Source organism: Agrobacterium sp. 22117, assembly GCF_052045735.1.
In the GTDB taxonomy this organism is placed as follows: domain Bacteria; phylum Pseudomonadota; class Alphaproteobacteria; order Rhizobiales; family Rhizobiaceae; genus Agrobacterium; species Agrobacterium cavarae.
Window position 1 is genome coordinate 737684 of the sequence record NZ_JBQEPP010000001.1, and the last position, 53147, is coordinate 790830.

Below are 53147 nucleotides of genomic sequence, written 5' to 3' on the forward strand. Positions count from 1 at the left end.
CGTACGACCGATGACACGCCGGCCGATCATGATGCGCATGCGTGTCATCGTGTGGCTGATAGCCAGCACGTCATCCTGAACGGACACGCTCCTATCGGCGCGCTTGAGGATCTGATTGTTCATGTGATGCCCTCGCTCCTAACCAAGCACAACATACATCAATACTTGGAAAGATGCCATTGACATATATGTGCCAAAAGCACATAAATTGACGCCTAACGCGAGGCCTTTCCATGGATATGTCGGTGAACTCTGCGGCTCCACTCGTGACGGAGCCCCGTCGCAGACTTATTGTCTTTCTCTTTCTGATGCTGGCCATGTTCATGGCGACGCTGGATAACCAGATCGTCTCCACCGCCTTGCCGACCATTGTGGGCGAGTTCGGCGCGCTTGAACGCTTCGGCTGGGTCGGCTCCGCTTATCTCCTGGCCACCAGCGCCGTCATGCCGGTTTATGGAAAGCTCGGCGACCTCTTTGGCCGCAAATATGTGATGATCTTTGCCGTCGTCCTCTTTACCATCGGTTCGCTTGCCTGCGGCCTGGCCTGGTCGATGGATTCGTTGATCGCTGCCCGCGTTCTTCAGGGCCTTGGCGGCGGCGGTATCATGGTTTCGATCTTCTCCGTCAACGCTGATCTGTTTGCCCCGCGTGAACGCGCCCGCTATCAGAGCTATTCGAGCCTCGTGATCATGGCATCCGGCAGTGTCGGACCGATCCTGGGCGGCACGATGAGCGATCTCTTCGGCTGGCGCTCCATCTTTCTCATCAACCTGCCCATCGGCATTGTCGTGCTGCTGGGTCTTGCCTTTCTCCTTCCGTATCGTCGACCCGACCGTCAGCCGAAGATCGATTACGTCGGTGCCGTGTTGCTGGCAGCCGCAATTTCCAGTGTTGTGCTTTGGGCTGACAGCGCTGAACTCTTCGGTTCGCTGATCGCCTGGCAGAGCCTTGCGATCATCGCCTTCGCCATTGTCTGTGCCACTCTTTGGGTACAGGTGGAGAAGCGGGCACCCGAGCCGATCGTGCCGCTGCGCTTGTTCAAGGATTCGACCTTTCCTCTGCTGATGATCATTTCGATCGTCAGCGGTGGACTCGGCATCGGCATGGTCAATTATTATGCCCTCTTCCTGCAGACGACGACGGGGCTTTCGCCTTCTGAAGCAGGCCTCTTCTTCATCGCCGTCACTGGTGGCATCGTCATGGGATCTCTGACGGCAGGCCGGCTGATTTCGAAGACGGGAAGCTACAAGCCGTTTTCGATCATCAGCCTGTCGATTGCCGTGATTGCGATGCTGTCGCTCTCGCAGGTCCATGCTGGCACACCCCTGGCGATCATCGCTGCACTGTTGTTGCTGCAAGGACTTGGCGTCGGCCTCGGCCAGCAGGCGCCGATCATCGGCGTGCAGAATTCCGCGGCGAAAGCCGATATCGGTGCGGCAAGCGGCGCCGTTACCCTGACGCGTATGGGCGGTGCGGCACTTGCGATCTCCATCTACGGCGCGGTCATATCCTCAAGTCTCAAGGGGACCGGCGCCGATATCCAAGGGGTTGGCAACATTCAGGAACTGACACCCAAAATGCTGGCGCAATTGCCTGCCGCCTCGCAGCACGCCGTGGCCGATCTTTATGCCGCCGCCTTCACCCCGCTTTTCCTCGTCGCGGCTGCAACGGCGGTGATCGGTCTGGTCGCTGCGGTGATGCTGAAGAATGTCCGGCTGCCGATCAGCATGGAACAGAAGGCGCCGCAAGACTGAAATCTGGCGGCATCGGTATCGATATGTCCCGACCGATGACGGCCCGGTTGCGGCCGTCTCGTTTGGCCTCATACATGCGCAAGTCTGCCTCTTTGAGGAGAACGTCCGCATCGCAAAGTGCGGAAAAACTCGCTGTCCCTATGCTGATGCTGAGCTCCACGATCGCGCCGGACTCCGTCAGAAGTGGCGTCGAGGACACCGATTTCAGGAACACGGTAGCCATACGGTCGATCTCCGCCGGCGAAGTGACGCCATCAAGGAAGATGACGAATTCCTCGCCGCCGATGCGCCCAAGGAAATCTTCTGGTCTCAGACCTTTTCGCAGCGCCTTGGCAATCGTCTGCAAGGCCTGATCCCCGGTCCGGTGGCCGAAACGATCGTTGATGGACTTGAAGTGATCCGCGTCGATGAAGAGCACGCTGCCTTCGGTGCTGGCACGCTCGCTCATGCGCTGCATGAAGCCGATACGATTATAGGCCTCGGTCATGGGATCGCGCAGGGACGCCTCTATGGCGGCAGCGTGGGCGGCAACCAGATCGCGATGCAGACTATCGAGTTCCAGATGAGAGCGGGTGAGGGCGGCGCGGGCCTGTTTCAAACGCTCCAGCTGATAGAACTGAACGCCGCTGGCTGGTCCGGCAATGGCGATCGGGCAGATGACTGCCATCAAGAGACCGACACCTTCCACGGTGCCACCCATCTGCGGAACGAGGACTGAAACGATCAGCAGAGACGCCGCCAGAGATCCGAAAGCTGCGAGCGTGGCGCGAAAGATGATGCGTGACCAGAACCCCTTCATTGTGCCGATACCCCTTTTGCCGGCAAAACCGCTTCCCCCGCCAAACCGTTTCGCACAGAATGAACCTTATTCCGCACGGTTCGTTTTGTCTTGCGCAAGAAGTTTTGAAGCATCGTAAATTTCGGTCGATCCCGACGCCATGAAACCAGAAAAACTGCTCAGCCCGACACCGAAGGGGCTTTATTGCCCGGTGGGTGACTTTTACATCGACCCGGTGAAGCCCGTGCCGAAGGCTTTGATCACCCATGGCCACTCGGATCACGCGCGGGCGGGACACGAGAAGGTGCTGGCGACGCGCCAGACGCTCGACATCATGCGCTTGCGGTATGGCGAGGATTCTACCGTCAGCGAACAGGCCATCGACTTCGGAGAGACCGCGCAAGTCAATGGCGTGACCGTCGGGTTTCATCCGGCCGGACACGTACTCGGCTCCGCCCAAATCTCCATCGAATATGACGGTCTGCGTATCGTCGCGTCGGGAGACTATAAGCGCGGCGTTGATCCCACCTGCACACCCTTCGAGCCGGTTCCCTGCGACGTCTTCATCACAGAGGCCACCTTCGCGCTTCCGGTCTTTCATCACCCGGCACCAGCCCGCGAGATTGCCAAGCTCCTGACATCCATTCGCCAGTTCCCCGAGCGTACACATCTTGTCGGCGCCTATTCGCTCGGTAAAGCGCAGCGCGTCTTGCGACTGCTGCGCGACAACGGCTATTCCGGGCCGGTTTATATTCACGGCGCTCTGGCAAAGCTCTGCGATTATTACGTCTCCCAGGGTATCGATCTTGGTGATATTCGCCCCGCCACATTGGAGAAGAGCAACCCGGCGCAGTTCAAGGGTGCGATCGTCGTTGGCCCGCCCTCGGCGTTCCAGGAACGTTGGGCGCGTCGTTTCAACGAACCGCTCATTGCCTTTGCCTCGGGTTGGATGATGGTGCGCCAGCGCGCCAAACAGGGCGGTGTCGAATTGCCGCTGGTCATTTCCGATCACTGCGACTGGCCGGAACTCTTGGAAACGATCAAGGAAGTCGCGCCATCGGAAGTGTGGGTCACGCATGGCCGTGAGGAAGCACTTGTGCGCTGGTGCGAACTTCAGGGCATTCCGGCCCGTCCGCTGCATCTCGTCGGCTATGAAGATGAGGGGGATTGAGCGTGAAAGCCTTTGCAACCCTTCTCGACCGTCTTGTCCTCACGCCATCCAGAAACGGCAAGCTGACGCTTTTGACGGATTACTTCCGTGATACGCCCGATCCCGATCGCGGATACGGGCTTGCGGCGATTGCAGGCACCCTCGATCTGAAAAGCGTAAAACCGGCCTTGCTTCGCGAACTGGTTCTGGAGCGCATGGACGAGGTCCTGTTCCGCTACTCCTATGACTATGTCGGCGATCTGGCCGAGACGATTTCGCTTGTCTGGGATACCAGCCAGAACGCCGATCTGCCCCAGGCCAACGATCCGAGCCTCGGCGAAGTCGTGCGCAAGATCAACGCGCTCGGCAAGACGGAAGTGCGCGGCGCGGTGCGAGAGCTTCTGGATCGGCTGGATACATCCTCGCGATTCGCCTTCCTGAAGCTCGTCACCGGCGGTTTGCGCATCGGGATGTCCGCGCGTCTTGCCCGGCAGGCGCTTGCGGACTTCGCCGGCAAGGACATTACCGAGATCGAAACGCTCTGGCATGGTCTGGAGCCGCCTTACGAACCGCTCTTCGCCTGGCTTGAGGGAAAGACCGACCGGCCGCTTCTCGCAACGCCTGCCATCTTTCATTCCGTCATGCTGTCGACGCCGGTCGGCGACAACGATCTTGCCAATCTGAATCCGCAGGACTTTGCGGCAGAGTGGAAATGGGATGGGATCCGCGTCCAACTCTCCCGCGCTGGCGACACCCGCAAACTCTACTCGCGCTCCGGCGATGACATTTCAGGCGCCTTCCCGGATATTCTCGAGGCTGCGAATTTCGACGGCGTCATCGACGGCGAACTTCTGATCGGTGGAACGGCGCGCTCCAACAGCGCCACGCGAACCTTCTCAGACCTTCAGCAGCGGCTGAATCGCAAGACGGTGACCGGCCGGATGCTGGAGGAGTATCCCGCCTTCATCCGCGCCTATGACCTGCTGTTCAAAGGCGAGGAGGACATTCGCGGCGAGACCTATCTCGAGCGACGCCAGCACCTGACCGATCTCATCGAAACCGCCCCGCACGACCGCTTCGATCTTTCGCCACCGGTACCCTTCACCAGCTGGCAGGAACTTGACGATCTACGCAAAGCGCCACCCGATCTGGTGATCGAAGGCGTGATGATCAAGCGCAAGGACAGCGTCTATCAGGCGGGACGCGCCAAGGGTCCGTGGTTCAAATGGAAGCGCGACCCATTCAATATCGATGCGGTGATGATGTACGCGCAGCGCGGCCACGGAAAGCGCTCAAGCTACTATTCCGATTTCACTTTCGGCGTCTGGGCAGACGGTGAAGATGGCGAACAACTCGTGCCCGTGGGTAAAGCCTATTTCGGCTTCACCGATGCGGAGCTTGAGGTTCTCGACAAGTTCGTCCGCGACAACACCGTCGAACGCTTTGGTCCGGTGCGCGCCGTGCGCGCCACGCCATCCTTCGGTTTCGTGCTGGAAGTTGCGTTTGAGGGCATCAATCGCTCGGCTCGCCATAAATCCGGCGTGGCGATGCGCTTTCCACGAATCGCACGGTTGCGTGCAGACAAACTTCCCTCCGAAGCCGATCGGTTGGTCACTCTGATGGCGATGGTCGATGAACGGGAGGCTTGAATGCAGATGACGGTATTAAAGAGAAACATTAAGTAGACAATTGGACATTCCGGTGCTGAAATTGTGCTGTGCAACGCTGATCGGATTCCCACATGACAGACAAGCGCATGGATAAGATTTTTCCTTTTTCCCCCACACGCCGCGCCCTGCTGGCGGGTACATTCGGGCTGGGTGCAGCGGCTCTGATGCCGAAAGGCGCGCATTCTGAAGTGGATCTGCCGCCGGTTCTGCCGCTGGAGAATGAGGACTACGCCAGGGCGCGCGAAAGATTTCAAACGCATCTGCTGCGCAAGATGTCTGCACCTGAAAAATCCGAGCCGCTCGGAACACCACCCGGTGCACGGCGTGTGACCTATCCCGGTGGCCCGAACGGCTCCATCGAGCTCGTTGCCTGGTTGTCGGAATATGTTCCGGAAAAGAAGCTCAAGCCCGCCGTTCTTTTCCTCCATGGAGGCAACGCGACTGGCGATGGTCACTGGGCATTGATGAAGCCCTATTGGGAGGCAGGCTTTGTGGTGATGCTGCCATCCTTCCGCGGCGAAAACGGCCAGAAGGGATATTACTCCGGCTTCTACGACGAGACCTCAGACGCGCTATCCGCCGCCGAGTTTCTCGAGAACCTGCCTGGCATCGACAAGGATCGCTTCTTCCTGGCCGGTCACTCCAATGGTGGTACGCTCTCCCTGCTCGCGGCGATGACACGGAAATTCCGCGCAGCCGTACCGGTCTCTGCGGGTGTCAACTCCTGGCGCTACTTCAACCGCTATACGGATGAACTGTGTTTCGACGAGAGCAATCAGCAGGAGTTCATCATGCGCTCCTCGGTCTGTTTCGGTCATAGCCTCAAATGCCCGACTCTGTTGCTGCGCGGCACAGAGGAGCGACCGTTCGACGCTGATCATAAGCTTCTCGTTGAACGCGCAACGGCCGTGGGTACCAAAATCAGCCACAGGCTGCTGCCCGGCACGCATAATGGCGTCGTGCCGCATGCGGTGGACGAGAGCATCCGCTTCTTCAACAACTTCGTCTGAAGTCCTGCGCGGTTAGCGCGACGCGGTCATCACCCATCTATCCAGCCTCGCGCCAGCCGCGCGAGTCATTGTGCCGCCAGTGATCTATCTTGAAGCGGTTCGATGATTGTATTTGCCCTGAAGACCCTCCGCCGATTTGCCTGCGTGTTGATGACAGCGCCGCTCCTGAGCGGTTGCCTGTTCATCACTGACACCAGTCGCATGAACGCCGATGTCTTCGTGAAGGAGACGGCACCCGTCTTCAATTACAACAATGTCGGTTCGATCCCGCGCGAGCCGCTGCCGCAGACGCCAGGCTCGATCAACAGCCGACCGCCGGATCTCTTCCGATCCCAGTTCCAGCAGCTTTATGGCCCGCCAACGACGGCACGCCCTGGACCGGCGCTATCTCCTGCCTATCGCGACAGGACGATGGGATACGGCCTGCCGGTCTCCAATCCGCTTCATCGCGCCATGTATGATGTGCTGTCGGATGACGGCCATACACTGCCTGCCATTCCCTATAGTCGCATCGATCCGCGGTTTCTGCGGCAGGAGGTCAGCTACCAGACGGCGGAAGCGCCGGGCACCATCGTCGTCGATACGAGACAGCATTTCCTGTATCTGGTGCAGCCGGGCGGCAAGGCGGTTCGCTACGGTGTCGGGCTTGGGCGATCGGGCTATGCCTGGTCAGGGCGAGGCGCCATCCAGTGGAAGGCCAAGTGGCCGCGCTGGACGCCACCCGATGAAATGGTGCAGCGACAACCGGAGCTCGCGTCGATCTCGGCGGCGCGCGGCGGCATGGTTCCTGGTCTGAATAACCCGCTCGGTGCGCGGGCTCTTTACATTTTCAAGGACGGCAAGGACACGCTTTACCGTGTGCATGGAACGCCGGACTGGCAATCGGTCGGCAAGGCGACCTCGTCCGGTTGCGTCAGAATGCTCAATCAGGATGTGATCGATCTTTACGATCGCGTGCCGCAGGGCGCACCGATTGTGGTGATGTGAACACGACCACCGGTAAAAGCATCCCGCCGGTGCGAATGTTGCAAGGCTGCAACTGGTTTTCAGTATGTCTTAACCACTATAGCAATAGCTGATGTATCGTGGAACAAACGACGTACGGCGAGATTGAAACGCAGGCTCTGCACGCTTCGGTACAGTGCCTCCCTCTTCGCCTCCGATGTGAGAAAACCGGACTTATGATGAGCACCGACAGAGATCTTTCAAGACGGACTTTCCTTTCCCTTCTGGGCCTTTCTTCCGCGTCGCTGTTGGCGGGTTGTGCATCATCCGGTGTCGGCCCCTATGACAGCACGCAGCCGCTCGGTTTCGCCGGTGGCGTTGCCAATGATTTCCGCCAAATGTTCTCCTCCGGTATTTCGGACGCTGAGCTGGCGGTGATGTATGGCACGGTTGAGGATGGCGGTTTCGTTATCCCGGCAGTGCCGTATCAGAAAATCGATCGCCGCTATTACCGCCAGCGGGTCGTGGACCCGACAGGCGAGCGCCCGGGAACGGTCGTCGTCGATACGCGCTCGCGCTTCCTCTATGTGGTGGAGCAAGGCGGCACGGCGATGCGTTATGGCGTCGGCATCGGTCGCGAAGGCTTTGCCTGGTCGGGCGAGGGCGTCATTCAGTGGCGCCAGAAATGGCCGAAGTGGACGCCGCCGGATGAGATGGTGGCGCGTCAGCCGGAACTGGTCAAATATTCCGCAAGGAATGGCGGCATGGAGCCTGGCCTGAAAAACCCACTCGGTGCACGCGCGCTCTACATTTTCCAAAATGGCAAGGACACGCTCTATCGTCTGCATGGCTCGCCGGAGTGGAACTCCATTGGTAAGGCCGTGTCGTCTGGCTGCGTTCGCCTGATGAACCAGGACATTATCGACCTTTATGATCGCGTTCCAAACAAGGCGCGTGTGGTCGTCTGGCAGTAAGCGGTCTCGCTTCGACTATCCACCACCCTCAAGCTTTGGCTTTGAGGGTGGTGCAAACATGTCCTGCAACAGCACAGGCCTGTTCCCGTCTTCGCCAGCTTGAATGGCGAAAAGGTGCTGCGACGAGGGGCGACGCGATCGATACTACGCCCGCGCCAGATTGTCCTTCAGAGAATTCAACCGATCCCGAATTTGCCCGAGCTCTTCGAGGCTGCATCCTGTCGCTTCGCCGATGGAGCGCATGACGTGCACTGCCTTCTTCTTCATGTCGGCGCCCTCCGGCGTCAGGCTGATCACGACCTGCCGCTCATCCTGCTTGCCACGCTTGCGGGTGATGAGACCTGCCTGTTCCAGCCTTTTCAGGAGAGGGGATAGGGTGCCTGAGTCGAGGCCGAGCATTTCGCCCAGCGCCTTCACCGTGGCGTTGTCTTCCTCCCACAGCGCCATCATCACCAAATATTGCGGGTATGTGAGGCCAAGCGGCTCCAGCAACGGCTTGTAAGCCCGCGTAAACGCATGGGCTGCGCCGTAAAGCGCGAAACATATCTGCACGTCCAGCCTTAAAAGGCCTTCCATTGTCCCGTCGTCCATTCGTGTGAGCTCCAAAATGCGCTGTTGAAGCGCTCTCCTGCTGCTCGGACAGCCTTCATCGGAAAGAGTTTCACCAGAATAGAAGCATCCATGGCGTCCATCTCTTAGAGATCGACTGCCGATGTTTCTCCATTCTGCGAAATTCCGTTCCGGCGAAGCAATTCCGCGCGGCAGGGAAGCGCTCTAGGGAACATTTTATCCCGTCACTCGGTTCCTGCTGCATGCGAAGGCCGAGCAATCTTATTAACCTTATCGCAGAGACAAGAAAATTTTTCAATGCGCAAAATTGTATTGCGCGCAATTGAATAACGCGCTACAAGATACCCAACGCAAACCAAGGGAGTACATGACATGCCAATTCTTTACACAACCAAGGCGACCGCAACCGGTGGCGGACGCGAAGGCAATTCCAAGACCGAAGACGGTGTTTTGGACGTAACCTTGACGGTTCCAAAGGAACTCGGTGGTAACGGTGCTCACGGCACGAACCCAGAGCAGCTTTTCGCAACCGGTTACTCTGCCTGCTTCCTCGGCGCTCTGCGCGTTGTCGCTGGCAAGGAAAAGGTAAAGCTGCCTGATGATACGGCCGTGACGGCAAGCGTTGGCGTCGGCCCACGTGAAGATGGTGGCGGTTTCGGCATCGACGTGTCGCTCAAGGTCAACATCCCAGGCCTCGACAAAGCAACCGCAGAAGATCTCGTGAAGAAGGCACACATCGTCTGCCCATATTCTCACGCTCTGCGCACCTCCACGGAAGTGCCAGTTTCGGTTGAATAAAGGTTTTGACTGCCACCGTTCAGCTGGTGGCGTCTGCTCGAGCGGCCGGTTGCCCCCAACCGGCCGTTCTTGTTTTCTGAAAGAGATCCGTTATATTCTTTCTCAGGAAAGGATTTGGCGATGAACATTCAGCTTAAGCCCACGGCGGCCTCCCAAGAGGGAAGGGTCATCACGAAAGCCGCTCTCGCGGCGTCGGAGCGACTTGGCCTGACCGCAGCACGCCTTTCAGACATTCTCGGCATTTCCGCGCCCACGGTATCGAGGATGAAGAGGCAGGATTTTTGTTTGGAGCCTGGCAGCAAGCCGTTCGAACTTGCCGTGCTTCTGATCCGTGTTTTCCGCTCGCTCGATGCCATCGTCGGCGGGGATGACACAGTCTCGCGTGCCTGGCTTCAAAACCACAATGACGCGCTCGCGGGCGTGCCTGCCGAAAAACTCACCTCGATCACCGGATTGCTCGATGTCCTTTCCTACCTGGACGCCAGACGCGCTCCGCTCTGAAAGCCGCCCGTCGTCAGGACGCTGGTGGCGCCTCGTCGAGGCGCAGCACCGTGTTTCCACTATGAAGCTCGTCGATACCGTCGATGAGCAATCTCTGCTTGAAGATATTCTGGAAAGCAGCAAGCGGCGCTTTCCGCCGGAATGCGCAGGTCTCGATTATCTGCTGGCGACACCCTTCCGCTATGATTCTGCCTATCCCTACGGCTCCCGCTTCCGTCGAGCTGGCTTTACCAAAGGCGTCTTTTACGCCGCCAAGAGAATAGAGACAGCGCTGGCCGAAATGGCTTTCTACCGCTTGCTGTTCTATTTTGAGTCACCTGCAACGCCCATGCCCGTCAATGCGGCGGAGTATACCGCCTTTGCCGCCGACATTCAGACAGATGCGGCAATCGATTTGACCAGGCCTGCGCTATCGCGCGATGCTTCTCTCTGGACCGACCTCAACGATTACGCACCATGCCAGGCTTTGGCAGATGCGGCGCGCGAGGCGGACCTTCAGGCAATCCTCTATCGCTCGGTGCGCGATCCTGGAAAAGGCAAGAACATCGCTCTGTTAACGCCACTCGGCTTCAACTCGAAGCGTCCAGTGGCTCGCTCCAGCTGGCGCATTCGCCTGTCGAAAATGGGCATACAGGCGCTGTGCGAGCAGCCGGTCCAGCGTATCGGCTTTTCCTTGAACGATTTCTCCGCCGATCCGCGAATTGCTAGACTTCTGAAGGTCTGACCCGCAACGAGGACCGCTTCAATCATCTCGACGCAAGCCCATTCCATTCCGATTTGAGAATGGCGTAGATGAACTCGTCGCCCCACGCCCCGTTGAAGCGGTCATTCTGAATGAGGTGGGCCTCTTTGCGCATCTTCAACCGCTCGACAATGCCGATTGAGCCTTGGTTCTGTGCATCCAGTCTCGCGAAAATCCGGTGATAGCCGAGGTCCGCAAAGCCGAGGTCGATCATGGCACGCACCGCTTCCGTCGCGTAACCTTTGCCCGCATAAGCCGGGTTGAAGATATAGCCGACCTCTGCCTGCAACGCCTCCGTGCTGGCGATCTTCAGAAGAACTTCACCGAGGAGCGCGCCATCGTCGCGGCGCGTCACAGCCAGCCGCAGAACATCGCCGTCCTTACCGAACGGGGCCGAGAGGACGGTATCGAATTGCGTCCTTAGCGCATCGCCGCTTGGCGCGTCTGCATAGAGAAACCGATAGACCTCAGAACGGCTGTGATAATCGGCATAGGCGCTGAAATCGGCAGGTATGAAACGGCGAAGAACAAGGCGCTCGGTTTCCATTGGAAGCAAGATGGACGTGATCATGCGTCTCCCTGGAGCATGGTCCGCGCAAACCGTGCGCCGGTTTTGCGATAAGGACATGCGACAAAAACAAACTGAAGTGTAAGGCGCGAATCTGAAAGATCGCGACCCGCTTGGAAGCAATAAAGGCCTTGGCCTATCTGGTGGCCGGGGCGAGCTTAGACAAGCGGACCCCGGCGTTTCCTCACATGTCGGTGGAAGGGAAGCGCGAAATCAGCGGCGCAGGCTTCCCAGAATGCCGCGAACCAAGGCGCGTCCGACGGATGTCGCGACGGAGCGAGCGGCACTCTTCATCGCGGCCTCGATCACCGTTTCGCGCTGGTAACCGCTGGTGCGTCTGCTGCCGCCGGTCGTCGATGCCTGCTTCGGCTCCTCGTCGCCAAAGCCCGGCAGTTTCCAGCGTCCCGCGGCACTGTCGGGCTGCCCGCTTGCCTGCTCTTCTGCCGCACGCTTGGCAGCTTCCGCCTCGGCGGCTTTGCGGGCGCGTTCGCCCAGAATTTCGAAAGCGGATTCGCGGTCGATATCCTGGTCGTAAAGACCGGCCACCGGGCTGGAGGCCATGAGGCTACGGCGCTCATCGTCGGTCACGGGGCCGACTCGACCGGATGGCGGACGCACCAGCGTGCGTTCCACGATAGAGGGTGCACCCTTATCCTGAAGGGTGGAGACCAGCGCCTCGCCGGTACCGAGTGTGGTGATCGCTTCAGCAGTGCTGAAGGCCGGATTCTGGCGGAATGTGTCGGCGGCTGTCTTTACTGCCTTCTGCTCACGCGGCGTGTAAGCGCGAAGCGCATGCTGTACGCGGTTGCCGAGCTGTGCGAGAACCGTTTCCGGCACATCGAGCGGGTTCTGCGTCACGAAATAGACGCCAACGCCCTTGGAGCGGATAAGGCGGACCACCTGTTCAACACGCTCGATCAGCACGCGCGGCGCATCGTTGAAGAGAAGATGCGCCTCATCGAAGAAGAAGACGAGCTTCGGCTTGGCGGGATCGCCCACTTCCGGCAGCTCTTCGAAGAGTTCGGAAAGCATCCACAACAGGAAGGTGCCGTAGAGGCGCGGGTTCATCATCAATTTATCGGCGGCGAGAACCGAAATCACCCCACGCCCGTCGCTAGTGGTGCGCATGATGTCGGCAATTTTCAGCGCCGGCTCTCCGAAGAAGTGTTCTGCGCCTTGCTGTTCGAGCACCAGCAGACCGCGCTGCAGAGAACCGACGGAGGACTTTGAAATCAGACCGAACTGGCTCGAGAGCTCGCTTGCGTGCTCGCCCATGTAATTCAGCAGCGATTGCAAATCCTTTAGATCGAGCAGCGGCAAGCCGCCCTGGTCGGCGATCTTGAAGGCGATGTTGAGAACGCCTTCCTGCGCTTCCGAGGCATCCATCAACCGGGCAAGAAGGAGAGGGCCCATCTCGGCGATGGTGGCGCGGACACGGTGGCCCTTTTCGCCATAGAGATCCCAGAAGATGACGGGAAACTGCTCGAAGGAGAGGTCGGAAAAGCCGATCTGTTCAGCCCGTTTCGTCACCCAGTCCTTGGCTTCGCCGGGCTTGGCAATGCCGGAAAGATCGCCCTTGATATCGGCGCAGAAAACCGGAACGCCGGCTTTGGCGAAACCTTCCGCCAGCACCTGCAGGGAAACGGTCTTGCCCGTGCCCGTGGCGCCCGTGATCAGCCCATGGCGATTGCCGAAGCGGAGGTCGAGATACTCGCCCTTGTTGAGGCTGTCGTCCGGGTTGCGGCTTGTGCCGATATAAAGCTTTCCGTCCTGCAGCATATGGCGATCCTTCCCAACGATCCGGGCAGCGGCGCCCTGTTTTTAATTTCCGCACTATACTTATAGGAACTGTTTTGGCCCTCAACAACTGTTTGATAAGGTTGAAAAGAGCGGATCGAAAAACCTTTGTTGCAAGGGGCTGCGCGGTCTTGAGTCTGTGTTTCAATTGTTTTACGTTGACGTGAACGTAATTTCGCATTCAGGAGGAAGTTTATGAGCGAAATCGTAACCCAGGTTGCAGATAGAGTGGGCATTGCGCCGGATAAGGCGGAAAAGGCTCTCGGCATGATGCTGGGTTTCCTCCAGCGCGAAGCCGATGACGCGGCCGTTGCCAAGATGATCGAATCGATCCCCGGCGGGCCGGATCTCGTCGCTCGCTTCAATGGCGAAGGCCAGGGCGGCGGTGGCCTGCTCGGCGGCCTGATGAGCGCCATTGGTGGCGGTGGCATCATGGGTCTTGGCCAGCAGCTTATGAGCCAGGGCCTCGGCATGGGTGAAATCTCGGCACTTGCCAAGACCACCATTTCGATTGCGCGCCAGCATGCCGGCGACGAGGTCGTGGACAAGGTGATCGCGTCCGTACCGGGCCTCAGCCAGTTCGCCTGATCGGCCAGACAATTTGAAGCGCTCCCATGGGAAGCGCTTCCATTATTTCAGGCCCATTATTTGAGGCGTGGGGATTGCTCTTCAAAGGCTTTCCGCGCCTTTTCTATTTCCGCGTGATGCGTCTCGGCCCATATCCACACGCCGCAAAAGGCGCTGCCCAGCGTCTTGCCAAGATGCGTCAGGCCGTAATCCACATGTGGCGGGATGACCGGGTGCACGGTGCGTTTCACCAGCCCATCGCACTCCATCTGCCTCAGCGTCTTGGTCAACATCTTCTGACTGATATCGCCGACGACCTTGCCGATTTGCGTAAAGCGCATCGTCCCGTGCTCCTCCAGAGCCTCAAGGATCAACATCGTCCACTTGTCCGCCACCTTGGCGATGATGTCCTGAACCAGCGCCTCAATGACGGGATCGGTCTCTTCCGGCGGCGGGTGAACGCGCTTCTCTTCGATGACGGGATCTGCCAGATGCCTTTTCATTCCGACACTCTCCTTTGGGTAAGTATAAATCTTTCGGGTGCCTACTTTCGATTGGAGAGTATCGTAGTTAACTTGGTTTCATCCAACAAGAGAGGATAACCAGATGAAGATGACAGGAAACACAGTACTCATCACCGGTGGTGGTTCCGGTATCGGCCGCGCGCTTGCCGAAGCCTTCCATGCACTTGGCAACAAGGTCATCATTTCCGGTAGACGCCAGTCCGCGCTGGACGAAGTGACCAGCGCCAACCCCGGCATGGTATCGGCCGTGCTCGATGCGACAAAGGCGGAGAACATTCGGACCTTTGCCGAAACGCTGACGCGCGATTATCCGGATCTCAATGTCGTCATCAACAACGCCGGCATCATGAAGAACGAGGACATCACCGCGGCCCCGGACTATCTGGAGATCGCGGAGGAAACGATTGCCACCAATCTGCTTGCCCCGATCCGATTGACCGCGGCCCTGCTTCCGCATTTTCTCAAAAAAGAAAATGCTGCCGTCCTCACCGTGTCATCCGGCCTTGCTTTCGTGCCCATGGTAGCAACGCCGACCTACAGCGCTACCAAGTCCGCCATTCACGCCTATTCGATGGCGCTGCGCGAGCAGTTGAAGGACACCTCTGTCGAGGTGATCGAGATTGCGCCGCCCTATGTGCAGACAACGCTTCAGGGTGAAAAGCAGGCGAAGGACGAGCGCGCCATGCCACTGGATGCCTTCATCACGGAAGTCATGGATATCCTGACCAACAGACCCGATGCAACGGAAGTGATCGTGGAGCGCTGCAAGCCATTGCGATTTGCCGCCGAGAACGGCAATTTCGATCAGGTCTTCGGCATGGTGAACAGCCTGCATTCCTGAACCGGATCGACCGTGATAGGCTTGCGCTCCTGATAGGGGCGCAGGGTCTATGGGCAAACACCAGTTCACGATGCCGAAAACGACGATGCCGGGCGTGGCTGCGGTGATTGCTGACAGCGACCGCAGCTTTCCCCGTCACATGCATGATCAATTCGGCATTGGCGTTATCGAACGTGGCGCGCAGAAATCGGCGAGCGGACGTGGCATCGTGGAGGCCGGGGCAGGGCGCGTCATCACCGTTAATCCGGGTGAGGCGCATGACGGTATAGCGCTTGGCGAAAGCGGGCGGGCCTGGACGATGCTCTATTTCGATCCCGAAGTCGTGCATGCCGCATTGTCGGATATTCGCGAACGCGATAGCCGCGATTTCGAGTTCGTCTATCCCGTCGATCCGAGACCGCTCGCCGATCGCTTTCGCGCACTCTTTCAAGCCATCACATCGCAACGGGCGGCTTTGCCGGGGGAGGAAGCCCTTCTTCTGCTGTTGTCGCAAACGCTGGAGCGCCCCCGCGCTGTGCGTCATCAGGCCGCATCCACCGCTGGTCTGTATCGCGTCAGGCAGATGATGGACGAGGCACCACAGACGCCCCTCGGTCTCGCCGAACTCTCGGCAGAAGCGGGAATGAGCCGCTTCCGCTTTCTGCGTGCTTTCTCCTCGGTTACGGGGCTGACGCCGCACAGCTATCTGATGCAGCGCCGCCTGCATCTGGCGCGGCAAGCATTGGCAAAAGGCATTCCCGCCGCCGAAGCGGCCTACGCGTCTGGCTTTTGCGATCAAAGCCACTTAAACCGTGTGTTTGTAAGGCACTTCGGCACGACACCCGCCCTCTACAGCCGCGCGCTCTCCTGATCGAAACGTGCAATTTCGTCCAAGACCGATCCGTCCAATCGCAGCAGAGTGACGCCTTCTTTCAAGGAAGGCCCTCATGACACTCGAATTTCTCCTCACATCGGCCATCGTCGTGGCATCTCCTGGCACAGGCGTGGTCTACACGCTGGCAGCCGGTCTGACGCAGGGCGCGCGCGCAAGCTTGATCGCCGCCTTTGGCTGCACACTCGGCATCGTCCCGCATCTGCTGGCAGCGATCACAGGGCTTGCTGCAATCCTTCATGCGAGTGCGACGGCATTCACCCTCATCAAATATGCCGGGGTGGCCTATCTGCTGTACATGGCTTGGAACACACTGAAAGAAAATGGCGCTCTGCGCGTCGACGAGACGCAGCCTGCAAGAACGGCTGGCCGCATTGTGATCGAGGCTGTCCTCATCAACCTGTTGAATCCAAAGCTGTCGATCTTCTTCTTTGCCTTCCTGCCGCAGTTCGTTGCGGCAGACTCCTCATCATCGACCCGCGAAATGACCGCTCTCGGTCTCGTCTTCATGGCGATGACATTTGTAGTTTTTGCGGTCTATGGCTGCTTTGCCGCTTCTGTCAGGCGCGAGATCGTGTCGCGGCCTTCCGTACTTGTCTGGCTGCGGCGCAGTTTTGCCGCAGCCTTTGTTGCACTTGGCCTGAAACTGGCCTTCGTGCAGCGCTGAGTGGCTTGCAGCATCGGCCCAAAAACCGGACTCGATTTTCAGCCGATGCGTCGATTCAGAAAGGGTGCGTCCCTTGTGCGTCCACTAGGACGCCCGGCGCTTTAATCATCCCATTCCGGCGCCAGATGGCCGGGATTGACGATGCGTCCATCCTTCTTTGCCAACGCGAAGATCGCCTTCATCTCCTCGTCGGACAGGTCGAAGTCGAAGATATCGAAGTTCTCGGGAAGGCGGCTCTCCGTCGCCGTCTTGGACAAGGCGATCACGTCCGGCTGCTGCACGGCCCAGCGAAGCGCGACCTGGGCAGCGGTCTTGCCGTGCTTGGCGCCGATATCACGAAGCACCTCATCCTTCGGCACTTTGCCATCTGCCATCAGATAGTAGGCGGTGATCGAAATGCCGTGCTTGCGGGCAGCCTCGATCACCTTCGTCTGGTCGAGATAGGGGTGGTACTCGATCTGGTTGTTGGCAATCGGAGCGTCGGAGAGTCGGACCGATTCATCCATCAGCGCCACGTTGAAGTTGGAGATGCCGATGTTGCGCACCTTGCCCGCCTTGTGCAGTTCGTTCAGCGCGCCAATCCGCTCCGCCAGCGGCACATCGCTTTTCGGCCAGTGCAGAAGAAGCAGATCGACATAGTCCGTCTTCAGCTTCGTCAGGCTCTCATCCACGGAGCGGATGAAGTCATCATGCTTGTACTGATCGACCCACACCTTGGTGGTGAGAAAGATGTCGCCGCGCGAGACGCCGGACTTTGCGATAGCATCGCCGACTGCCGCCTCGTTCTTATAGACCTGCGCCGTGTCCACATGGCGGAACCCCAGCTTCAGCGCCTGCGGCAGGATGCGGTGGACGTCCTCTTCCGGCATGCGGAATGTGCCGAAGCCGAGAGCAGGAATGTTTGCGCCATTGGCGTTGACTGTTTGCATCGTGTTTGTCTCCATTGCGGATGATAGCCCCGCAAGTCCGCGGGGCAGAACGGTCCTCACCCTAAGTGCTGAGGACGTGATTTGGTTCACACGGTCTGGGCAAGATCTGCCTGGCGGCGGTCGAGACTGCTGCTGACCAGCGTCAGAACCAGTGCTCCCGAAACCAGCAGCGCCCCGACCCATGGTGTTGCACCAAGACCGAGCGGCGAGGCGACGACCAGACCGCCAATCCAGGCGCCGACGGCGATGCCAAGATTGAAGGCGGCAATGTTGAGCGCCGAGGCGACATCGATCGCGTTTGGCCTGAAGCGCTTTGCAAGCTGCACCACGTAAAGCTGGAGGCCCGGTACATTGGCGAAGGACAGAAAGCCGAGTGCAACGAGCGTTACCAGAGCAGCCGGGGCGGACGGAGCGGTGAAGGTGAAGATCACCAGAACGAGCGCCTGGAGCCCGAAAAGCCAACCGAGAGCCTTCGCTGGATTGCGGTCGGCAATCCGTCCTCCGGCGAGGTTGCCGGCAGCGATCGCCAGACCATAGAGGACCAGAACAAGGCTGACGGTGCTTTCAGCAAAGCCGGTCAGATCCTGCAGGATCGAGGCGAGAAAGGTGAAGGTCACGAAGGTGCCACCATAACCGAGCGCCGTCATGCCAAAGGCCAGCAGAAGACGGCCGGAGCCGAGAACACGAACCTGCTCCATGAGACCGGCGGCCGGCGCCTTTTGAAGCGTCGCTGGCAGCAGTGCTGCAATGCCGATGAAGGCAATGACCCCGAGTGCGGCGACAGCGAAGAAGGTGGCGCGCCAGCCGAAAATCTGACCGATGAGCGTGCCGAGCGGAACGCCGGTGACGATAGCAACCGTCAGTCCCATGAACATCATGGCAATGGCCGAAGCTCTGCGATCCTCTGCCACCAGACCCGCGGCAATGGTTGCGCCGACTGAGAAGAACACGCCGTGGGCAAAGGCGGAAATAACCCGCGCGACCAGCAGCATCTCGTAACCGGGGCTGAGCGCTGCGGCGCTATTGCCAAGGATGAAGAGACCCATCAGGCCGAGCATGAGCGGCTTGCGCTCGATGCGGCCCGTCAGTGCGGTAAGGATGGGCGCACCGAAGGTAACGCCGAGTGCGTAGACGGACACGATGAGGCCGGCAAGCGGCAGCGTGATGTGAAGATCGTTGGCGACGGTGGGCAAAAGACCCACGATGACGAATTCCGTGGTGCCGATTGCATAGGCTGCAATCGTCAAGGCAAAGAGAGCAAGGGGCATGGTTGTGCCTTTCCGGCCACTCTAATGGCCGTCCCGAAGGTGTTGATGTTTCGAGCCTGAATATCGGCACCTGGCACTTGTTTAATAATCCCGATTAATCGATAATCATCTTTGAATTGAAGTCATAGGTGACGTTATGAACAATCGCGCCGGCGAAATGGAAGTCTTCGTTCTGGCCGCCGAGTTGAAAAGCTTTTCCGCGGCAGGACGACGCTTGAAGCTGTCGCCCTCCGCTGTCAGCAAGCTTGTCTCGAGAGTGGAGGAGAGGCTTGGTACGCGGCTGCTGGTGCGCTCGACGCGAACACTGGAACTCACGCCCGAAGGTGACATCTATCTTCGTCGCGCCCGCCGTATTCTCAAAGAGATCGACGAGACGGAAGAACTGGTCGCCGGCGGCCGGGAGGAGGCAAGGGGGTTGCTTCGTGTCAACTCCTCGGTCGGCTTTGGCGAGCGGTGCATCCTGCCGCTGCTGGGGGAGTTCGCCGAACGTCATCCCAAGGTGCGGCTCGATCTGACACTGACGGACGGCGTGATCGACCTCATTGGGGAGCGTACCGATATCGCAATCCGCGTCGGACCGATGCGGGATTCTTCACTGATGGCGAGGCGCCTGTTTTCCAGTCGCCGCGTCATCGTCGCCTCGCCTGACTACCTGAAGAAGCATGGAACGCCGAAGACTCCGGAAGACCTCGACCAGCACAACTGCATCGGCTTTAACTTCCGGCGAAGCCTCGACGAATGGCCGTTTCGCGATCCCGGGAACGACAGTGTCTATATCAAGGCCATTACCGGCAACATTCAGGTATCGAGCGGCTCGATCAAACGGCAACTCTGCCTGCTGGGAGTCGGCATCGGTCGGATTGGGGAATTTCATGTCCGCCCCGATATCGAGGCGGGCCAGCTTGTCCCGATCCTGGAGGATTATAACGGCGGCGACACAGAACTCGTCCATGCGGTTTACGCCGGACACGAGCATCTAGCTGCCCGCATCCGCGCCTTTATCGATTTCCTCGTTGAAAGAATCGAACCGAGTTGATCAGCTCGACAGGCGAGGAGAGGAAACCACCCGCTTGAACAGTGCCGACATGGCATCGCTGATGCCTTGCGTCGGGCTCACCTCGAAGAACAGCCCTTGGGAAGCGCAATCTTGCATACGGGTGGAGATTTCAGACTGGAAGGGGCGGATCCAGTCATTATACCAACCGTTTGTCGGAAGTGGCAGATAAGTCGTATAAAGGACGGCGATACGGTAGCCCTGGCTCTTCAAGGCGGTACACAGCCGGGTGTCGATCGGCTCCTGACAGCGGCCATTCGTGGTTTTTTTGGTACAGCTTGTCGGTTTGTAGCTGTCGCCAACACCATCGGATACGAAATAGAGAACCTTTTCCGGCGTGGCGGAGCTGTTGCCGTTCCCCTGCGGGCCCATTTTCAAGGCGATCTGCGTCAAGGCGCGGTCGATATCCGTCTGCTGGTCGTTATCGTAGCCTTGATACGGAATGGACATGAGGTCGATCTTGTTCGACCTGTTTTTTACGTCGGAGAGATTGGACGTGAGTGGTACAACTTCGAGAAGTTTTGTGTCCTCGGCTTTTTCACCAAAGGTATAGACTGCCATTCTAAATTGGTCTGAGACGGTCTGGGTGCCCGCTGCAGTGTCCATGAGGGAGGCCGTTGCTTTCCCCACCACATTGATGCGCGTGGTCACTTTCAGTTTTTTCGCAAGCTCGTAGTAACTATTTTTGCCACTCTGAACATCGTGACACGCGAAGGCACATTGATCGCGTGTATTCGCCACCATGGTTGCGACATCCTGGGGCGTTGCACCCACACCCATGGATGGTGTGTTATCCAGCAACAGATAGAAGTTCATGTACTTCTCTGTTTGATATCGACCCGTGGATTTAATGCTTACGGTAAAGAAGTCCTTACCCAAAATCGCTGAGAGCGTGGTATTGACCGTGGCCTTCAATTCCAAGGACGATTCAACGATATTCCCGGTCTTCTTGACAAGCAGGGTGGCGTTCTCGATCTCGAAGTCGTTTTTCTTGCCGTCCCCCTTCTTGCCGAAATCCAATCCGGAATGACCAGGAACGGTGATAGGGCCATCTCCGCTCATCTTGCGCGCCTCCGCCACATATGGTGAATCTTTGGAGACGGCGCCGAGTGCGGTGGCGTCCGCCGTTTGCTGCAGATCTTCCTTGACGGCGAGCGCCTGGCTGAAGTCTAAGGCCAGGCCTGCCGCTCCAAACAGCGGTACGGCCAAGAGTGCAGTCAGAATGGCAAAATTGCCGCCTTTGTCTCGCCAAAAATTAAGCATTGGTGCCTCTGAAAAATCTTATGAAGCTTTGTCGCGACCTGATATCGAGAATAGATGGCTTAAAATGAATAATAACAGGTGGCTTTAATCGCTAAGGTTTTACGCAACACGTATAAATAGATGATTAAAACTCATAGGGCGGGCCTATTGCCTGGGGAAATGCATGTCACGCGCGCAACGCCTGCTTGATTTGCTTCAATTGTTACGAAGCTATCGCAATCCGGTGGGTGGCGCAGAACTGGCTGCCGCGACAGGTGTTAGTCTGCGCACCCTCTACCGCGACATCGCGACCCTCCAGGCGCAAGGCGCCAATATCGAAGGCGAGGCCGGCGTCGGCTATGTGCTGCGACCGGGTTATCTTCTGCCGCCTCTGATGTTTTCCGAAGCGGAAATCGAGGCTTTGGTTCTGGGCTCCCGCTGGGTGGCGGGCAGGGCGGATGGCGCGTTGGCCGATGCCGCGCGCGCCGGGCTTGCGAAGATCGCCGCAGTGCTTCCGAAGGCGCTGGCGGAGGAACTGGACAACTCCACTCTTCTCGTGGGGCCTGGGAAGGTGATCGATATGCCGAACATCGATCTTAGCAATATTCGCAGTGCCATCAGACATCAGGAAAAAATCGAGATCGACTATGCCGACGAGCAGGGGCGCGACACTCGCCGAATCGTCTGGCCCTTCGCGCTGGCCTTCTTCGATCAGGTCCGTGTGCTGCTGGCTTGGTGCGAGTTGAGACAGGATTACCGCAGCTTTCGCGCCGATCGCATCTCCTCCTTCATGCTCCTTGGCGCGCGCTATCCCAAACGCCGCGAAGTCCTGCTGAAAGGTTGGCGGCAGATGATGAAGGCACGCCAGGAGACTGCTGACAGAAACTGACACTACGCCTGGCTAAGGTCTCCTCATCAACAAAAGGAGACCAACATGAACCACCCGAACTTCGTCATTCTCTTTGTCAACGACCCGCGCCATAGCGCTGCATTCTATAGCGATTTGCTCGGCGCAGAGCCTGTCGAACTCTCCGACACCTTCGCTCTGTTCAATTTGCAAAGCGGCATGCGCCTTGGTCTCTGGTTCCGCCACTCCGTTCAGCCGCCACTGTCTTCCGACGGCAACGCCGCCGAAATCGCCTTCATCAAAGAGACGGACAGTGAGGTCGATGCCTGCCATCGCGCGTGGACCGACAAGGGCCTGCCGATCCTGCAGGAGCCAACCGTCATGGACTTCGGCCGCACCTTCCTGGCGGCAGATCCGGATGGTTACCGGCTGCGCGTCTACGCCTTTCACGGCTGACGTCTCACTGTGTTGAAGGGGCAGGCATCGAGCCATGCCTGTCCCTTCACGATCAGCCGCGCACTGCGACGATGAACAGTCGTGGGAATCGCAAAAGGCGCCGTCCATCTGCAAGTCGCGGATATGCGGCGTCGATGCGCTGTCGGTAATCCTCCAGAAAAGCCTCTTGGTGTTCAGCGCCAGCAACTGCCAGATAAGGACGAAGACCGGTGCCCTTCACCCACTCCACGATCGCCCCGGCATCCGCCATGGGGTGATTGTAAATGCTGTGCCACACATCGACGCGTAGCGCTTTCGGCGACAGGCGATCGATGTACTCAGCCGGGGAGGGCAGCGGCTTGCGACGCAGTTGTCGCCCTTCGAAGTTCTGGCGCCATGGACCGGAGCGGCTCGTTTCCTCCATCAACAGATGACCCGGCTCATTGAGGTTGTCCGGCATCTGGATAGCAAGGACGCCACCGGGGGTCAGATGGTCCATCAGCCTGTCGAGAAGGTCGATGTGGTTCGGCAACCATTGGAACACCGCATTGGCATATAACAGATCGGCAGGCGCATCCGGTATCCAGGATGACAGATCGGCTTGCACGAATTCGGTGGTCGGCAACCTGAGTGCTGCTTCTTCCAGCATATTTTCGTCGCTATCGACGCCGGTAATGACGTTGACACCATAGCGCTCCGTCAGAAGCTCGGTGGAATTGCCGGGACCACAGCCAAGGTCGAAGCCTGTCATCACTTTCTCCAGCGGGACTTGCGCCAGGAGGTCACGCGCCGGCCGCGTCCGCTCGTCCTCGAATTTCAGATATTGCTGTGCCGACCATGCCATTTCGGGCCTCCCTGCGCTTATGTCTTACTGAAGATGCCACAGCGTCCTCACGACTGCCAGATCACCTCGATTGGCGTAGCAACGCGGGGGCCATATTCTTGGCTGCACGCAATAAATGCGCTTTTCACGGCAATCCTCGGGCAATATTCCTTCCTTTTGATCGCAGCGGGGAATTTCATCTTGACCTCATGGCCGAGCGGGCATTCATTCCGACGCATTCAAGAAGGAGAATGCCATGTCCGTCGATACCGCACCCCGTTCCACAACCTGGACCTATGTCGATGGTCAATGGCTTCCCGGCAATCCTCCCTTGATCGGCCCCACCTCCCACGCCATGTGGCTCGCGTCGACCGTCTTCGATGGCGCGCGCTGGTTCGATGGCCTGGCACCCGATCTCGATCTGCACTGCCAGCGCGTCAACCGTTCCGCCGTCAACATGGGCATGAAGCCGACCATGACGCCGGAGGATATCGAGCAACTGGCGTTGGAAGGCGTGAAGAAGTTCGATGGCACTATGGCGATCTACATCAAGCCGATGTACTGGGCCGAGCATGGCATGCGTGGCTCCGTCGTCGCTCCGGACGCGGAGTCCACCCGCTTCGCGCTTTGCCTGTTCGAGGCACCGATGGATGCTGGCGTGCCACTGACGCTGACCGTCTCGCCGCTGCGCCGTCCATCGCCGGAAACGGCCATGACCGATGCCAAGGCTGGTAGCCTCTATCCCAATAGCGGTCGTGCCATCATTGAAGCCCGCTCGCGCGGCTTCGACAACGCGCTGATGCGCGACATGAACGGCAATGTGGCCGAGTCCGCATCCTCCAATGTCTTCATGGTCAAGGAGGGCATCGTCTATACACCGATGCCGAACCGCACCTTTCTGGCAGGCATCACCCGCTCTCGCGTCATGATGCTGCTGCGCCAGGCAGGTTTCGATGTGCGTGAGGCAACGCTATCCGTCGAAGACTTCCGCAACGCCGACGAAATCTTCTGCTCCGGAAACTATTCCAAGGTTTCCCCGGTCATCAAGCTCGACGACCGCGAACTCCAGGCCGGCCCTGTGGCGCGCAAGGCGCTAGACCTTTACATGGAATGGGCAAAATCGGCGACGTCGGCTGAGTAAAAGGACGGCATTGGAACTCCTTGTGGATGTCGCGTGATCACGGTGTCCCATGGAGTTCTATTCGCTCTTGATTTGCACCAACTCTCGACGCGCCACCTCTACCACCGCATCCGTCAGCGACTTTAGCCGATCGGCGGCCAGCCGGTTGACCTGCCAGAACAGCGGGATGTCGAACGGCGTTCCCGCCACAAGCTCCACCAATCGCCCCTCCGCCAGATGATTGCGCACCAGAAGCGCCGGGTTCATGCCCCAGCCCATGCCAAGGAGCGCGGCATCCACGAAGCTTTGGGTGGATGGTAGCCAATGGGTCGGGTGGACGATGGACGCGCCGAAAACCTGGCTGATCCATTGCTGCTGGAGCCGGTCTTTCTGGTTGAAGGTGAGGGCAGGAGCTTGCGCGAGTTCGGTTTCGGTCACACCCTTGGGAAAGTATCGGTCGATAAAAGCCGGGCTTGCTGTGGCGTGATAGCGCAGAAAGCCGAGCGGCGTGACACGGCAGCCCTGGACCGGCTTTTCAAGACTGGTCACCGCCGCGAGGACGCGTCCGCGCTGCAGCCACTCCGCCGTATGATCCTGATCGTCCACCGCCACATTCAGGAGAAAGCCCGACTGATGGGTGAAAGTGGAAACTGCCTTTAGGAACCATGTGCCGAGACTGTCGGCATTGGTGGCGATGTGCAGCGTCACGCGGCTGCTGACCTCGTCGGAAGACAGAAGAGCGGGTAGCTGGCTGAAAAGCTCTGACTCCAGCATGCCCACATGCTCCATGTGGCGGCAGACCCATTCGCCTTTTTCCGTCGCCGTACAGGGATTTCCACGCAGTATGAGAACGGCACCCAGCCGTTCCTCGAGTTGTTTGACCCGTTGAGAGATGGCCGACGGTGTGACGTGTAGCGCCAGTGCCGCCTTTTCAAAACTGCCGGTCTGCACCACCATCGCTACCGCGCGAAGCCCTGCGTAATCCATAGAGTTAGCCCTGCTTAATCAAGATAAGTATCTTTAACTGGATTAAACCGTTGCCGCCACCTATTCGGTGCCAGGACTTAAGGGGCATCGTATGGAATTTTCGGTATATCTTACAGGCTTCACCATGGGGCTGACGCTTATCATGGCCATCGGCGCGCAAAATGCGTTCGTATTGCGCCAGGGTCTTCGCGGCGATCATGTCTTCGCCGTTTGCCTGGCCTGCGCGCTTTCGGATGCGATCCTGATCACCATCGGCGTGACTGCCTTCCGGCAGATAGCCATGGTCATGCCGGCGATCGAACCCGCCATGCGCTATGCGGGTGCCGCGTTTTTGGTGTGGTATGGCGCAAAGAGCCTGCAGTCGGCACTTCGGTCCTCAGAGGCCTTGGCCGCTGCATCCGGCACGGTCACGCCCTTTGCTCCCACACTTCTTACCTGTCTGGCGCTGACATGGCTGAACCCGCATGTCTATCTCGACACCGTCGTTTTGATCGGCACGATCTCGACGCAGTTTCCGGGCAAGGAAGCGGTCTTCGGTGCAGGTGCGACCACGGCGTCATGTGTCTTCTTCTTCTCGCTTGGCTATGGAGCCCGCTGGTTGCGCCCCGTCTTCGCCAATCCGGCGGCGTGGCGCATCCTGGAAGGCGTCATTGCGCTTGTCATGTGGCTAATCGCACTCACACTTCTCACTGGCGGTTAAGGGCAGCGACAAGTGCGCGCAGCGGCGCCGTCATGTGCTTGTCGCGCCTCATTGCCAGCACCAGATGACGTTCCAGTTTCGGCATGAGCGAGCGCGTTTGTAGCCCTTTCGAAGCCGCGTCACGAACGGCCATCGCGGGTACAATGGCGACACCAAGGCCTGACTCGACCAATGTCTTCAGCGCCTCCACGCTGCCAAGCTCCATGACGGGCTGGACTCGTCTGCTGCTGTCTTTCAGCCACCCGTCGACAAGCTTTCGGGTATTGCCGCCCTGATAGAGAAGCAAGGGCTGGCCGCAGAGATAATCGGCGTCAATGTTGTCTGGGATGGCAGACACGTCTGGTGGGAAGACCGCGACCAGTTCTTCGCGATGAAGTTCGCGCAGATCGAGGCTGCGCCCGGTGACGGGAAGCGTGACGATCGCGGCATCGATCTCGTTGTTTTCCAGGAGGCGGACGATATCCGGCGTGTTGCCGGTCTCCACACGAATTTCGATACCGGGCATCAACCGACGGATTTCTCGCAATATCGTCGGCAGAAAGTAGATGAGGGCTGTCGCACCGGTACCGATGCGCAAGCGTCCGCTCTGGCCGCTTCGATGCGGCGCGACGGTCTCGATAGCCTGAGACACTTCGTCGGCAATACGCCGTGCATGCACCAGAAGATCGCGTCCTGCGGGCGTTGGCTGCGCCCGTCGCCCTACGCGCTCGATGAGCCGAACGCCAAGCTGCTTTTCAAGCAACCGAATGTGGAGGCTGATGGCGGGCTGTGTCAGCCCAACCTTCTCCGCCGCCGCGGAGAAACTACCGAGATCCGCGACATCAATGAAGCTCTTCAACTGTCGGAGGTCGAAATCCATATCAAAGAATCCCTTATGCTCTGCATAAGATCTATAATCTTTATTTTGATATGTCTCTGGTGCAGATTGCAGCGACCCGCATACCCCTTCAGGACTTTCCGCAATGACCTCCGCCACAAAAACCGCCATGATCATCCGCCCCTGCGAAGAGGGGGATATCCCTGCGATCGTTGAAATCTACCGTGACGCCGTCCTTTATGGCAGCGCCAGCTTCGAAATCGAGCCGCCGACGGCTGATGCTATGCGGGAGCGCCGGAGAACACTCCTCGCCGGCGGCTTCCCCTATATCGTTGCGGAAATGGAAGGCGCTGTTGTCGGCTACGCCTATGCCGGACCCCACCGCGCCCGCCCGGCCTATGGCGCAACGGTAGAGGACTCCATCTACGTCGATCCCAACAGAAAGGGCTTAGGGATCGGCAAGACCCTGCTGCTGGCACTGATCGAAGAGGCGGCCGCAAGGGGTTTTCGCCAGATGGTGGCGGTTGTCGGCGATTCCGACAACGCCGCTTCTATCGGCGTTCACCGCGCCACGGGGTTTGAGATGGTGGGGACCCTGAAATCCATCGGCTGGAAGCACGGCCGCTGGCTGGACATCGTTCTCATGCAGCGACCATTAGGCGAGGCGGACAGAACGCCGAGAGCTCAAATCTGACGATCTATCCAATAATCGCCATTACTTACGTGCTTTACGTAAGCAGCGCTCTGCTTCTTGAATTCACTCTGTTCGTTAGACGAGCGAATAGTCTTGAACAGGCTGTCAGGGCTTGGTGGAGCCAGGAAGCCCGACCTTGACGGAATCGGCCGACAACTCGCTGCCGAGTTCCACAGCCTTGGTCTTCTTGTCGTAAACGCAGATGTGACTAACGGTTGCATCTGCTCCTTTCGCCTTTCCGGTCAGGATCGCCAAACCGTAATTCTCGCTTCCTGTCGGATCGACGACGGCCTTCGCGTCATCCATCAGCCTTGCCCCCGCATCGAGGCATTTTGCCTGCACGTCGGCAACGAACGCTTCCCAGGCATTATCGGACGATGCGGCTGCGGGGAGCGCCACAAGGGATGTCATGATCAAAACCAAAGCCTGTCGTTTCACTGCCATGTCCTTTCGATAGTCTCTCATCGGATCAGCCGAACGGATCGCTCGGAATCGGTACGGCAAACTGGGTCGCAATCATGTTTTTGAAGAGGCGTGAGAGGAATTTTCTCTTTTGCTGGAACATTTTGACAATTCACAGGTTGCCTGAATTGACGGCTGATCCTATGGTCCGCGCACAAGGTTTCGAGGAGCGGCCCAGCCGCTGCAACAAGGAGTAAAACCATGGCCTTTGAACTTCCCGAACTCCCATACGACTACGACGCGCTTGCGCCTTACATGTCGCGCGAAACGCTGGAGTTTCACCACGACAAGCACCACAAGGCCTATGTGGACAACGGCAACAAGCTGGCTGCAGAAGCCGGTCTTTCCGACCTGTCGCTCGAAGAAGTCGTGAAGAAGTCCTTCGGCACCAATGCTGGTCTCTTCAACAACGCTGCCCAGCATTACAACCACGTCCATTTCTGGAAGTGGATGAAGAAGGACGGCGGCGGCAACAAGCTGCCCGGAAAGCTCGAGCAGGCGATCGCTTCCGATCTCGGCGGTTACGACAAGTTCAAGGCTGACTTCATCGCAGCCGGCACCACGCAGTTCGGCTCCGGCTGGGCCTGGCTTTCGGTCAAGAACGGCAAGCTTGAAATCTCCAAGACCCCGAACGGTGAAAACCCGCTGGTCCACGGCGCAGAGCCGATCCTCGGCGTCGACGTGTGGGAACACTCCTACTACATCGACTATCGCAACCTGCGTCCGAAGTACCTCGAAGCTTTCGTCGATAATCTCATCAACTGGGATTACGTTCTGGAGCGCTACGAAGCCGCTTCCAAGTAATTTTTCCGCCCGATCGGATAAGCAGCACCCGGCCTTTGCGCCGGGTGTTTTGCTTTGCGGCGTCTTCCGATCCTTGCAGGCGGTTGTCACACCTCTGTCATGCGGCGCTTCTAAGCGGTAGCGATCATGACAGCCACATCCTCCACACCTCTATTTTCCTTCGGCATCGTCGCTGACCCGCAATATGCCGACATCCCAGCCCGACCGGAGATGAATCGCTTTTACGCGGAGAGCACGAAAAAGCTGACGGCTGCGATCGACGCCTTCAACCAGGAGAATCTGGCGTTCGTCGTCACCCTCGGCGATCTGATCGACCGCAGTTGGGAGAGCTTCGACGCGATCCTTGGCTGTTACGATCACCTCAGGCATCGCTCCATTCTGCTACCCGGAAACCACGACTTCGCTGTCGAGCCGGAGCATTTGCCAAAGGTCCACGATCGGCTCGGCATGCCGGCAGAGTGGTATGACTTCAGTCTCGGCGAATTCCGTTTCATCGTGCTGGACGGCAATGATGTCAGCACCTTCGCGCCTGCGCTTGGCGATCCGCGCCGCGAGCTTGCCACGGCCCGTCTGGAGGCGCTACGCGAGGCCGGAGACCTGAACGCACAGGACTGGAACGGTTCTTTCAGCAATGAGCAACTGTCCTGGCTACGGGCAACGCTTGCCAAGGCCGATGCCATGCAGGAGCAGGTCGTCCTCTTCTGCCACTATCCTCTCTATCCGGCGAACGCGCATAATATGTGGGACGCGCCAGAGGTGCTGAAACTGCTGGCCGCTCATCACAGCGTCAGGGCGTGGTTCTGCGGGCACAATCACGATGGCAATTACGGCGTGATCGGCAATACTCATTTCGTCAACGTCAAAGGCATGGTGGACACGCCGGACCAGAACGCCTTTGCCATCGCCGATGTTTATCCGGACCGCATCGCCCTGCGTGGCTTTGGCCGGGAGACAAACCGCGTTCTGATGTTTTGAGGTCAGGACCGTGTGGCCGCCCCCATCATTGTCGAAGATCTGTCGGCTCCGTACTGGCAGCCTTTTTCGCCGCTTGCCATGGGCGCAAAGGAAACTGAAAAAGCCAAGTTTAGGTATCTGATTTTCCTCTGGAAAATCACCTGAATGTGACTTCTTTTTGCCATGTGAAGCCTGCATCTTCATTTCTGTTCGACTCGGTGTGCCGCCCGGCACGCATTCGCGCGTCGTGAAGTCGATGCGGAACGGCGAATAACCACCTCCGGTGCCACCGGAACAAGGAGAGAGAGCATGAAATTCAAGACGATTGCCGCATCCATTCTCATAGGCTGTCTTTGCGCCGGAGCGGTTTCCGCGGCCGGCGAGGTAGAAAAGCGTGAAGGCTTGATGAAACAGATCGGCGGCGCCATGGGCGCACTCGGTGCGATCGCCAAGGGCGAAAAGCCCTATGACGCCGAGACCGTGAAGACAGCTGTCACCACCATCAGCACCAACGCCAAGGCATTCCCGGATCAGTTCCCGGCAGGTTCTGAAGGCGGCGCTGCGTCGCCTGCCATCTGGCAGAACTTTGCGGACTTCAAGGCGAAGTCGGAAAAGCTCGGCGCGGATGCCGATGCCGTTCTAGCACAGCTGCCGACCGATCAGGCGAGCACAGGTGCTGCCCTCAAGACGCTCGGCGCCGATTGCAGTTCCTGCCATCAGGCCTATCGTGTGAAGAAGTAAGCGACCGAAGAAGAGCCCGCCGGTTCAGCGGCGGGCTATTTCCTTCAATGATATTTTATCGATAGCGGAGAGGCGGATGGCATCCATCTGGGGAAAGCTGGCAGGCGGTATTGCGGTCGCAGGTCTCGCCGGCTTCGGCATTTTCATGTGGGTGACAGCACCTGAGCGCCAGCCGCCAAGCCACTGGGCCAATCTGGGTGAACCCGATCTTGCCAATGGTGAAACGCTGTTTTGGGCAGGCGGATGCGCAAGCTGTCATGCTGCTCCGAGTGCCAGCGGCGATGCCTTGAAGACGCTGTCCGGCGGCCAGGCCTTGCCAACCCCCTTCGGCACTTTCCATGTTCCCAATATTTCACCTGATCCGCAGCATGGTCTCGGAAGCTGGACGGTGGCCGAGTTCGGCGATGCCATGACCCGAGGGGTCGGAAAGAACGGCGAGCATCTCTATCCGTCCTTCCCCTATACGTCCTATGCCCGTATGACAGCGCAGGATATCAATGATCTCTTCGGCTACCTGAAGACGCTGCCCGCCAGCACCAACGACGCGCCTCCTCACGATTTGCCATTCCCGCTCGACATGCGATTGGCTCTCGGCGGCTGGAAATTCCTCTATTTCGACAAGGGCGCGCCACGGGTGCAGCTTGCCAATGCCAGCGCCGATGTGGCGCGCGGCCAATATCTGGTGGAAGGCCCAGGCCATTGCGGCGAGTGCCACACACCACGCACGGCACTTGGCGGCCTGGTCAATGACAAGTGGCTGGCGGGCGGCCCGAACCCGGAGGGTGAGGGGACGATCCCTGACATCACGCCGGGCTCGCAAGCCATCGGTTCCTGGACGGTCGCCGATATCGCCAGCTATCTCGAAACTGGCTTCACCCCGGATTTCGACAGCGTCGGCGGATCCATGGTCAAGGTGCAGCAGAATATGGCGAAGCTATCGGCCGAAGATCGCAACGCGATCGCTTCTTATCTTAAGGCCATTCCAGCGCGTTGACATCTGTGAATACGGGAGGCTCAAGCTTCTCGCATTGACTCTCCACAACCCCTGACCGATAACAGAGGCGTGATGGTCTTTCCGGTTTTGCCGGAAAGTGAAAAGGGAACACGATAGGAGCCTCGCTCTCATTCGTGGCTGCCCCCGCAACTGTGAGCGGTGAGCCGGAAAACAACAGCCACTGATGCTAAATCTGGCATCGGGAAGGTGTTTTCAAGGCTACGACCCGCGAGCCAGGAGACCTGCCATCACGAAGTGTCGTCAATGCCGGCGGGGTGTCCGGAAGAGCACGGTTTTCGGGTTGGCACCATCCGTCCGAAAAGCCCTGTTTGTCTTTCCCCGTGGTGAAGGTTGAACGCGTGCGTCCGGCTGCCTGAAAGCAGCGCGCCGCTGAAGAAGAGGGTCACCATGTCTATCCAACAGAATACGGCGTCGAGCGCCGTGTCCTCGACCACATCGAAACTCTTGCAGGCGCTGAGTGCCGTTGCACTTGGCCTGTTCATTGTCGGTTTCGTTGGCTTCTCGCATGTCGAGGCCATGCACAATGCGGCGCATGATACGCGCCACGCCAATGCTTTCCCCTGCCATTGAGGGGAGATGAGATGCCGTTTTTCAGAAACATCGTCTTTACCGCGGTCCTCGTCGGCCTGATTGCGGGTCTTGCCGTCAGCGCCATGCAGGCTGTCGGCACCACGCCGTTGATCCTGCAGGCGGAAACCTTCGAGAGTGCGGGTGGCGAAGCGGGTCATTCACATGATGCCGCCACGCCCGCGGATCATCACCATGACGCGGAAGCCTGGGCACCTGCGGATGGCTTCGAGCGCAACGCCTACACCGTCGCCGCCAATGTCCTGACGGCCATCGGCTATGCGCTGGTGCTCACAGGTCTGATCTCGCTTCGCGGCTCTCAGGGCGGCTGGCGCGAAGGTCTGTTCTGGGGGCTCGCCGGTTTCGCGGCCGTCATGCTGGCGCCTATGATCGGCCTGCCGCCGGAACTGCCGGGCAGCCCCGCTGCCGATCTTGGTGCGCGTCAGGTCTGGTGGATCGCGACCGCTGCGGCGACTGCCGGAGGCATCGCGCTCCTCGCCTTCCGCCGCTCGGAACCGTGGGCGGTGATCCTTGCCGTCGTGTTGATCGTTGCGCCGCATGTCGTCGGCGCGCCATTGCCGCCTGCGGGTGAACATGCGCTGGCGCCGCTGCCGCTCGAACGCCGCTTCGTTGTGCTTGCCACTGTCACGAGCTTCGTTTTCTGGCTGATCCTTGGCTCGCTCAGCGGCCTGGTCCTCAAGCGCTTCGACGCTGTAAAGTGACACGATGACGGAGGAGAACGCAGTCGATTGGAGCGATGACCTCGATTGCCTGCGTTTTTCCGTCCCCGGTCATGGCGCGCCCTGCGCCATGCATCGGCTTGCTTTCAAGGTGTTGATCAATGATGCGCTGACAGAAGAGACCTGTCGCGCATACTTTCTGGCGAACCGCGACGCATTTCTCGCGGCGGCCACCGACAAGATCAAGCGGCTGAGTATTCCCTTCGAGCGCAGTCTCCATATCAACAGCCGCGATCTTCGCCGAGCCATGACAGCAGACGACGCGCAAGGACCGGCGCGCCTCTGCCGTGTGCTGGATCGTTAACTCGGCACGTGTTCCGCGGAAAATACCGATAGTTCGGCTTCGGCTTCCGGTCCCCACAGACCGAGGCCGTTCAACACCTCTTTCGCGAAGCTGACCGGTGAATTGCCTGGTGCTGTGACAACACCCTGATCGCTGACGGCTTGTGGCTGATCGCGGTAGAGCGTTGCCCCGTCATAGCCGCCGTATTTTTGATGCGACGCCAGGGCGTTGCCCGTATGGGCCACACTGTTCAAGATGCCGGTGCCGGCGAGCGCGCTGGCCGCAGCACAGATGCCTGCAACCACGCGGCCTTTTGTCCGAAAGCGATGGACCAGATCGCCAAAATCGGGCGCAGTGCCTTTTTCCCAACTCAAGCCGCCCGGGATAACCAGCGCGTCGATCGTCTCCGGGTCGAGGGCGTCATGGGACGTGTCCGGCATCACCTTGAATCCGCCCATCGACGTCACAGGCTGGCCGTCGGGTGAAGCGGTGACGATCTCGACACCGAGATAGCTGCGGGCCGCAGCGGCAAGCAGTGCAGGCTCCCAGTCGGCAAAGTCTTGCGTCAGCGCAATGGCAATACGAGTCATGTCATCCTCCAGAAGCGAAGAAGCTCAGGCGATCGCTTGCATGAAGCGCATGCCGGTGACGGGACGCGGAACGAAATCCATGTTTTCGTAGAATTTGTGTGCGGCGAAGTTGCCGGTCGCAGCGCCGACCGATAGGAAGTCGCAGCCGCAGCGTTTTGCAACGTCGCGCGCGCGCGCCACCAGGTGCTGACCGGTGCCGTGACCGCGATGGCCGTCCCGCACGAAGAGATGGTGCAACTCCATGCCGCGTCGGCCTTCCTGGGCGCGGTAGAGCGGCACGAGAATGGCGTAACCGATAAGCTCACCTGCAGCTTCCGCCACCAGTGCGGTGATCCAGGGGACCTGGCCGAACAGATCGCGCTCAAGCTTCTCCGGCGTGATCGCGGCGGCATCACCATGATGGGCGGCGAGCAGGGTGATCATCTCGTTGAGTTCAGGCAGATCGGCTGCGCGCGCACCACGAATGGTGACGACGGGCGGTCTTGGCAGTGTCAGGAGGCTATCTTCGGTCATGGGTCTGGTCCTTCGGTTGTCTGGTTTTTTGCCGTCAGGACGCTTGGAAAACAACAAAGCCGCCTGACGGCGGCTTGTTGACAAAGTGATCTGTCGAGCCGCCTTTTACAGGTAGGCCCAAAAATACGTGCAGGAGATGGGTGCGCGTTCATTGATCATGCGCGACTCAATGCGCTTGAATTGGAAAGCTGTCAAGGGGAGGCTTCGGCATTTTGGATGGGTCCGTCTCGATACCTGCCACGAGGGCAAGCGGCGCATTGACATCGGTCGTCCTCAGTCCGCTATGTGTCTGCGCGGCGTGCTCTTGCGCTCGATAAGTCAATGGCAGGGACAAAAGCATCGATGACGGCGCAATCCGCAGAGCAAGTGGGTTTTCAGGGCACGGGCGTCTCGATTTTTCCCATTACCCAAGCCACGGCCGCGACATTTACGGATCTGTTCATCGGCGTGACCTTCCTGTGCTTCATCTGCGCCGGGAGCAAAAGGGTCGTCTGTCCTGTGAATGGCGAGTTCGTGGGCGAGGCGGGTGACCTCCTGATTTTCCCCTCCGGTTCTATCGTCACCTTGGAAAACCGTCCTGTCAGCGCTGCGAATTATCGGGCGACAGGCATCTATTTCGATCATGAACTGATTGATGCGGTCTTCGCCGGTCCACCGCGGGCGTCAGGCTCGCCTGGTGTCCAGATCGTTCGCGAGGCAGCAAGCGCTGACTATGATGTGGTGGAGGTCACGCGGCAGGCTTTGCATGATGACACTCTACCCTTGTCGGTCAAGCGCCATCGGGTTCTGGAGCCGTTGGTCTGGCTCCGCCATCACGGTATCCATCTGCCGCGGCGAGGGGAAGATCAACCCTTGAACAAGGTGCGGCGGCTGATAGAGACCGACATCAGCCAGCCTTGGCGGGTGGAAGACGTCGCGCGTCATTTTGCCATGAGTGAAGCCAGTTTTCGGCGGTGGCTGGCGAAATCCGGTCCGGGATTTTCGCAGATCCTGTTGAACACGAGGCTGGAGAAGGGGCTAGGGATGCTGCAATCAACGGATACGCCGATCTCCAGTATCGCGTTGGAGTGCGGCTTCAAGACGCCCTCGCATTTCTCCGAGGCCTTCCGCAAGAGATTCGGTCTTAAGCCACGCTCTATCCGCACAGCCGAATTCTGATCGTTTTTCGATAGTCTTTGATCGCGAGCCGGAAGCTCGAAATTCCTGGCAGGTCTATGTCTTTGAGCATGATCAACGTCTGGAAAGGACACCTCATCATGCTGAAAAAGAACGTTGCGACCGGCGTCATTATGGCGCTTCTGACCGCCACGACAGCAAGCGCCGCGGACTTCAAACTGTCGAGCACTTCGATTGCCGAGGGGCAGCAACTTACGTCTAACTTCGTGTTCAAGGGCTTCGGCTGCGAGGGCGGAAATCAGTCGCCGCAGCTATCCTGGTCTGGCGCGCCGGCTGGCACGAAGAGCTTTGCCATCACGGCCTACGATCCGGATGCGCCGACAGGCTCGGGCTGGTGGCACTGGACTGTGGTGAATATCCACGCAGCGCAAACGTCGCTCGAACTTGGTGCAAGCGGCGACAAGAAGCTGCCCGCAGGAGCCTTGGAAATCCGCAATGATTATGGTGTAGCCGGTTTTGGCGGGGCATGCCCGCCGCCCGGTGAAGTCCACCGCTACATCTTCACCGTCCATGCGCTTGGCACGGAGCATCTGGACCTTCCGGACAATGCCAGCAACGCGCTTGCGGGGTTCATGATTGGCGCCAACACCCTTGCCACGGCAAAGATCACAGCGGTCTATAACCGCTAAGGGCGCAGCAGAGGATAGTCGCTGGCGCTGGTGACTATCCTCTCCCGGCATGACGTCTCAATGATCGTGATCGCACAGACCATGATCCGACAGCGCCCGGATGACATAGCAATCTTCGATCGAGTGTCCGTCGCAGTGGGAGACGATCCGCTCCAGCTCGTGCTCCAGCTTCTTCAGCTTGGCGATCTTTTCCCGCACTGTCGCGAGATGATCGGCGGCAATGCGGTCCGCACCCGCGCACGGCATTTCGCGGTGCTGGCTGAGCGCGATCAATTCACGGATCGCGTCGATGTTGAGACCGAGATCGCGGGCGTGCCGCACGAAAGCGAGACGTTCCAGATCGGTCTTTTCATACCGGCGCTGATTGCCCTCGGAGCGATCGGCTTCGTTAAGCAGCCCCATTTGCTCGTAGTAGCGAATGGTCGGGACTTTCACGCCTGTCCGTTTCGATAAATCGCCGATGGAATACATGGCCTCATCCTCATAGCTATAGCTTGTAGAGATATAGGTTTCAGACAGTGGGAACGCAATTGTTTTGCCGTCTCCGCCGTCAGGCATTCGAGAAAAGCAGTTGGCTATTGACGGGCGCTGATGGAGTATGACGCAAACGACAACGCCTCCCTTTAATGATCACCGTCATGCCCAGTATCTTATCGACCGATCTTTCCATTTCCGCCCTGGCATTTCTGGTGCTCGTCGCTTTGAGCGCAGGCCTCGCGCGCGGTTTTTCCGGCTTCGGCGCGGCGCTGATCTTCGTGCCGCTCGCCAGTTCGGTTATGGGCCCGCAGATTGCCGTTCCGCTTCTCCTTGTGGTCGATGGGGTGATGACGCTCGGCATGATACCGGGGGCAGTCCGTCGGGCGGATCGACGCGACGTCCTCACCATGGCGGTCGGCGCCATCATCGGCGTACCAATTGGCGTCCACCTCCTGATGACACTCGATCCCGTCACCATCCGTTGGGCCATCGTCGCCATCGTTGTTGTGCTCTTGTCGCTTCTGATGTCCGGTTGGCGCTATAGGGACCGGCCAAAGGCAATTCTGACGGCGGTCGTCGGACTGATCGCAGGCGTGTTTTCCGGCGTGGCGCAGATCGGCGGGCCGCCGGTCGTCGCCTATTGGTTGGGTGGGGCTGTGCCGGCGGTCATCGTTCGGGCCAATATCATTCTCTACTTTGCGATCTCCACGGTGCTCAATGCCACGGCCTATCTGTGGAATGGTCTCATCACGGTGAAGCTCTTGGGGTTAGCGGTTCTGGTCGCCCCGGTCTACGGCCTTGGTGTGTGGCTCGGCAGTCGAATGTTCGGCCTTGCCGAAGAGAAGACCTTTCGCCGCATCTGCTATGGGATGATTGCAACCGCAGCCCTCATCAGCATGCCGCTCTTTGATGCGCTGAAAGGCTGATCGAACGCTCTGCCACCATCTGCATCTTCTCAAGCAGCATAGGGACTTGCCGTTTGCCCAAAGAGAGAATAGTATACCCCCCTATACTATCGGGAGAACGAGCAGATGTCCCATACGATCCGCGACAAGGATAAGCTTTTGGCGCGTATACGGCGCATGAAGGGTCAGATGGAAGCGGTGGAACGGGCGCTGGAGGGCGGCAAGCCCTGTGGCGATGTTCTGCAACTCCTCGCCTCTGTTCGCGGCGCGCTCTCTGGCCTGACGGGCGAAGTGATGCAGGAGCATCTGCACGAGCATGTGCTGCATGCGGAAAATGACGAGGAACGCGCCAAGGCTGCAGAAGAGCTGGCGCAGGTTCTCAAAACCTACATTCGATAAGGTGACGATGATGGCAACGATGGAACATAGCCACGCGGATGGCACGCATAGCCACGTTTTCTTAGGGACCGATCACGAGCGCAACGAACGACGCGTCTGGATGGTCATTGCTCTGACTACTGTCATGATGGTTGTGGAGATCGCAGCAGGTCACTGGTTCGGCTCCATGGCGCTGACAGCCGATGGCTGGCATATGTCGACCCATGCGGGCGCGATGCTGATTTCGGCGCTTGCCTATCTTTATGCCCGCAAGCACGCGCATGATCCGCGCTTCACCTTCGGTACGGGAAAGTTTGGTGATCTCGCCGGTTTTGCCAGTGCCGTCGTACTGGGCGTCGTCGCGCTGCTGATTGCCTGGGAGAGCGCTCTGCGCTTCGTCTCGCCGGTGGAGATCGACTTCAACCAGGCGATCATCGTTGCGGTGATCGGTCTGGTCGTCAACATCGTCAGCGCCTTGCTCCTCAAGGACGATCACCATCACCATGGACATCACCATGGACATCATCACTGGCATTATCACGATGATCCCGAGGATCATGACCATCCGCATGAAAGCCACGCCCACCATCATGGCACCCACGCTCATCACTCGGATTCCCATGGATCGCACGCGCACCATGGGAGCCGCGACAACAACCTGCGCGCCGCCTATCTGCACGTGGTGGCAGATGCCTTGACCTCGGTGCTGGCCATCGTGGCTCTTGTTCTCGGCAAATGGAACGGCTGGACCTTCCTCGATCCGGCCATGGGCATTGTCGGCGGTATCGTCATTGCCCGCTGGTCCTGGGGGCTGCTTCGCAGCACGGGTGCAGTGTTGGTGGATGCGATGCCGCAGCAGCGCTCACTCGTGGCGAAAATTCGCGGCGTGGTCGAAACGGGCGAAGAAAGCATTACCGACTTACATGTCTGGCAAGTCGGCCCAGGCCATCACGCGGCCATCGTGTCCTTGTCCACGAGAGGCGAGACACCAGCTGCAGCCTATCGGGAAAAGCTTTTAGAGATTGAAGAATTGTCTCATGTGACCGTCGAGATCAACGCAGCTGCGTGATCGACGCGCGAAACGCGCTCTTGCAATGGCTCGGGGCTTCGCCTGAAGTCGCGACAGCCCGTAGAGTGAGCGCCGCCGGAAGCGTCCGGCGGTTTCAGTGTTCCGTGTAGGCCTGATAGACCCATGCTGCATCAGCGGCTTCTGAAGGTCCCTGTGACACGGTCGATGGCGCCGCCGCAGCCTCTTTCACCGCGTCGCGGTTGACGGTCCAGAGCACGCTTGCCAGCGCGCCCGCTTGCAGGGCGTTGACGAAGGAAATCGTGCTGCCGGAAAAGGCAGGCGAAGAAACCTCTGAGACAGCGGCGTCTGTTTGCACTTTCTCAATAGGTTGTGAGCGACTTTGATAGGGCGCTCCGCCAATGTTGTTGTCGATGTTCATCGTTAGCCTCACCAAGCTGTTAACGGTTTTTTAACCGCTGAAGCTTGCGCGAAGCTTGCTGCGCGTTGTTTGAATGCGTTGACGGCGCTTGACAGGGGGCAAACCCCTGCTTCGTTTTTGCACTTTAGGGGCTTGCAAAATAACAAAAACCCCGCAAATGCCGATTCTTTGACGATCAGACGCCGTTCGAACCTGCATTACGCGGGGAATCACTTTGAGAATGGGCAGAATCAGCGGTGCGCCCAAGCGCACCGCCTATCTCTCTAAAATGGCTGAATGGCCTTAGACTTGGTCCTTGCCAGCGACTTTCAGCGCGAAGGCATATTCGAAGGCGATCTCCTCAAGCCGTTGGAAGCGGCCGGACTTGCCGCCATGACCTGCGGCCATATTCGTCTTGAGCAGGATTGGCGCGTCGCCGGTGGTCTTCTCACGCAGCTTTGCCACCCACTTTGTCGGCTCCCAATAGGTCACCCGCGGGTCCGTCAGGCCGGAGATCGCAAGGAGAGGCGGGTATGGCTTGGCACCGACATTGTCATAGGGCGAGTAAGCAGCAATCCACTGATACTCTTCTTCGGACTCCAGCGGATTGCCCCATTCCGGCCATTCCGGCGGCGTCAGCGGCAACGTGTCGTCGAGCATCGTGGTCAGCACGTCGACGAAGGGAACGGCGGCAATGATGCCGGCGAATTTCTCCGGCGCCATATTCGCGACAGCTCCCATCAGCATGCCGCCGGCAGATCCGCCTTCGGCGATAATGCTGCTATAGGACGTGAAGCCCTCCTTCACCAGATGGTCTGCGGCAGCGATGAAGTCCTTGAAGGTGTTTTGCTTGTGCTCCATCTTGCCGGTTTCATACCACTCGAACCCCTTGTCCTTGCCGCCGCGTATATGCGCGACCGCATAGATGAAGCCGCGATCGGCAAGCGACAGGTTGTTGGTGCTGAAGGAGGCCGGAATGGTGATGCCATAGGCGCCGTAACCATAGAGCAGGCAAGGCGCGGAACCGTCGAGTGGCGTGTCCTTGCGGTAAAGCAGCGACACCGGCACCAGTGCACCGTCATGCGAAGGCGCCATGACGCGCCGTGTCACATAGTCGTCCGGGTTATGGCCGGATGGAACCTCCTGGGTTTTCAGAAGCGTGCGCTCGCGCGTCACCATATTGTAGTCGAACAACTGGCTTGGCGTCGTCATGGATGAATAGCTGAAGCGGATGACGTCGGTGTCATATTCGGCAGCGCCATGCAGCCCGAGCGAATAGGCTTCCTCTGCGAAGGCGATCGCATGTTCTTCACCGGTGGAGCGATCGCGAATGACGATACGCGGCAGGCCGTCCCGGCGCTCCAGCCAGAGCAGATGGCGGGCATAGGCATCGACGGAGAGAATGAGCCGGCCCGGCTCATGCGGCACGACCTCTTTCCAGTTTTCCTTGCCCGGCGCTTCCACCGGGGCTTCGACAATCCGAAAATCCTTGGCGTCTCCATCATTGGTAAGAATGAAGAAGACATTGCCGCCTTCCGCCATCGAATATTCGATGCCTTCCTCGCGCTCGGCCACGATCTGCGGCTCCGCCATCAGATACTTGGTGGAAAGGATGCGGTACTCGCTGGTCTCGTGATCGTGGATATCGATGAAAATGAAGTCATCGAGAACCGAGGCGCCGACGCCCATGAAGAAGCCCGGATCCTTTTCTTCGTAAACCAGCCTGTCGGACGATTGCGGCTGTCCGACAATGTGGTGGAAGACCTTGGACGGGCGGTGGTTTTCATCCTGAAGTGTGTAGAAGAAGCTCTTGCCGTCAGGTGCCCAGGCACCGCCGCCGCCGGTGTTTTCAACGACATCATCGAGATCGACGCCGGTCGCAAGATCGCGGATGCGCAGCGTGTAAAATTCGGAGCCCTTGTCGTCATAGCTCCAGATACCGCGGCTGTGATCGGAAGATTGATCGAGTCCGCCGAGACGGAAATAGTCCTTGCCTTCCGCTTCCTTGTCGCCGTCGAGCAGGACATGCTTCTCGCCGCCATCGCGCGGGGTGCGGAAGTAATGCGGCTGCTCACCGCCGGTCACGAACAGCGTGCCGTAGGCATAGGGCCCGTCATTGACCGGAACCGAGGAATCGTCCTGCTTGATGCGGCCCTTCATTTCTTCGAAGAGCTTTTCCTGAAGCGGCTTCGTATCCGCCATCGCGGCTTCCATATAGGCGTTTTCCGCTTCCAGATGGGTGCGGATGGCGGGGTCGAGCAGGGAAGGGTCCTTGAACATCGCCTGCCAGTTATCTGCCCGCAACCAGGCGTAATCATCCGTGCGCGTGATGCCGTGATGCGTATCGGTCACCGGCTTCTTCTGTGCATGGGGCGGGGTGGGCAGGTTCTTGAAAATGGTCAAGACAAACTCGCTTTCATAGGAAAATCACTCTGCGTTTTCATGATGTAAAGTGCCCCTGCGGCGCTATCAAGTTTCATTGTCCCCGACGGAATATCAGCAGGGCACATTTTCGTCGGGTTTCGATCACATTCTGGCGGTAGACGACGCCATCGCCTGCTGCTTCGAGGAGATGCGGCAGGCGTTTCCCCGCCCGAAGAATGCCAAGAAGACTTGAGAAAGCCTCATTAAATCCGATGCAAAAGCCTCTATTGATCGCCCTTTTGACCGCCTCTTCCGTCCTCTCGTTCTCGCTTCCGTCCTACGCCATCGATGCAAATGTCATAAGACAGTTGAACCAGCTTGCGCCTGAGGAGCGCCTGGAACAACGGTGCGATATCGAAGCGATGGAGCGCATTGCCAAGGAGCAGAAAGGCATGAAGCCCGACAAGGTGATTGCCTATGCCTTTGGCGATCCCGACGTCGCCAAGGATTCGATCAAGGCTCCCGGCGCGGTCTTCCGCAGTGGTGGCGAATGGTACCGCCTCAGATACAAATGCCAGGTAGCGCCGACCACACTCGGCATCCGCAACTTCGATTACAAGGTGGGCGACAAGGTGCCGGAATCGCAGTGGGCGAAGCACTATCTCTACGATTGAGAACAATGAGAGCGGCGGCTTTGCCCGCCGCGATCAGGCGGCCAGCAGCCGCGCTTCCTCGCGGATGCGATTGACCATCGAACGAAGGCCGTTGGCGCGCTGAGAGGAGAGATGTTCGACCAGACCGATCTTGCCAAACACTTCGATGGCGTCGAGGGCGGCAATTTCCGAGGCCTTTTTGCCTGAATAGGTGGCGAGCACGATAGCCACCAGCCCGCGCACGATGTGCGCGTCCGAATCGCCCTCGAAGGTCAATATCGGGTCAGGTCCGCCATCGCTGTGGCTTACGACCCAGACCTGGCTGGCGCAGCCCTGGACCTTGTTCTCTGCGGTCTTCTTCTCGTCCGCCAGATCCGGCAGTTCCTTTCCCAGTTCGATCACGTAGCGGTAGCGATCCTCCCAATCGTCCAGGAAGGAGAAGTCGTCCATGATCTTGTCGAGAGAAGCCATTTGCCTGCCATCCATGTTGCTGCCCCGATATAGGGCAATGGCGAAGGGAATTGAACCGCCACCCCAAGAAAAAAGCCCTGCGGCGAAGCATGGGCTTCGGGCAGGGCATCAGGAGTCGGGCAGTCAGGCGGCTCATCTATAGCGGGATGAGCCACAAGGGGTTGTGAGAGGATCTCTCGAATTCGTTAGGCTTGATCGGTTCTCTCTATCGTCAGAGCGCGGGCCGCTTCTGCGGCAGGGGAATGGTGTTCTCGGCCTTGATGGTTCCGGTCTTGATATCGTCGCTGACTGCGACGGTCTCGGCCTTGGCGACAGCCTCGCCAGCGGGGGCGACCTTGGGTTCATCGGCCGCGTTCAGATGGGAGTCGATCAACTCATAGGCGACCTTGGCGCCTTCGCGCGCCCGCTCACCCAGAGCATGGAAGGTTTCCGCACCCTTGACGCAGACGTCCGGCTTTTCGACGCAGATGGCACTGACATAACGGTAGGCTTCGCTGGCAGCGGAAACCGCGCCGGCGACGTTCATTTGCGAGTTCTGGCTATCGGTGTTGTTGCCGCCAAAATAGGACAGTGCGACCAGCACCAGCGAAAACCAGATTGTTCCTTTGATCAGAAACCACATTGCAAGACTACCCTGTTTGACCGGCGCCCTTTTCGGATCATCCGCTGTTGCCCTGTTGTCCGGGCTTGCAAACACCCTAAAGCCAAGAGACCACCACCCCTTTGCAAAAAACCGCGTGATTTAATTCAAATTTTAGCGACTTGTTCCCGCCGCTGGTGACGATTGTGATTTGGATCGGATTTTAGCGTCCGATGTTAAGCATAATTGCGGCGGGCGCGCGCAATCGCAGGCGTTAGCGGCGATAACGCCCGCCACAAATCTTAACGGTACCGAAAAAATACAAGGAAATCCTCTGCTTACCCGTCATTAACCATAACGGACAAAGTGCTTCTGATTTGCCTCGAAATGGGACTTGATGGCGCTGGAGGCGGCTTTGGCGCGCCTGCTTTTATCCATTCCTTAAGCCGCGGAGCCCTATTGTCGGGCATGTTTCAAGGCAGGTTCGAGCCTGCTGCTTTTAGAATGCGGTGTACTGGTATTGCGTAACATAGCGGAAAAAGCGATTGCGTTGGTCGATCATGTCGCGGGCATGTGGCTATCGCGCATGGAAGACGATGCCAGCGAAAGCTTGGCGGTCATCGCCGTTCTGCGCCGCCTCGTTGCTTTCTCTCTTGTGGCGCTCTTCATCGTTCCCGCCATCATCTGCTTTGTCCTGCCGGCATCCGTGGCGCTGCCGCTCGGTGCAGCCCTCGTCGTTGCCCTGTTTCTGGCATCCTGCGCCGTGCTCCTGACGGTCTATAAGCCCGCGCGCGAGGCTCAGGACGCTGTTATCGACCGTGAGCAGCTTGCATCGCAGGTGCCAGGTCTCCTGCTGTTCTTCAACGAGCAGGGCATCGTTCACGCGGTATCAGGCCGCGACCTGCGGCAGTTTCCGCTTCAGCTGCAGAACTGCGCCGGCCATATCCTCGCCGAGATGGTCCATGTTTCCGATCGCATCGCCTTGATGCAGGCTTTCGATACGCTGCGCCAGGGTGAGGATCACGCCAGCGTCGATCTGCGTTTCGAGACCGGCTCCGTCAATCGGCAGATTCAGTTCGTCTATGCCCGCATGGATATGACCGCAGAGCGTGACCAGTTCGGTCGGCTGGTGCGCGTCGTCGGTCAGCTTATCGACGTCAGCGAGATGGAAGCCTTGCGCCGGGAAGCGGCCCGCAGGACGATCGAGGCAGAGACGGCGACGGAGGCGAAGTCGCGTTTTCTCGCCGCTGTCAGCCACGAACTGCGCACACCTTTGAATGCTATTCTGGGCTTCTCCGATATTCTTGCCGGCGAATATTTCGGCAAACTGGAGAATGATCGCCAGCGCGAATATGTCAAACTCATTCGTCAGTCGGGTGGTCACCTGCTGTCGGTCGTCAACACCATGCTGGATATGAGCAAGCTTGAGGCCGGTCGCTACGAATTGATGATGGAGCCTTTCCGCATCGGCGACGTTATCGCGTCCTGCGAAGGCATGCTGGGTCTTCAGGCGAAGCAGAAGGGCTTGACGCTGACAAGCCGCATCCAGCGCGATCTGACGGAAGTCGTTGCCGATCAGCGCGCCATCCAGCAGGTTCTGATCAACCTTGCCAGCAACGCCATCAAGTTTACCGAATCCGGTGGTGTGGTGGTGATCGATGCGGCTCTGCAGGGCGAGATGCTCAAGCTGACGGTCAGCGATACCGGCATCGGTATTGCCGCCGACAAGATCGAACTTCTGGGCCGCCCGTTCATGCAGGTTCAGAATGATTATACCCGTCGCTATGAGGGCACGGGGCTTGGACTGTCGCTCGTCAAAGGACTTGTGGAATTGCATGGCGGAAGCCTTGTCATCACCAGCAAGCCGGGCGAGGGAACGGTCGTCACCATATTGATGCCGGCTGATGGCTCCGGCCAGCCGCTGAGCAGCTGTGAAGACGCCGATGCGCCGGTGGAATTTCCGCCGCGCCTGAAAGACACGGCGGGTGGCGCCGACATGATGAAGAGGAAGGACACTGCGGATGGCCGCGCCAAAGCGAAAATCGCCTAGGAAAAAGACGGTCCGGAAGGAGCCGGGTTTGCTGTCCGTGGCCCTACGCGCCCTCGGCCAGCAGATTGTCAGCCATCCCAAACTGGTCGGCGGCTCGACCGCGTTCCTTGTCGTTTTCGGTTTCGTCGCTGCCAATGCTCTCTGGTATCAACCCGGCCACCATCCATCCCCGTTCCTGCGTACCCGTGACGAGGAAGATCCAAACGGCATTGCCGGGTATCGCATGACGTCGACGCTTGGCCAGCACGGCAATGTCACGACGTTCCGCATAGAGCGCCAGACGGATGTTCCAGAACCCACGCAGCAGACTGCGGCTCAGCCTCCGGCAGGGCAGGGCGGGGCAGCGGCACCCCCAGCCCAGGCGCAGCCGGCCGGCACCCATCCGCCGTCCGAACTCGTCGCAGAAATCCAGCGCGAACTCGCGCGCCGTGGCCTCTACGATGGTCCGGCCGATGGTCTGACGGGACCACGCACGACCGCTGCCATCCTCTTCTTCGAAGAGACGGTCGGCATGGAACAGACAGGTGAGCCGACCAGCCGCATTCTCTCGGCCTTGAAGATCGACAGCGCGACAACCGTTGCCGCCATTCCCAAAGCCCTGCCGAAGGATCGACCCGCAGCAGCCAATGGGGGCGGGGTGGCGATCGATCCCGTCGCAGCCGCCATTCGCAATGCGGAGGTTCATCCTCCAAAAGCGCAGAATGTGTCTCTTACGTCCGACAGTGGTGCAAAGCCGGTCGGCAAGGATCTGGTTTCCAAGATCCAGCAAGGCCTCGTCAATATCGCCTATGCCGATGTGAAAGTGGATGGCGTTGCCGGCGAACAGACCCGTCAGGCCATTCGCAATTTCGAAAAGCATTATCGCCTGCCGGAAACAGGCGAGCCGAGCGAAGCGGTGCTGAAAAAGCTGAAATCTATCGGGGCCTTGTGAGCCTCAGTTGAATCTCTGACTGAGCCTCTTGGTGATTTGCCGTCCTTTTGCGATTCAAAGGACGAGCGCTTGACGCCAAAATACTCAATTCATTGGGACTTTCACCCTTCCCTCCACGGTTCGGTACCTGGCGACCATGACCAGTCTCGCTGCTTAGAAAAGCATGGCCCCATTGTCCCTGAGGTCCTATAGTTCTCCCATGCGCCTCAAATCCGAAATCTTCGTTTCCGCCCTCACGCGCCGCGTCTTCGCTGCAGGTGATTTCGCCGCTATCGAACGAAAGGGGGCCGATGAGGCCGGCGCGATCTTCATCCGCCAACGCCTGCGTGATGGGCGCGAAAATCTTTATGGTCCTGCACCCCAGAGCTTCGCCGAAGACGAGGAGGTGAGGGCCGAACGGCGCTTCGAACGGCGTCTCACTGAAGCGCAAGCCCAGGAGGTGGAGACGCTACTGGAAAAGGAGCGTCGCTTCGACGCCGATCTCTGGGTGGTCGAACTTGAAACCGACAACGTCGGCGACCTGTTCACCATCGTTGGGTGACAGGCCCGTACCTTCTGCCGCAACCGGCGAGCAACCTTAACGGCGCACCACAAGCTTGTGGGCTGGAGTGGGCTCTTCACGACGCTCGTCGGCATCGCTGCCGGAGCTCGTGGTGTAGCGATCTGCCCGTCGCCAGCTTTCGATCCGCTCCTCACACTCGGCCGTCTCCAACGACTCCAGCATGGATTCCGCACGGCTGATATCGCCAACGAGCTGGCGCATATGCGGGTAGAAGCATTCCAGGATAAAGATGGCGTCGTCGGTATCCATGCCGATGCCGACGAGCGTTGTTGCCAGTTGCCGACCGGAAATATCGAGCAGGATGCGCTCCGACAGCCAGTGGCTCGCAGACAGCGAGTCCGAGAGCGTGGCGGCGAAACGGCTTGCATCGCGCTCACGTGCAAACCGCACAAGCAGGGCTTCCTGTACTTCGGTCAGGCGGCGAACGCCAAGCGTGTCGCCCACGGGGCGGTGCATCTGTCGCGCCATGGTGCGCAGTTGCCTGCGCAGCTTCTCTTCCCGCTCGGCACGCGCCTCGCTTTCGGTCAGCGCCGCTTGAGACGTAGAGGTTTGAAGACTTTCGTGCGTTGAGCCGTTCGCGTGGCGGGAGTGACGTAAGCCCACCAGGGCATCGACGACAGTGGGGGAGAGGTCTTCGCGCCGGACGATCGTACGAGCGTGCGCAGCCCCTTGCGTTCGTGCAATCGCAATCAGCGTCTCGTCATCCAGCGCCTTCGAGGAGACGAGAAACGGTGCGGACAGCGAAATCGGCTGGCTGGCGATGAAGAACGCGACGGCCGAGGGCACGTTCGGGTTCTGCGACAACGCCGCAATCGCTTCTCTCTTCGCTTCGGCGGTGGACGCGGAAAACAGCGGCATGAACAGTTCTGCGAACTGTCGCAATTCTGATTTCGACGGGTAAGGCAAGCCTTCGAAACTCGAGACGGTTGCCATCAATACCACGTCCTTCTTCCTCTCGGCCCTTGGCCGTTCCAGTTCTCGAAAACGGTCTGTCAACGCAATACCCAACCAGACGCAAAACTACAGGAGCGCTCAAACTATAACGAATGCGTTGACGCCCTGTTAACCACGGGCGTCGGCAAGAGGATTTTTCGGCTTATTCACAGCTGTTTTGTTAACGGAAGGATTTTTCGACCCGCTGGAACCGCGAGCCAACTTTGGCGTTTCTCTCGCGTGAACCGGATTGGGGCGCAATGAACCTCAACATTGGAGTGAAGGCTGCAAGCCGCATTTTATTATTAACCTTTGCTTAACCTCCCGATGATTCTAATGTCGTGGGCAAGTCCGAGATTCGGTGCTAAAGTTCTGACATGAGCTCGCTTATGAGGGACGGACGAATGTCCAAGCCTCAGTTAATGCCCAGTCCGTGGACTGGTGATGCCCGATGAAGTGGTACTGGCATTCCATATCGGCTTGATGCCGCCGTCCTGAAGACTCCGGCACGCAGATCAAAAAGAAATTTTTGCTGAAAAGCTCGATATGGCGCTTCCACATACTGGATCGTCGGATGGAAAGTCATGCATCGCGATCCGGTCAACAACATCCGTCGTGCCTGTGAAAGGAGATGGCAATGGCAGACATTATTTCGATTTCGACGGCGACGCGGCGTCCTCACAAAACGGCTGACGCGAACGCAATCGCTGCCGGCCCAGCGCAGCTGCTGTTTTTTACCGGTGTGCGCTACGAGCGTTATGACTTCGCCGAGAAAACCAAGACGCGAAAGCGTAAGGGCAATGCGGCGGCTTCTTCCGAAACGGCTCTCAACGCCTGACCGATCTTTTTATGATGCTCTGAAGTGCGCCTACTTCAGCGGTGCGGGCTCGCATGTAGCCTCTCCGAGAAACCGCTCTGCTTCTTCCAGGAAGCTTGCCTGCGGTACCATCGTTCGCAAAACGGCATAGCCCTCGTTGCGATTTGCTTCCACCAAAATCGATTTCGATAGCGCTTGGACTTCCGCCTTGCGAATGGCCCCGCTTTGCTCCGGGGTGGAAATCAGAATATCCAGTTCACCCCCCGCCGATGTGCGGTCGTTCATGCTGAAGATTTCATTGGATGCACTGTCGAAAATTGCGATCGACCAGAACGGCACGGCACCGAAGGCCGACAGCCTGACCGGCTTCTCTTCGACATTATAGGTACACACGGCAACCCGCATGAAAGGGTCTTCGCTGCTCAGACCACCCTTGCGGTGACCATCCTTGTCGACCAGATGAAAACGATTTGGCACAGCCTGAAATTCCGCGCGCGTATAGGCATCGCGGTTGGAAAAATGCGGGATCGAGAAGAGGATGACGAGGTGGAGGACAGCTGCACCCACCAGGCCCGTGAAAATTGCCAAAGTGAGCCTAAGCATTGCCGCAATCCGTTTTATTGATCGTCGGCATGGTAATGTCGATCAGTCCCGCACTTCCGGCAATCGGGGTATCGAGCAGCGTCAGGACCAGCTTGAAATCGCCGTTTGTCGGCACCGCAAGCCAGTTGAACGGCGTTGCCGTCGACGCAAGCGTAATGGAAACACCACCTTCAGGGCCGTGCAGAAGGTTGCGTGAATTCAGGGCGATCGGCCGTCCAGATCCATCATCCAAAAGATTGCCCTGTTGATCGGCAACATAGATGGTCCAGAAGCGAGCAGGCGGCAGGTTGCCGGTAAGCGTATAGCGGCACTGGCCGGTCAAGCGCTGGCCGCTGCTGTCATTCGCCGCGGTAAAGGCCAAACCTTCGGCCGTTCCATAGAGAAGCTTGCCTGCATCCGCCCGGTGCGCCTTGGCGTAAGGGTCCGCTTCGATCGTCTGCGATTCGGGAAACGCGTTCCACGCACCGATCTTGATCGACCCGAAACCGGATGTGGCTTCCAGCGCCACAAGCGTGGAAACGATGCCACCGCCGAAGGCAATGACGAGCGAGATGGCGACAAGAAACGGAACTCGAAACACACTGCTTTCCCGATTTGGAGCAGTGTCACGGTTAGCATTGATTCCGACTCGGGGAAATGCCCTGGATGAGGGATGGGCAAACCTGTACTGGAATATTCTGGTTCTGAAATATGTGCGGCGTTGGGAAACTCCGGTGGAGGAGGGTCGAAGTGTCGCCCTCTTGGCTGCGTAAAAGAGCCAGGCGTGCATCTGCGCCGGCTTTGAAGCGCGTGTCTCGGAAAGTTCTGCAAGCGACACCCTAAATCGGTCTTCGTTCCCAGGGCGCGTAGGTCCCTTTGGACGCGAAACGGACGTGTCTCGCTCTTTGGATCGACAGGTAGCGCCCCCAAATTGTTCTCGATTTTTGGGCTGATTCCGTAGGGCACTGATCGATAAGGCCAGCGCCCTCCGAGCCGTCGCTTACTCGTGAATCGTGTAAGAACCGAGCTTGCAGAGATCCTGTCTGTCTTCCGTCGTGTCGAGGCCGGAGCCTTCTTCGAACTCGAAACGCATGTCGTAGCGACAGACCGTGCGGCCGTCGGCAATGGTGATGTCGATGCTTTCGCCTGGTTCGAGAACCTGCTCGCCGAAAACGTCGTCTTCCCATTCATTGACGCCAACCGGCGATGTGTAAAAGCGCGTCAGGACGGACTTGGTACCGTTCTTCAGCGTAAAGGTCAGGTCGTCGGCCTGTGCCATTGCGGATGTACAGACGAACACTGCCAGAGCGGCGAGCACTGGATTGAGTTTCTTCATAATAGTTCCCCCTAGATGAGATGTCCCTCGCGAGCAATTGCGCACCTTCGATGGGGATATTCAAGCTGCGCACCCCTGCCGCTGTTGTCTTTCGCGTTGGAAGGTAAAGACTTTTTTTGGCTTTGAAGGACCCGCAATATTTTGCAGCCTTCTGTGCGCTTGTCGTGTTTTTCAGTTTTCTAAAGTTCAAATCAAGGTTGCAGTGATAGGATGTGCTACCTAATACTGATGGTGGAGAAGAGCATGAATAAGGACGCCGCCGACCTTGTGAGCATCGCTCCGACAGAGGATGAGGAAGGCTCTCCGGCTTCCCGGCTGATCGACGGACGGATTGCCGAGTTGACGGACTGGCGTGGGCAGGTGCTGTCGCGCATCAGATCTATTATTCGCAGTGCGGATCCACGTGTGGAGGAAGACTGGAAATGGCGTGGCGTGCCCGTTTGGGCCTGCAACGGCATCATCTGTACCGGGGAGACCTATCGCTCCACCGTAAAAATGACCTTCCCTCACGGTGCGGCGCTGGAGGATCCGTTTGGTCTGTTCAACGCTTCGCTTGACGGAGGGACACGCCGTGCGATCGACCTTCGCGAAGGTGATGACATTGATGACGGTGCGCTCTCGGCGCTGATCCGGTCCGCGATTGCATTCAACGACGCCAAGGTGCGCGGGCGTAAGGCCGCGCGGACGTCATAAAAAGGGCCGGCCACCCGATCAGGTGGCCGGCCATTCCTCATCATCGATATTTCTCAATTCGCAGGGGCGGGCGGTGCCGGCGCTGCGGGCTGTGCAGGTGCGGGTGCCGCAGGCTGGGCGGGAGCAGCGGGTGCTGCCGGTTGTCCCGCTTGGGCAGGGCCCGACGATGTGCCGGAAACATCATCGGTCGCAATCGGCGCCGGTGTGACAGCGCCATCTGCGGCTGCGACACGCCACACCGTATTGCCCGCATCATCTGCTACCAGCAACGCGCCGGTGCCATCGATGCCGACGCCGACGGGACGGCCTCTGGCCTTGTCGCCCTGAATGAAGCCCGTCACAACGTCCTGCGTCTTGCCGACCGGCTTGCCGTTTTCGAACGGCACGAAGGTCACGCGGTAGCCGTTGAAGGCCGTCCTGTTCCAGCTTCCATGTTCGCCGATGAAGGCACCGTTCTGGTAGGGGGCAGGCAGCGCGGATTTCAACGAGAAGGTGAGGCCAAGCGCAGCAACATGGCTGGACAGCGCGTAATCCGGCTTGATTGCCTTTTCCACCATATCCGGTCGGAGGGGATGCACGCGGTCGTCCACATGGTTGCCGAAATAGCTCCACGGCCAGCCGTAGAAGCCGCCTTCCTTCACCGAGGTCATGTAGTCGGGCACAAGGTTCGGGCCGAGCTCATCGCGCTCGTTAATCACGGCCCACAACTCCTTGCTTTCGGGGTTGAAGGCAAGACCGTTCGGATTGCGCAAGCCGGACGCAAAGAGTTTCCACGCACCCGTCTGGCGGTCGACCTGCAGGATAGCGGCGCGGTTCTTTTCGGCCTCAAGCCCGTTTTCGGTGATGTTCGAATTCGATCCGACGGAGGCATAGAGGAACTTGCCATCGGGGCTCAGCGCCAGATCCTTTGTCCAGTGGTGATTGATCGGGCCACCCGGAAGCTTGGTCAGCATGCGCGGTTCGGCGGTGATTTCGGTCTGACCCGGTTGATAGGGGTAGGCGAGGATTTCATTGGACGTTGCGACATAAAGCGTGTTGTCGGCAAAGGCGACGCCAAACGGCGAGTCGAGCTTCTTCAGAAGATCGTGGCGCTCATCCACAATGCCGTCTCGGTTCGTGTCCCGAAGCAGCGTAATGATGTTGCTTTCCTTCGGCGGTCCACCGGTTTCGCCATGGGCAATCGACATGATGAAGCCGCGGATGATGTCCTTGGGACGCGACGATGATTGCCCACCCTCCGGTGCCCGCGACTGCACGACCAGAACGTCGCCATTCGGCAACGTATGCACGGTGCGCGGATTGACGAGGTCCTTCTGGTAGACGGAAATCTTCAGGCCTTCCGGCACCGTCGGCATTTCACCGTCCTTCCAGCCCACCACCTCTGCGACCTTCAGGTCGGGGATAAGGCTCATGGAGGGCTCGGGAAGGACAGGGTCGGGGCCGATCTGCTGGGAAATATCGAAATTATCGTTCTGGTCGCTGCAGGCCGGCAGAATGAGTGCAACGCCTGCAAGCAGCAGTGCGGGGGCGAAAATGCGGGAAACCATGATCATACTCTCCAGGCCAGACGGGCATATTTGCGGGAGGAGGCGGAAACAGCCATCAACGACACCACGAAGGTGATAGCCGAAAGCAAGAGCCCGTAAGGCACCACAGCCGTCCAACCGTCACCGGCGTGAACGAGACTGTTGATAAAGGCGAGGATCAGCATCACGATAAAAAGAATAATGGAGACGAAGGACGGACGCATCGGCCGTGTGCGCCGACGCAGCAGATCTATGAGACCGGCAAGAATTGCCAGACCGCCAGCGACCAGCCCCGCGAAAAGAAGCCAGGCCGAAAAATTCGACCACATCAGGTTGGCGGTGCGC

64 protein-coding genes and 1 riboswitch (2 of these 65 running past the window's edge) are annotated in these 53147 nt (G+C 58.8%); of the genes, 38 read left to right on the forward strand and 26 right to left on the reverse strand.

The genetic code is table 11. From position 1 onward, the window contains the following. Positions 1-123 carry the 5' portion of a MarR family winged helix-turn-helix transcriptional regulator gene (locus ACTJKV_RS03490; RefSeq protein ID WP_440598450.1) on the reverse strand. 384 nt of this gene lie to the left of the window's left edge, so the window shows 123 of its 507 coding nt (coding positions 1-123); it begins with the start codon at positions 121-123; the stop codon falls past the left edge of the window. 110 nt (positions 124-233) lie between these two features. On the opposite strand from ACTJKV_RS03490, the gene ACTJKV_RS03495 reads away from it, so the two are divergent. Next, positions 234-1754 carry an MDR family MFS transporter gene (locus ACTJKV_RS03495; RefSeq protein ID WP_440598451.1) on the forward strand — a complete coding sequence of 507 codons (1521 nt, stop codon included), beginning with the start codon at positions 234-236 and terminating at the stop codon, positions 1752-1754. On the opposite strand, the gene ACTJKV_RS03500 is transcribed toward ACTJKV_RS03495, so the two are convergent. Further along, positions 1723-2553 (reverse strand): GGDEF domain-containing protein, encoded by an 831-nt coding sequence (locus ACTJKV_RS03500; protein WP_440598452.1) that lies wholly within the window; start codon positions 2551-2553, stop codon positions 1723-1725. The two genes, ACTJKV_RS03495 and ACTJKV_RS03500, sit on opposite strands and share 32 nt — an antisense overlap. 139 nt (positions 2554-2692) lie before the next feature. On the opposite strand from ACTJKV_RS03500, the gene ACTJKV_RS03505 reads away from it, so the two are divergent. The 5 genes from ACTJKV_RS03505 to ACTJKV_RS03525 all read left to right on the forward strand — a co-directional run bounded on the left by ACTJKV_RS03505 (position 2693) and on the right by ACTJKV_RS03525 (position 8281). Further along, on the forward strand, positions 2693-3703 hold the full coding sequence (locus tag ACTJKV_RS03505; RefSeq protein ID WP_440598453.1) for a ligase-associated DNA damage response exonuclease: 1011 nt from the start codon (positions 2693-2695) through the stop codon (positions 3701-3703). A gap of 2 nt (positions 3704-3705) precedes the next feature. After that, positions 3706-5331, forward strand: coding sequence for a cisplatin damage response ATP-dependent DNA ligase (locus ACTJKV_RS03510; RefSeq protein WP_440598454.1), 1626 nt, complete (start codon positions 3706-3708; stop codon positions 5329-5331). Between the two features lie 92 nt (positions 5332-5423). After that, positions 5424-6362 (forward strand): alpha/beta hydrolase family protein, encoded by a 939-nt coding sequence (locus ACTJKV_RS03515; RefSeq protein WP_112952219.1) that lies wholly within the window; start codon positions 5424-5426, stop codon positions 6360-6362. Between the two features lie 102 nt (positions 6363-6464). Further along, a complete protein-coding gene (locus ACTJKV_RS03520; RefSeq protein ID WP_112359440.1) occupies positions 6465-7349 on the forward strand; it encodes a L,D-transpeptidase in 885 nt (294 codons plus the stop codon). A gap of 194 nt (positions 7350-7543) precedes the next feature. Next, on the forward strand, positions 7544-8281 hold the full coding sequence (locus ACTJKV_RS03525; protein ID WP_082447247.1) for a L,D-transpeptidase: 738 nt from the start codon (positions 7544-7546) through the stop codon (positions 8279-8281). A gap of 144 nt (positions 8282-8425) precedes the next feature. Here ACTJKV_RS03525 and ACTJKV_RS03530 read toward each other — a convergent pair whose 3' ends face one another. Then, on the reverse strand, positions 8426-8872 hold the full coding sequence (locus ACTJKV_RS03530; RefSeq protein ID WP_062425824.1) for a MarR family winged helix-turn-helix transcriptional regulator: 447 nt from the start codon (positions 8870-8872) through the stop codon (positions 8426-8428). Positions 8873-9223: 351 nt separating this feature from the next. Between ACTJKV_RS03530 and ACTJKV_RS03535 the strand changes: the two genes are divergently transcribed. From ACTJKV_RS03535 to ACTJKV_RS03545, 3 genes are all read left to right on the forward strand, one after another. After that, complete coding sequence (locus ACTJKV_RS03535; RefSeq protein WP_062425823.1) at positions 9224-9649, forward strand: organic hydroperoxide resistance protein; 426 nt, start codon at positions 9224-9226, stop codon at positions 9647-9649. Positions 9650-9769: 120 nt separating this feature from the next. After that, the gene (locus ACTJKV_RS03540) at positions 9770-10150 is read left to right on the forward strand and encodes an MbcA/ParS/Xre antitoxin family protein (protein WP_062425822.1); all 381 of its coding nucleotides are present in this window, start codon (positions 9770-9772) and stop codon (positions 10148-10150) included. Further along, positions 10110-10874, forward strand: a complete 765-nt coding sequence (locus tag ACTJKV_RS03545; protein ID WP_440598455.1) for an RES family NAD+ phosphorylase — start codon at positions 10110-10112, stop codon at positions 10872-10874. The genes ACTJKV_RS03540 and ACTJKV_RS03545 overlap by 41 nt, the downstream gene beginning before the upstream one ends. Positions 10875-10896: 22 nt before the next feature. Here the strand turns inward: ACTJKV_RS03545 and ACTJKV_RS03550 are convergent, their stop codons facing one another. Both ACTJKV_RS03550 and ACTJKV_RS03555 read right to left on the reverse strand, forming a co-directional pair. Next, complete coding sequence (locus tag ACTJKV_RS03550) at positions 10897-11463, reverse strand: GNAT family N-acetyltransferase (protein ID WP_274103888.1); 567 nt, start codon at positions 11461-11463, stop codon at positions 10897-10899. Between the two features lie 210 nt (positions 11464-11673). Beyond that, entirely contained in the window at positions 11674-13239 is a 1566-nt protein-coding gene (locus ACTJKV_RS03555) for a helicase HerA-like C-terminal domain-containing protein (RefSeq protein ID WP_274103887.1), read from the reverse strand. 213 nt (positions 13240-13452) lie between these two features. Here ACTJKV_RS03555 and ACTJKV_RS03560 point away from each other — a divergent pair, with 213 nt between their 5' ends. Next, positions 13453-13845, forward strand: coding sequence for a DUF937 domain-containing protein (locus ACTJKV_RS03560; protein ID WP_062425818.1), 393 nt, complete (start codon positions 13453-13455; stop codon positions 13843-13845). A 56-nt stretch (positions 13846-13901) separates the two neighbouring features. On the opposite strand, the gene ACTJKV_RS03565 is transcribed toward ACTJKV_RS03560, so the two are convergent. Further along, a complete protein-coding gene (locus ACTJKV_RS03565) occupies positions 13902-14327 on the reverse strand; it encodes a winged helix-turn-helix transcriptional regulator (protein WP_062425817.1) in 426 nt (141 codons plus the stop codon). 103 nt (positions 14328-14430) lie between these two features. On the opposite strand from ACTJKV_RS03565, the gene ACTJKV_RS03570 reads away from it, so the two are divergent. The 3 genes from ACTJKV_RS03570 to ACTJKV_RS03580 all read left to right on the forward strand — a co-directional run bounded on the left by ACTJKV_RS03570 (position 14431) and on the right by ACTJKV_RS03580 (position 16727). After that, positions 14431-15189, forward strand: a complete 759-nt coding sequence (locus tag ACTJKV_RS03570) for an SDR family oxidoreductase (protein ID WP_062425816.1) — start codon at positions 14431-14433, stop codon at positions 15187-15189. 49 nt (positions 15190-15238) lie between these two features. Further along, positions 15239-16039 carry an AraC family transcriptional regulator gene (locus ACTJKV_RS03575; protein WP_274103886.1) on the forward strand — a complete coding sequence of 267 codons (801 nt, stop codon included), beginning with the start codon at positions 15239-15241 and terminating at the stop codon, positions 16037-16039. A gap of 76 nt (positions 16040-16115) precedes the next feature. Further along, on the forward strand, positions 16116-16727 hold the full coding sequence (locus ACTJKV_RS03580) for a LysE family translocator (RefSeq protein WP_274103885.1): 612 nt from the start codon (positions 16116-16118) through the stop codon (positions 16725-16727). Between the two features lie 101 nt (positions 16728-16828). On the opposite strand, the gene ACTJKV_RS03585 is transcribed toward ACTJKV_RS03580, so the two are convergent. After that, positions 16829-17656: an aldo/keto reductase gene (locus ACTJKV_RS03585; RefSeq protein WP_113179320.1), complete on the reverse strand. Its 828-nt coding sequence runs from the start codon at positions 17654-17656 to the stop codon at positions 16829-16831. 86 nt (positions 17657-17742) lie between these two features. Beyond that, positions 17743-18924, reverse strand: coding sequence for an MFS transporter (locus ACTJKV_RS03590; protein ID WP_112952228.1), 1182 nt, complete (start codon positions 18922-18924; stop codon positions 17743-17745). Between the two features lie 136 nt (positions 18925-19060). On the opposite strand from ACTJKV_RS03590, the gene ACTJKV_RS03595 reads away from it, so the two are divergent. Then, a complete protein-coding gene (locus ACTJKV_RS03595; protein ID WP_062599515.1) occupies positions 19061-19960 on the forward strand; it encodes a LysR family transcriptional regulator in 900 nt (299 codons plus the stop codon). Here ACTJKV_RS03595 and ACTJKV_RS03600 read toward each other — a convergent pair whose 3' ends face one another. Beyond that, on the reverse strand, positions 19961-21241 hold the full coding sequence (locus ACTJKV_RS03600) for a TadE/TadG family type IV pilus assembly protein (RefSeq protein WP_062599516.1): 1281 nt from the start codon (positions 21239-21241) through the stop codon (positions 19961-19963). Between the two features lie 163 nt (positions 21242-21404). Here ACTJKV_RS03600 and ACTJKV_RS03605 point away from each other — a divergent pair, with 163 nt between their 5' ends. Beyond that, the gene (locus ACTJKV_RS03605) at positions 21405-22109 is read left to right on the forward strand and encodes a helix-turn-helix transcriptional regulator (protein WP_274103884.1); all 705 of its coding nucleotides are present in this window, start codon (positions 21405-21407) and stop codon (positions 22107-22109) included. 45 nt (positions 22110-22154) lie between these two features. Then, complete coding sequence (locus tag ACTJKV_RS03610; protein WP_274103883.1) at positions 22155-22523, forward strand: VOC family protein; 369 nt, start codon at positions 22155-22157, stop codon at positions 22521-22523. A gap of 52 nt (positions 22524-22575) precedes the next feature. Here ACTJKV_RS03610 and tam read toward each other — a convergent pair whose 3' ends face one another. Next, positions 22576-23346, reverse strand: a complete 771-nt coding sequence (tam, locus tag ACTJKV_RS03615; protein ID WP_274103882.1) for a trans-aconitate 2-methyltransferase — start codon at positions 23344-23346, stop codon at positions 22576-22578. Positions 23347-23581: 235 nt separating this feature from the next. Between tam and ACTJKV_RS03620 the strand changes: the two genes are divergently transcribed. Next, positions 23582-24466, forward strand: a complete 885-nt coding sequence (locus tag ACTJKV_RS03620) for a branched-chain amino acid aminotransferase (protein WP_274103881.1) — start codon at positions 23582-23584, stop codon at positions 24464-24466. 57 nt (positions 24467-24523) lie between these two features. On the opposite strand, the gene ACTJKV_RS03625 is transcribed toward ACTJKV_RS03620, so the two are convergent. Next, positions 24524-25432: a LysR family transcriptional regulator ArgP gene (locus ACTJKV_RS03625; RefSeq protein ID WP_274103880.1), complete on the reverse strand. Its 909-nt coding sequence runs from the start codon at positions 25430-25432 to the stop codon at positions 24524-24526. Between the two features lie 91 nt (positions 25433-25523). On the opposite strand from ACTJKV_RS03625, the gene ACTJKV_RS03630 reads away from it, so the two are divergent. After that, positions 25524-26132 carry a LysE/ArgO family amino acid transporter gene (locus tag ACTJKV_RS03630; protein WP_274103879.1) on the forward strand — a complete coding sequence of 203 codons (609 nt, stop codon included), beginning with the start codon at positions 25524-25526 and terminating at the stop codon, positions 26130-26132. Here ACTJKV_RS03630 and ACTJKV_RS03635 read toward each other — a convergent pair. Continuing rightward, positions 26119-26991: a LysR family transcriptional regulator gene (locus ACTJKV_RS03635; protein ID WP_274103878.1), complete on the reverse strand. Its 873-nt coding sequence runs from the start codon at positions 26989-26991 to the stop codon at positions 26119-26121. The two genes, ACTJKV_RS03630 and ACTJKV_RS03635, sit on opposite strands and share 14 nt — an antisense overlap. A gap of 103 nt (positions 26992-27094) precedes the next feature. Between ACTJKV_RS03635 and ACTJKV_RS03640 the strand changes: the two genes are divergently transcribed. Then, a complete protein-coding gene (locus ACTJKV_RS03640; protein WP_274103877.1) occupies positions 27095-27643 on the forward strand; it encodes a GNAT family N-acetyltransferase in 549 nt (182 codons plus the stop codon). A 105-nt stretch (positions 27644-27748) separates the two neighbouring features. On the opposite strand, the gene ACTJKV_RS03645 is transcribed toward ACTJKV_RS03640, so the two are convergent. Beyond that, positions 27749-28087 (reverse strand): hypothetical protein, encoded by a 339-nt coding sequence (locus ACTJKV_RS03645; RefSeq protein WP_440598456.1) that lies wholly within the window; start codon positions 28085-28087, stop codon positions 27749-27751. A 219-nt stretch (positions 28088-28306) separates the two neighbouring features. Between ACTJKV_RS03645 and ACTJKV_RS03650 the strand changes: the two genes are divergently transcribed. From ACTJKV_RS03650 to ACTJKV_RS03685, 8 genes are all read left to right on the forward strand, one after another. After that, the gene (locus ACTJKV_RS03650) at positions 28307-28909 is read left to right on the forward strand and encodes a superoxide dismutase (RefSeq protein WP_062425801.1); all 603 of its coding nucleotides are present in this window, start codon (positions 28307-28309) and stop codon (positions 28907-28909) included. Positions 28910-29035: 126 nt separating this feature from the next. Further along, the gene (locus ACTJKV_RS03655) at positions 29036-29884 is read left to right on the forward strand and encodes a metallophosphoesterase (RefSeq protein WP_274103875.1); all 849 of its coding nucleotides are present in this window, start codon (positions 29036-29038) and stop codon (positions 29882-29884) included. A gap of 12 nt (positions 29885-29896) precedes the next feature. Next, positions 29897-30028: a hypothetical protein gene (locus ACTJKV_RS03660; RefSeq protein WP_274103874.1), complete on the forward strand. Its 132-nt coding sequence runs from the start codon at positions 29897-29899 to the stop codon at positions 30026-30028. A gap of 144 nt (positions 30029-30172) precedes the next feature. After that, entirely contained in the window at positions 30173-30604 is a 432-nt protein-coding gene (locus ACTJKV_RS03665; RefSeq protein WP_062438183.1) for a c-type cytochrome, read from the forward strand. A gap of 76 nt (positions 30605-30680) precedes the next feature. After that, the gene (locus ACTJKV_RS03670) at positions 30681-31598 is read left to right on the forward strand and encodes a cytochrome c (RefSeq protein ID WP_274103873.1); all 918 of its coding nucleotides are present in this window, start codon (positions 30681-30683) and stop codon (positions 31596-31598) included. Positions 31599-31654: 56 nt separating this feature from the next. After that, positions 31655-31862: riboswitch (cobalamin riboswitch) on the forward strand. 144 nt (positions 31863-32006) lie between these two features. Continuing rightward, positions 32007-32189 (forward strand): CbtB domain-containing protein, encoded by a 183-nt coding sequence (locus ACTJKV_RS03675; RefSeq protein ID WP_082447245.1) that lies wholly within the window; start codon positions 32007-32009, stop codon positions 32187-32189. An 11-nt stretch (positions 32190-32200) separates the two neighbouring features. After that, on the forward strand, positions 32201-32908 hold the full coding sequence (locus ACTJKV_RS03680) for a CbtA family protein (RefSeq protein ID WP_274103872.1): 708 nt from the start codon (positions 32201-32203) through the stop codon (positions 32906-32908). A gap of 4 nt (positions 32909-32912) precedes the next feature. Next, positions 32913-33230 carry a hypothetical protein gene (locus ACTJKV_RS03685; protein ID WP_274103871.1) on the forward strand — a complete coding sequence of 106 codons (318 nt, stop codon included), beginning with the start codon at positions 32913-32915 and terminating at the stop codon, positions 33228-33230. Here ACTJKV_RS03685 and ACTJKV_RS03690 read toward each other — a convergent pair. Both ACTJKV_RS03690 and ACTJKV_RS03695 read right to left on the reverse strand, forming a co-directional pair. Beyond that, positions 33227-33799 (reverse strand): type 1 glutamine amidotransferase family protein, encoded by a 573-nt coding sequence (locus ACTJKV_RS03690; protein WP_274103870.1) that lies wholly within the window; start codon positions 33797-33799, stop codon positions 33227-33229. The genes ACTJKV_RS03685 and ACTJKV_RS03690 overlap by 4 nt on opposite strands. Positions 33800-33823: 24 nt before the next feature. Beyond that, the gene (locus ACTJKV_RS03695) at positions 33824-34312 is read right to left on the reverse strand and encodes a GNAT family N-acetyltransferase (protein ID WP_062425795.1); all 489 of its coding nucleotides are present in this window, start codon (positions 34310-34312) and stop codon (positions 33824-33826) included. A 342-nt stretch (positions 34313-34654) separates the two neighbouring features. On the opposite strand from ACTJKV_RS03695, the gene ACTJKV_RS03700 reads away from it, so the two are divergent. Both ACTJKV_RS03700 and ACTJKV_RS03705 read left to right on the forward strand, forming a co-directional pair. After that, complete coding sequence (locus ACTJKV_RS03700) at positions 34655-35470, forward strand: helix-turn-helix transcriptional regulator (RefSeq protein ID WP_130977758.1); 816 nt, start codon at positions 34655-34657, stop codon at positions 35468-35470. Between the two features lie 98 nt (positions 35471-35568). Next, entirely contained in the window at positions 35569-36117 is a 549-nt protein-coding gene (locus ACTJKV_RS03705) for a YbhB/YbcL family Raf kinase inhibitor-like protein (RefSeq protein WP_113272277.1), read from the forward strand. Positions 36118-36174: 57 nt separating this feature from the next. Here ACTJKV_RS03705 and ACTJKV_RS03710 read toward each other — a convergent pair whose 3' ends face one another. Further along, positions 36175-36588 carry a MerR family transcriptional regulator gene (locus ACTJKV_RS03710; protein ID WP_062425793.1) on the reverse strand — a complete coding sequence of 138 codons (414 nt, stop codon included), beginning with the start codon at positions 36586-36588 and terminating at the stop codon, positions 36175-36177. A gap of 167 nt (positions 36589-36755) precedes the next feature. Between ACTJKV_RS03710 and ACTJKV_RS03715 the strand changes: the two genes are divergently transcribed. The 3 genes from ACTJKV_RS03715 to dmeF all read left to right on the forward strand — a co-directional run bounded on the left by ACTJKV_RS03715 (position 36756) and on the right by dmeF (position 38946). Next, positions 36756-37520, forward strand: a complete 765-nt coding sequence (locus ACTJKV_RS03715) for a sulfite exporter TauE/SafE family protein (protein WP_440598457.1) — start codon at positions 36756-36758, stop codon at positions 37518-37520. A gap of 105 nt (positions 37521-37625) precedes the next feature. After that, positions 37626-37898: a Ni(II)/Co(II)-sensing transcriptional repressor DmeR gene (dmeR, locus tag ACTJKV_RS03720; protein WP_113272125.1), complete on the forward strand. Its 273-nt coding sequence runs from the start codon at positions 37626-37628 to the stop codon at positions 37896-37898. A 7-nt stretch (positions 37899-37905) separates the two neighbouring features. Continuing rightward, entirely contained in the window at positions 37906-38946 is a 1041-nt protein-coding gene (gene dmeF, locus ACTJKV_RS03725) for a CDF family Co(II)/Ni(II) efflux transporter DmeF (RefSeq protein ID WP_274103868.1), read from the forward strand. A gap of 94 nt (positions 38947-39040) precedes the next feature. Here dmeF and ACTJKV_RS03730 read toward each other — a convergent pair whose 3' ends face one another. Together ACTJKV_RS03730 and ACTJKV_RS03735 are read right to left on the reverse strand one after the other, a co-directional pair. Beyond that, positions 39041-39325, reverse strand: a complete 285-nt coding sequence (locus ACTJKV_RS03730; protein ID WP_111847686.1) for a hypothetical protein — start codon at positions 39323-39325, stop codon at positions 39041-39043. A gap of 282 nt (positions 39326-39607) precedes the next feature. After that, a complete protein-coding gene (locus ACTJKV_RS03735; RefSeq protein ID WP_274103867.1) occupies positions 39608-41707 on the reverse strand; it encodes a S9 family peptidase in 2100 nt (699 codons plus the stop codon). 233 nt (positions 41708-41940) lie between these two features. On the opposite strand from ACTJKV_RS03735, the gene ACTJKV_RS03740 reads away from it, so the two are divergent. Continuing rightward, on the forward strand, positions 41941-42342 hold the full coding sequence (locus tag ACTJKV_RS03740; protein WP_274103866.1) for a DUF930 domain-containing protein: 402 nt from the start codon (positions 41941-41943) through the stop codon (positions 42340-42342). A 33-nt stretch (positions 42343-42375) separates the two neighbouring features. On the opposite strand, the gene ACTJKV_RS03745 is transcribed toward ACTJKV_RS03740, so the two are convergent. Both ACTJKV_RS03745 and ACTJKV_RS03750 read right to left on the reverse strand, forming a co-directional pair. Next, on the reverse strand, positions 42376-42792 hold the full coding sequence (locus ACTJKV_RS03745) for a SufE family protein (RefSeq protein WP_062425787.1): 417 nt from the start codon (positions 42790-42792) through the stop codon (positions 42376-42378). Between the two features lie 211 nt (positions 42793-43003). Beyond that, complete coding sequence (locus ACTJKV_RS03750; protein WP_274103865.1) at positions 43004-43414, reverse strand: DUF5330 domain-containing protein; 411 nt, start codon at positions 43412-43414, stop codon at positions 43004-43006. A 487-nt stretch (positions 43415-43901) separates the two neighbouring features. Between ACTJKV_RS03750 and ACTJKV_RS03755 the strand changes: the two genes are divergently transcribed. The 3 genes from ACTJKV_RS03755 (at position 43902) to ACTJKV_RS03765 (ending at position 46894) form a co-directional block, all read left to right on the forward strand. Next, positions 43902-45422 carry a sensor histidine kinase gene (locus ACTJKV_RS03755; protein ID WP_111847979.1) on the forward strand — a complete coding sequence of 507 codons (1521 nt, stop codon included), beginning with the start codon at positions 43902-43904 and terminating at the stop codon, positions 45420-45422. Beyond that, entirely contained in the window at positions 45394-46353 is a 960-nt protein-coding gene (locus ACTJKV_RS03760; protein ID WP_274103864.1) for a peptidoglycan-binding domain-containing protein, read from the forward strand. Before ACTJKV_RS03755 ends, ACTJKV_RS03760 begins: the two co-directional genes overlap by 29 nt. Positions 46354-46552: 199 nt before the next feature. Beyond that, on the forward strand, positions 46553-46894 hold the full coding sequence (locus tag ACTJKV_RS03765) for a DUF1491 family protein (RefSeq protein WP_112359472.1): 342 nt from the start codon (positions 46553-46555) through the stop codon (positions 46892-46894). Positions 46895-46930: 36 nt separating this feature from the next. Here ACTJKV_RS03765 and ACTJKV_RS03770 read toward each other — a convergent pair whose 3' ends face one another. Beyond that, a complete protein-coding gene (locus ACTJKV_RS03770; RefSeq protein ID WP_274103929.1) occupies positions 46931-47848 on the reverse strand; it encodes a DUF2336 domain-containing protein in 918 nt (305 codons plus the stop codon). Between the two features lie 637 nt (positions 47849-48485). Here ACTJKV_RS03770 and ACTJKV_RS03775 point away from each other — a divergent pair. Then, positions 48486-48686, forward strand: coding sequence for a hypothetical protein (locus ACTJKV_RS03775; RefSeq protein ID WP_130977749.1), 201 nt, complete (start codon positions 48486-48488; stop codon positions 48684-48686). A gap of 30 nt (positions 48687-48716) precedes the next feature. On the opposite strand, the gene ACTJKV_RS03780 is transcribed toward ACTJKV_RS03775, so the two are convergent. From ACTJKV_RS03780 to ACTJKV_RS03790, 3 genes are all read right to left on the reverse strand, one after another. After that, the gene (locus tag ACTJKV_RS03780) at positions 48717-49268 is read right to left on the reverse strand and encodes a DUF1254 domain-containing protein (protein WP_130977748.1); all 552 of its coding nucleotides are present in this window, start codon (positions 49266-49268) and stop codon (positions 48717-48719) included. Further along, on the reverse strand, positions 49261-49848 hold the full coding sequence (locus ACTJKV_RS03785) for a DUF1214 domain-containing protein (protein WP_062438163.1): 588 nt from the start codon (positions 49846-49848) through the stop codon (positions 49261-49263). Before ACTJKV_RS03785 ends, ACTJKV_RS03780 begins: the two co-directional genes overlap by 8 nt. Positions 49849-50247: 399 nt before the next feature. Then, entirely contained in the window at positions 50248-50583 is a 336-nt protein-coding gene (locus tag ACTJKV_RS03790; protein ID WP_144621057.1) for a hypothetical protein, read from the reverse strand. A 243-nt stretch (positions 50584-50826) separates the two neighbouring features. Here ACTJKV_RS03790 and ACTJKV_RS03795 point away from each other — a divergent pair, with 243 nt between their 5' ends. Next, entirely contained in the window at positions 50827-51276 is a 450-nt protein-coding gene (locus ACTJKV_RS03795) for a DUF1801 domain-containing protein (protein ID WP_112952245.1), read from the forward strand. Positions 51277-51329: 53 nt separating this feature from the next. Here the strand turns inward: ACTJKV_RS03795 and ACTJKV_RS03800 are convergent, their stop codons facing one another. Both ACTJKV_RS03800 and ACTJKV_RS03805 read right to left on the reverse strand, forming a co-directional pair. Then, the gene (locus ACTJKV_RS03800) at positions 51330-52823 is read right to left on the reverse strand and encodes a PQQ-dependent sugar dehydrogenase (protein ID WP_440598458.1); all 1494 of its coding nucleotides are present in this window, start codon (positions 52821-52823) and stop codon (positions 51330-51332) included. A gap of 2 nt (positions 52824-52825) precedes the next feature. Further along, positions 52826-53147, reverse strand: the 3' portion of a protein-coding gene (locus ACTJKV_RS03805; protein WP_111847695.1) for a DUF2231 domain-containing protein. It continues 110 nt past the right edge of the window; 322 of the gene's 432 nt are visible here — the last part of the coding sequence; its start codon lies off the right edge, out of view; its stop codon occupies positions 52826-52828.

Coding starts and splice junctions, on each gene's coding strand:
- ACTJKV_RS03495 (WP_440598451.1), top strand. CDS start 234: ATGGATATGTCGGTGAACTCTGCGGCTCCACTCGTGACGGAGCCCCGT.
- ACTJKV_RS03500 (WP_440598452.1), bottom strand. CDS start 2,553: ATGAAGGGGTTCTGGTCACGCATCATCTTTCGCGCCACGCTCGCAGCT.
- ACTJKV_RS03505 (WP_440598453.1), top strand. CDS start 2,693: ATGAAACCAGAAAAACTGCTCAGCCCGACACCGAAGGGGCTTTATTGC.
- ACTJKV_RS03515 (WP_112952219.1), top strand. CDS start 5,424: ATGACAGACAAGCGCATGGATAAGATTTTTCCTTTTTCCCCCACACGC.
- ACTJKV_RS03520 (WP_112359440.1), top strand. CDS start 6,465: ATGATTGTATTTGCCCTGAAGACCCTCCGCCGATTTGCCTGCGTGTTG.
- ACTJKV_RS03525 (WP_082447247.1), top strand. CDS start 7,544: ATGATGAGCACCGACAGAGATCTTTCAAGACGGACTTTCCTTTCCCTT.
- ACTJKV_RS03530 (WP_062425824.1), bottom strand. CDS start 8,872: ATGGACGACGGGACAATGGAAGGCCTTTTAAGGCTGGACGTGCAGATA.
- ACTJKV_RS03535 (WP_062425823.1), top strand. CDS start 9,224: ATGCCAATTCTTTACACAACCAAGGCGACCGCAACCGGTGGCGGACGC.
- ACTJKV_RS03540 (WP_062425822.1), top strand. CDS start 9,770: ATGAACATTCAGCTTAAGCCCACGGCGGCCTCCCAAGAGGGAAGGGTC.
- ACTJKV_RS03545 (WP_440598455.1), top strand. CDS start 10,110: ATGTCCTTTCCTACCTGGACGCCAGACGCGCTCCGCTCTGAAAGCCGC.
- ACTJKV_RS03550 (WP_274103888.1), bottom strand. CDS start 11,463: ATGATCACGTCCATCTTGCTTCCAATGGAAACCGAGCGCCTTGTTCTT.
- ACTJKV_RS03555 (WP_274103887.1), bottom strand. CDS start 13,239: ATGCTGCAGGACGGAAAGCTTTATATCGGCACAAGCCGCAACCCGGAC.
- ACTJKV_RS03560 (WP_062425818.1), top strand. CDS start 13,453: ATGAGCGAAATCGTAACCCAGGTTGCAGATAGAGTGGGCATTGCGCCG.
- ACTJKV_RS03565 (WP_062425817.1), bottom strand. CDS start 14,327: ATGAAAAGGCATCTGGCAGATCCCGTCATCGAAGAGAAGCGCGTTCAC.
- ACTJKV_RS03570 (WP_062425816.1), top strand. CDS start 14,431: ATGAAGATGACAGGAAACACAGTACTCATCACCGGTGGTGGTTCCGGT.
- ACTJKV_RS03575 (WP_274103886.1), top strand. CDS start 15,239: ATGGGCAAACACCAGTTCACGATGCCGAAAACGACGATGCCGGGCGTG.
- ACTJKV_RS03580 (WP_274103885.1), top strand. CDS start 16,116: ATGACACTCGAATTTCTCCTCACATCGGCCATCGTCGTGGCATCTCCT.
- ACTJKV_RS03585 (WP_113179320.1), bottom strand. CDS start 17,656: ATGCAAACAGTCAACGCCAATGGCGCAAACATTCCTGCTCTCGGCTTC.
- ACTJKV_RS03590 (WP_112952228.1), bottom strand. CDS start 18,924: ATGCCCCTTGCTCTCTTTGCCTTGACGATTGCAGCCTATGCAATCGGC.
- ACTJKV_RS03595 (WP_062599515.1), top strand. CDS start 19,061: ATGAACAATCGCGCCGGCGAAATGGAAGTCTTCGTTCTGGCCGCCGAG.
- ACTJKV_RS03600 (WP_062599516.1), bottom strand. CDS start 21,241: ATGCTTAATTTTTGGCGAGACAAAGGCGGCAATTTTGCCATTCTGACT.
- ACTJKV_RS03605 (WP_274103884.1), top strand. CDS start 21,405: ATGTCACGCGCGCAACGCCTGCTTGATTTGCTTCAATTGTTACGAAGC.
- ACTJKV_RS03610 (WP_274103883.1), top strand. CDS start 22,155: ATGAACCACCCGAACTTCGTCATTCTCTTTGTCAACGACCCGCGCCAT.
- tam (WP_274103882.1), bottom strand. CDS start 23,346: ATGGCATGGTCGGCACAGCAATATCTGAAATTCGAGGACGAGCGGACG.
- ACTJKV_RS03620 (WP_274103881.1), top strand. CDS start 23,582: ATGTCCGTCGATACCGCACCCCGTTCCACAACCTGGACCTATGTCGAT.
- ACTJKV_RS03625 (WP_274103880.1), bottom strand. CDS start 25,432: ATGGATTACGCAGGGCTTCGCGCGGTAGCGATGGTGGTGCAGACCGGC.
- ACTJKV_RS03630 (WP_274103879.1), top strand. CDS start 25,524: ATGGAATTTTCGGTATATCTTACAGGCTTCACCATGGGGCTGACGCTT.
- ACTJKV_RS03635 (WP_274103878.1), bottom strand. CDS start 26,991: ATGGATTTCGACCTCCGACAGTTGAAGAGCTTCATTGATGTCGCGGAT.
- ACTJKV_RS03640 (WP_274103877.1), top strand. CDS start 27,095: ATGACCTCCGCCACAAAAACCGCCATGATCATCCGCCCCTGCGAAGAG.
- ACTJKV_RS03645 (WP_440598456.1), bottom strand. CDS start 28,087: ATGGCAGTGAAACGACAGGCTTTGGTTTTGATCATGACATCCCTTGTG.
- ACTJKV_RS03650 (WP_062425801.1), top strand. CDS start 28,307: ATGGCCTTTGAACTTCCCGAACTCCCATACGACTACGACGCGCTTGCG.
- ACTJKV_RS03655 (WP_274103875.1), top strand. CDS start 29,036: ATGACAGCCACATCCTCCACACCTCTATTTTCCTTCGGCATCGTCGCT.
- ACTJKV_RS03665 (WP_062438183.1), top strand. CDS start 30,173: ATGAAATTCAAGACGATTGCCGCATCCATTCTCATAGGCTGTCTTTGC.
- ACTJKV_RS03670 (WP_274103873.1), top strand. CDS start 30,681: ATGGCATCCATCTGGGGAAAGCTGGCAGGCGGTATTGCGGTCGCAGGT.
- ACTJKV_RS03675 (WP_082447245.1), top strand. CDS start 32,007: ATGTCTATCCAACAGAATACGGCGTCGAGCGCCGTGTCCTCGACCACA.
- ACTJKV_RS03680 (WP_274103872.1), top strand. CDS start 32,201: ATGCCGTTTTTCAGAAACATCGTCTTTACCGCGGTCCTCGTCGGCCTG.
- ACTJKV_RS03685 (WP_274103871.1), top strand. CDS start 32,913: ATGACGGAGGAGAACGCAGTCGATTGGAGCGATGACCTCGATTGCCTG.
- ACTJKV_RS03690 (WP_274103870.1), bottom strand. CDS start 33,799: ATGACTCGTATTGCCATTGCGCTGACGCAAGACTTTGCCGACTGGGAG.
- ACTJKV_RS03695 (WP_062425795.1), bottom strand. CDS start 34,312: ATGACCGAAGATAGCCTCCTGACACTGCCAAGACCGCCCGTCGTCACC.
- ACTJKV_RS03700 (WP_130977758.1), top strand. CDS start 34,655: ATGACGGCGCAATCCGCAGAGCAAGTGGGTTTTCAGGGCACGGGCGTC.
- ACTJKV_RS03705 (WP_113272277.1), top strand. CDS start 35,569: ATGCTGAAAAAGAACGTTGCGACCGGCGTCATTATGGCGCTTCTGACC.
- ACTJKV_RS03710 (WP_062425793.1), bottom strand. CDS start 36,588: ATGTATTCCATCGGCGATTTATCGAAACGGACAGGCGTGAAAGTCCCG.
- ACTJKV_RS03715 (WP_440598457.1), top strand. CDS start 36,756: ATGCCCAGTATCTTATCGACCGATCTTTCCATTTCCGCCCTGGCATTT.
- dmeR (WP_113272125.1), top strand. CDS start 37,626: ATGTCCCATACGATCCGCGACAAGGATAAGCTTTTGGCGCGTATACGG.
- dmeF (WP_274103868.1), top strand. CDS start 37,906: ATGATGGCAACGATGGAACATAGCCACGCGGATGGCACGCATAGCCAC.
- ACTJKV_RS03730 (WP_111847686.1), bottom strand. CDS start 39,325: ATGAACATCGACAACAACATTGGCGGAGCGCCCTATCAAAGTCGCTCA.
- ACTJKV_RS03740 (WP_274103866.1), top strand. CDS start 41,941: ATGCAAAAGCCTCTATTGATCGCCCTTTTGACCGCCTCTTCCGTCCTC.
- ACTJKV_RS03745 (WP_062425787.1), bottom strand. CDS start 42,792: ATGGCTTCTCTCGACAAGATCATGGACGACTTCTCCTTCCTGGACGAT.
- ACTJKV_RS03750 (WP_274103865.1), bottom strand. CDS start 43,414: ATGTGGTTTCTGATCAAAGGAACAATCTGGTTTTCGCTGGTGCTGGTC.
- ACTJKV_RS03760 (WP_274103864.1), top strand. CDS start 45,394: ATGGCCGCGCCAAAGCGAAAATCGCCTAGGAAAAAGACGGTCCGGAAG.
- ACTJKV_RS03765 (WP_112359472.1), top strand. CDS start 46,553: ATGCGCCTCAAATCCGAAATCTTCGTTTCCGCCCTCACGCGCCGCGTC.
- ACTJKV_RS03770 (WP_274103929.1), bottom strand. CDS start 47,848: ATGGCAACCGTCTCGAGTTTCGAAGGCTTGCCTTACCCGTCGAAATCA.
- ACTJKV_RS03775 (WP_130977749.1), top strand. CDS start 48,486: ATGGCAGACATTATTTCGATTTCGACGGCGACGCGGCGTCCTCACAAA.
- ACTJKV_RS03780 (WP_130977748.1), bottom strand. CDS start 49,268: ATGCTTAGGCTCACTTTGGCAATTTTCACGGGCCTGGTGGGTGCAGCT.
- ACTJKV_RS03790 (WP_144621057.1), bottom strand. CDS start 50,583: ATGAAGAAACTCAATCCAGTGCTCGCCGCTCTGGCAGTGTTCGTCTGT.
- ACTJKV_RS03795 (WP_112952245.1), top strand. CDS start 50,827: ATGAATAAGGACGCCGCCGACCTTGTGAGCATCGCTCCGACAGAGGAT.
- ACTJKV_RS03800 (WP_440598458.1), bottom strand. CDS start 52,823: ATGGTTTCCCGCATTTTCGCCCCCGCACTGCTGCTTGCAGGCGTTGCA.